The sequence below is a fragment of the Dyella mobilis genome (assembly GCF_016904945.1).
Lineage (GTDB): Bacteria > Pseudomonadota > Gammaproteobacteria > Xanthomonadales > Rhodanobacteraceae > Dyella_B > Dyella_B mobilis.
The window spans coordinates 1-56740 of sequence record NZ_JADIKF010000037.1; the positions used below are offsets into that span (position 1 = coordinate 1).

The following is a 56740-nucleotide window of genomic DNA, read 5'->3' on the forward strand; positions in this document are numbered from 1 at the left end:
GTTTGGACAGATTTGCCCATCCAACGCAAGACGCCCACACAAGTCACCTGCGCACACTGTCAAAGATCAATCACTTGCGATCCGTTCTTCAGATCGCCCCGAAGCATTTCGTCCCGGGTGAGCCGCTTAATATACATCCCTTTCGCTTTCCGTCAACACCCAATTTTTGGGAAGTTGCTTCGAGGGGGAACCTTCAACGGACGGCTTCTCGTCGAAGGGGTCGAAATAATAGCGCCTCCCCATCTCCCTGGGAAGGGGGCAACGAGCATTTGATGACGATTGAATGACTGACGCCCTCTGACCCGCTCTCTTCGCGGACTCGCCACTCAAGTCCTGCAGGCGAACAGCGCCAGCAATCTGCACTTATTGGCTAAAAAGCCTATCCGCTCAATCCGGCCTTTTTGGCGGAAGCGGCGCGGGGCGACCCGGATTCGACTCGCAAGAGATGTCGGGCCGGCCTGATGGCTCGTGGCTGGGCACCAGGCCCACGCGATAGGGAATCAAGGCTTCGGGACGCAGCTTATCCAGCGCGTCCCAGTCATCTTCGAAGGGAATGAATTGCTGCATGGCCGTTCCTCGGGGCAGGATTCGCACGAGGATCATTCCAACAGGGGAAACGGCCGGCGCGCTGGCGAAATCGGGCGATTTGCAGGCAGCGCGCGGCGAATCAGTCGATTTCGATCATCTCGAAGTCATCTTTGGTCGCACCGCAATCCGGGCACGTCCAGGCGTCGGGCACGTCGCTCCAGCGCGTTCCAGGCTCGATGCCTTCCTCGGGCAAACCCAAGGCCTCGTCATAGATGAAACCGCAGACTACGCACATCCACTTGCGCAGAGTGGTGTCGGTGGACGTTTGATTCATGAATGCATCGCCATAGCCAGTGAATGGGGCATTCTCTCAACTCCTTTGCCGCGGCGAAAGCGGGCATCGGAAAGCACCGAAGAGGGCATCGCAGACGCCCGAAGCGGGTAGCGGACGATGGCGTCACGCCGGACAATGACGCGATCACGCACCCGGCCAACACATTCCGACGGCCTGCGGCGCGCCCGCCCAACTTGTGAACTTCCCCGATCGAGCCCTCATGACGAATCACGAACTCTTCCAACGCGCCCTGAAACTGATGCCCGGCGGCGTGAATTCTCCGGTACGGGCATTCAAGTCCGTCGGCGGAGAGCCTTTCTTCACCGCACGCGCCGATGGCGCTTATTTGTGGGACGTGGAAGGAAAGCGCTATATCGACTACGTCGGATCGTGGGGCCCGATGATCGTCGGGCACAACCATCCCCACGTGCGCGAAGCGGTTGAACGCGCCGTGCTAAATGGCTTGTCGTTCGGCACGCCCTGCCCCGCCGAGGTCACCATGGCCGAGACGATCGTACGGCTCATCCCGTCGGTCGACGTGGTGCGCATGGTGAATTCCGGCACGGAAGCAACCATGTCCGCCATCCGCCTGGCGCGCGGCGCCACCGGGCGCAGCAAGATCGTGAAGTTCGAAGGCTGTTATCACGGCCACGGCGACAGCTTTCTGGTGAAAGCCGGCTCGGGAGCCCTGACCTTTGGCGTCCCTACTTCCCCAGGCGTCCCCAAGGCCAGCGCCGATCTCACGCTGACCCTGCCCTATAACGACCTCGCGGCTGCACAGGCCCTGTTCGCCGATCAGGGCGCAGATATCGCCGCGCTGATTATCGAGCCGGTAGCCGGCAATATGAATTGCATTCCCCCGCAGGACGGCTATCTGCAAGGCCTGCGGGATTTGTGCACGCGCCATGGCGCCTTGCTGATTTTCGACGAGGTCATGACGGGCTTCCGGGTGGCCCTGGGCGGCGCCCAAGCGTATTACGGCATCACGCCGGACCTCACCACGTTCGGCAAAATCATCGGCGGCGGCATGCCGGTCGGAGCCTACGGCGGGCGCCGCGACCTGATGGAGCAAATCGCCCCTGCCGGCCCGATTTACCAGGCCGGCACCTTGAGCGGAAATCCGGTCGCGATGGCGGCGGGCCTGGCCATGCTGGAACTGATCCAGGCACCCGGTTTCCACGACGCGCTGGCAGCCCGGACGCGCCTGCTCACTGACGGGCTGCAAGCCGTGGCCGATGGCGAGGGCATTCCTTTCAGCACCAACCGGGTGGGAAGCATGTTCGGGCTGTTCTTTACACGGGAAAAAGTGAGCAGCTACGCGCAGGCCACCGCTGCCGATGCAGCGATGTTCAACCGCTTCTTCCACGGAATGCTCGAACGCGGCGTCTACCTGGCCCCCAGCGCCTTTGAGGCCGGATTCCTTTCCTCGGCACATAGCGACGAAGACATCGCAGCGACGCTGGATGCCGCCCGCGCAGCGATGCGGATAGCACGCGCCGGCTGATTGGCGCGATGAACGGTGCGCCACGCCGGGCCTACCGGTTGGCGCGCTCGCTGCGCGGAACGTAGACGAACGCCGCCCGGCAACGCACCACTTCCCTCAAGTATCAATCACCAGGATCCGGTGCTGGACATCGACACCCAGGGTTCGCGCGGAGGAAGGCGCCCCTCCTGCAACAGTTCGATGGAAATGAGGTCCGGCGAGCGCACGAAGGCCATGTGCCCGTCCCGTGGCGGGCGGCTGATGATGTAGCCCATCGACTGCAAATGCTCACACGTGGCGTAGATGTCCTGCACACGGAAAGCCAGGTGCCCGAAATTACGCGCCGAGCCATAGTCTTCTTCGGAGCCCCAGTTGTGGGTCAGCTCCACCTCCACATCGGGATTCTCGGGAGCGGCCAGATAGACCAGGGTGAATTTGCCTTCGGGTACGTCCGTCCTTCTCACCTGTTGCAGGCCAAGCCCTTCGCAATAGAAGCGCAACGACGCGTCGAGATCGCGTACACGCACCATGCTGTGCAAAAACTTCATCGTGGTCTTCCTGTCGGTGATCTTCAATCGCCGCGATTATCGCGCAGCAAACGCGCTCAACGCGTGTTGCAAACGTGACAGGCCGCTATCCACTTCATCATCCGTAATGTTCAGCGACGGAACGAGACGCAGCACGTCCGGCCCCGCCTGAAGCAGCAGCAATCCGCGTGACGCAGCCTCGTCCAGTATCTCACCGGCCTTGCCGCGATACGGCTCCGACAACACGGCGCCCAACATCAGTCCGCGCCCGCGCACTTCGGAAAACAGACCTGATTCCGCGCCCAGCGAAGACAGTGCATCGCGCAATCTCGCAGACTGACGTTTTACGTTGTTCAACAATTCCGCCGATGCCAGTTTGCGCAGGGCGACACGCGCCACCGCCGCCGCCATCGGGTTGCCGCCAAAAGTGGTGCCATGCGCACCGAACTGCATGACCTCGGCCACTCTCGGGCCGGCGAGCATCGCACCGATCGGAAATCCGCAACCCAGCGCCTTCGCCAAGGTCACGATGTCCGGCGTTACATCATCCTGCACGTGGGCGAACAGCGTGCCGGTGCGCCCCATGCCGCACTGGATTTCGTCCAGCACCAGCAAGGCTTCATGCTGGTCGCACAATTCGCGCACTCGTTTCAGAAAGCCCGGCGCAGCCGGCAAGACACCGCCCTCGCCCTGTACCGGCTCGACCATGACGGCCGCGACGTCGCCAGCGGCAAAAGCCTGCTCGAGCGCCTGCGCGTCGTTGAAATCCAAATAGCGGAACCCCGCTGGCAGCGGCTCGTAGCCTTCCTGGTATTTCGGTTGCGCCGTCGCAGTGACGGTGGCCAGGGTGCGCCCGTGGAAAGAGCCGCGAAACGTGATGATGACGCGTCGCTCCGCGGACCGGCCTTGCGAAGCCGCCCATTTGCGCACGAGCTTGATCGCCGCTTCGTTGGCTTCCGCCCCCGAATTGCACAGAAATACACGCTCGGCGAAGCCCGAAGCCGCCACCAATTCCTGCGCAAGACGCAGCGGCGGCTCGGTATAGAACACGTTACTGCTGTGCCAAAGCTTGCCGGCCTGCTCGGCGAGCGCCGCGAGCAGATCCGGATCCTGATGGCCAAGCGCATTGACGGCAATGCCTGCGCCGAAGTCGACATAGTCGCGACCTTCGGTATCCCACACGCGCGCGCCCTTGCCGTGATCAAGCACCAGTTCGCGCGGCCTGTATACCGGCAGCCAATAGCGTTTGCCCAGATCAACGAGAGACGGCACGGAAGACTCCTGTACGGGATGCATAAAGAGGTTCGGCGCAGCCGCAATGGCCATGCCACGGGGAAAAGTTTGGGGTGTCCTGCATCCTAGCCAGCGTGCCCCGCCGACGCCAGCCTAGGGAACCATACGGTCGCGTTGTGCACCTGGACGCGATCTGTATCACTTGCGTTACAGCCGACCCAAACCGCACCACGGCGCCATCCACGACGACGCCCGGCCGGCGCGGGCTGTAACAGCTTGTTACAGCGGCCCCGCCTTGCCTGCACGCAGCATTTACGGCAAACCGCGGTTTTCCTGGGTTTTGTTCGACTGGCACGGTGTTTGCCATCTCCTGATCAAGGACTCACGGGGGAGGCTTCGCCCATGGACAGCAAGCGCCGGCTCATCGGCCAGGCATGCCGTTGCACGTCATTCGTCGCGGCAATCACGATCAGCCTGATACCCGCCGCATCATTCGCGGACGGCTCGCACGTTGCGCAGAAAGCAGGCCCTGGCGACATCGTGCTGATCCGCAACGTCGCAGCTCGCCCCGCCGACCGCAATCCGACCGCGCCCGGGTTGGCCCTGATGGTCAACACCTCGCCCAATCCTCAACTCAACAGTGCGATCAACGGCGATGGCGGGCTGGGCGAGATGACCGATTCGGAAATCGCCGGCCTGACCAGCAACGCTGGCGCCAGCGCGGGAAGCTCAAACCAGAACAACGTGCAGCACGCATTGACGTCGGCATTGGGTGTCAACAGCGGCGGCAGCACGGGCACGGCAAACAACGGCGTAAGCAATCTGGTGAGCGGCGCTTCCGGTGCCGCGGGCGCAGTCACCGACAACACCCGCAACATCGGCGACCAGATCACCAACGCCATGTCGCAAATGCCGATGCTCGGCGCAAGTCACTGAGGCTCGGTCCATGAAGCGCGCTCATCATCGTCTAGCCACGTGCATCGCAGCCTCGCTGGCAGCCGCGATCTGTGCGAGCGCCTGGGGGCAATCCACCTCCACGCCCGCCGACAGCTACGCCGCCATGCTGAGCTATCTGGACAATGACACGATCGGCAGCAATGCGCTGGAAGGCACGCAAGGCGTCAGCTCCGTCAACGAAGCTGCCGGCAATGGCAACGTGCAAGGCAACCTGCACGCCTTTGCAAGCGCGCCCCAGGCCCAGGCCACGATTCAGGCGCAACAGCGCGCACAGAGCAGCAATCCGGGCGCAGCGCTTTACGCCAGCGCAACGATTTCCAGCCATGCCTACGACAACGGTCGGGGCATTGCTTCCATCAATCAGGTCAGCGGCAACGGCAACACCCAGTTGAACGGGGTAGCGGCCGAACTGACCAAGCAAGGCATACGCGAGGCGACGGATGGCACTTTGTCGGCCGCCGTCTCCGCGTCGGCAGGGGCGCAAACATCGTCGAATCCACGTGCACAGGCCGTCGGTACACGGAACGTGGGAGTCGATCCGACCGCAATGGAAGGATTCAGCGGTGTGATGCAACTCAACCAGGTCGCAGGATCCGGCAACGCATCAGACAACCTTTTGTTGTTATCTGCACCGCTTTCCTCGCGCTAATCACCCGCAACATCCAGTCAAGAGAGAAGACATCATGAATGCAAATCTGAGAAGGACTTTGATTGCTCTGGCTATCTCTAGCGTATTCGCCGGCCCGATGGCTTACGCGAAGCATCATCACGCCCAGCCGGATACCGGCACCGCGGCTGCCAGCAACCAGCAATCGACCGAGCACGACAAGGTGATCAACAAGTCGGGCGTGCAGAACACCAGCACCATCGGCTCGAACGCCGGCCAGTCCGCCAGCGGCAATCTTGGCGTCAACGTTGCTTCGGGCGACAACAACGCGCAGTCCAACGTGGCCGCCATCGCCAGCGAAGACGACACGACCAAGACCGACGACGTCGCCTTCCTCGGCAGCGACCAGCGCAACCGCCACAATTTCACCTTGAACGACAAGACGCAAAACACCGCGAAGGTGAGCAGCGGCGACTTCAATAGCGACAGCGGCAACGTGGGCGTCAACGTGGCATCGGGCGACGGCAACCAGCAGTCGAACACCATGTCCATGGCATCGAGCAACTCTTCCGATACCGATCTGAGCTTTGCCTTTGCAGGCGCCGGCCAGTCGGTCAGCCACGATCGCACGATCAACATCGGCAACACCAACAAGGCCAGCATCGGCGATGCGTTCAACGGCGATAGCGGCAATATCGGCGCGAACGTAGCCGCTGGCGACAACAACCAGCAGCTGAACGCCTTGTCGGCTTCGGTCGCCCCGGGCACGGCGTACGCCATGGCTGCCGCTTCGGTCGATCAGCGCTCGCACGGCAACACCACGGTGAATGATCCAGCTTATTCGTGGTGCGACACGATCGCCACCACCAATACCGCGAGCATCGCTGCAGGTGCGCTCAGCAACGACAACGGCAACATCGGCATCGACGTGGCCTCGGGCACCGGCAACATGCAGGCCAACATCATGTCGCTCGGCGCGGCCAACAGCAACGGCAAACCGTAGGGCGGTCTTGTCGACGAATGAGTTCGCCGTCGCAAGACGGCAACGTGGGCGGTAACCCGGCGACATGCCGCCGGGCACCAAGTGGAAGCCCCCTGCCCGTCCCCTGCGGGCAGGGGGTCTTCCCTTCGCAAGGACGGGGGGAGAAGCAACGTGCGATCTGCCGGATTTAATATCATCGGCTTGCTGGGTCTTGCTGCCTGCGTAGGCACCAATGCCCATGCCGGCGACGTGAGCTTCGCCGGTGTGCTGCCCAACGGCGCGCAGTACGTGACTCACGTCAACAGCATGCAGGAAATGCATTTCGCCAACATCGTGCGCCAGCACACCGACTACAGCTGCGGCGCCGCGGCATTGGCGACGATCCTGCGCTACGCGTATCACCTGGACGTCGACGAGAAAGTCGTCATCGACGGCATGCTCGGCGTCGCCGACCCGGCCATAGTCCGCCAGCGCGGCTTTTCCATGCTCGATATCAAGCACTACGTCGAATTGCTCGGCCTTCGCGGGCACGGCTATCGCGTGGACATTTCGCGCCTTCGCACACTGCGCGTACCCGCCTTGGTATTGATGAGCGTGCACGGTTACAGCCATTTCGTCGTACTCAAGCAGGTCCACGACGAACAGGTGGAGCTTGCCGACCCCATTCTCGGCAATCGCACGGTGCCGCTCGGCGATTTCATGAAGGCCTGGCCTTCGCGCGTTCTTTTCGTAGTGATCGGAAGCGACTTCGATCGCAACACCGTGCTGCTGCAGCCGGTCGACAAACCCAGTGCGAGGAAACTTTTCGCACGCCAGGGAAGCGGGGCCATTACCGATGCCGAGTTGCTGGATTTCGGCTTCACCCACGCTGACCTGAATACGTTTTGAGGAATCGGGCCATGTATAGGCGCTCTTTGATTTTTGCCGCACTCGCGTTGGCTCTAGGATGCCGATGCTCTCTCGCACTTGCCAGCAATGACGAAAACGGCCACCCAGGTTCCGGCATTCACGACGTCACCGATGAAGAACTGTCCACCATGCGCGGCCGCTTCACCGTCGGCGACAATACCGTCGTCTGGTTTGGCGTGGAGATGATCTCCACGTTTCAAACCAGCAATGGTCAGACCGTCCAGGGCGCGATGACTCTCGGCATGGATTTCAGCAAGAATCCCGGCTCGCCGCAGGTTACCTTTGTACCAACCGTGACCATCACGACCAGGAATGCTCCGCTCCCCGACACATCGGGATCTTCACCCCAGGTCAGCCGCAGCGTGCAAAGCGGCGGCATCGCAAATGTCGGCGGACTGGTACAAAGCACACAGGTAGCGGGCGACAACAATGCAGTGGCCAACGTCACCCGGCTGAACATTCAAAGCGGCGGCAGTGCACCGGCCGCCTCCACGACCGGCAACGACACCGCGACGGTCAGCACGACGAGCAGCCAGCCATCGAGCGCCAGCGTCAGCATCAGCGGGCCCATGGCAAGCACCAGCTCATCCACCAATGCCATCGCGCCCGAGAACACTGGCGGCGCGACGGCGTCAAACGGTTTGGCTTCGGTTGCGACGACGAACACGGGAATCGGCATTCCCACCGGCCGCACGGCGACCGTCGGCGACGCTTCGGCATCTTCCACTTATTCGAACGGCGATGCGGAAGTTGTCACCTCGGTCGCCGGTCAGGGTTCGGCGACGCAGTGGATCCACACCGGCAGCCTGGGACAGACGATCGCGCTCACTACCGACAATGCCGTGGTCACCAATCAGATGATCGTAAGTCTCGTTACTCAACAGCTGAGCTCCACTGCGCAGCTCGCGCACACGCTGACGCAGTCGCTCGGCTTGTCTCACCTCAACGGCCACTGAGCGTACGCCCTAGCCCAGCGCACGCTCTCATGCAGGGGATACCATCATGCGCAAGACACTCTTGGCCACCGCGATGGCATGCAGCTGCGTTTGCGGCTTCGCGAGCTTCGATGCGTCCGGACAGGATGCCCAGCCTGCACCGAACCAGGCGGCAAACACAAAAAACCAGGAGGACGTGGAAGAGCTCGTTCGCCAATTGCAGATGCTGAAGGTGAATTACGCGCAGGAAGTAAGGCGCCTGCGTGTGCTTGACGCCGAGGTACAGGCCCTGCAGTCGCGGATCACCGGCAAGGTGAGCGGGACACCCCTCCCCGCGGAACCGGCGCCTGGTTCGGAAACGGCAAGCACGACGACGAGCAACGGAAGCGGCGCTTCGGTGGAAAGCAGTCAGGCCGCATCGACCACGCAAGCGGCGCAAGCGAGCACATCCACCCAGAGCCGTAGCGTGCAGGATGCGCTCGAACAGCAGCAGAATGCTTATTTCAGCCGCAAATTCACCCTCGAGGACGACCTGACCTACAACCACTACGATCGCGCCGAGTTGACACTCAACGGCTTTCTCGCGCTGAACTCCATCTTCCTCGGCAATATTGCGATCGATCGCGTCACTTCCGATTCGTTGACCAACGACCTGATCGGTCGCTACGCCGTCACACCCCGTTTCAGCCTGAACCTGGACGTACCCTACGTGGGTCGCAATACGGACTACCAGCAAGGCGGTGCAGGCGGTTCCGCGGCGACGCTCGATGAAGCAAGCTCGACCGGCAAGGGCCTGGGCGACGTCAATCTCTCCGTCAACTACAAGATTTTGACTGAAACCGCCAACCGTCCCGACACCGTACTTACCCTCGGCATCACCGCACCCACCGGGCAGGCGCCTTACGGCATCAAGTGGGTCAACGTGGCAGCCAGTTCACAGTACGAGGAATTTGCCGTTCCCACGAAACAGCCCACGGGCAACGGTGTGTGGCAGGCGACGTTTGCTTCGTCATTCGTCAAGACCATGGACCCTGCGATCGTTTTCGGCAATTTCGGCTACATCCATTCCTTCACGCGCAGCTTCAACGACATCAATACGGATCCGCAGGAAGTCACGCCCGGCAGCGTCAAACTCGCCGACGTGTTTTACTTCGGCGCAGGCATCGCATTTGCCTTCAATGATCGCTCAAGCCTGAGCCTGTCTTTCAGCGATCGCATCAACGGTAAGGATTCGTTGCGCGACACCGGCGGCCCGTGGACCAAGATCATCGGCAGCCAAGCCAATGCGGCCACCCTGAATCTCGGCTTCACCTATGCATTGAGCCCGCACACGACGTTCGTGACCATCCTGGGCATGGGCATGACGCCCGACGCACCGAATTTCACGCTGACCTTCAAGATCCCTTACATGTTCTGAGTCACGAAGGCCTCAGGCTTGGAAACGGCGAGCGGCGCCCGCGGGCGCCGCCTACGCTTTCAGTGGATATCTTCCAGCACTAACTGGTGCTTTTTGCAGAGCCTGTAGATGGTGACGCGCGAAACCTTCAAGCGTCGGGCACATTCGCTGATGTTGAAGCGCGTTTCGCGCAGGCAGGCCAGTACGGCATCGCGCTCGGCCGAAGTGCGGGTGAGCCCAAGGCTGGAATGGGCAGTGCGGCTGGAAACCACATCTTGCAGATCCAGATCCGCAACGCTGATCTGTGCCCCTTCCGCCACCACGGCGGCGCGCTGAACACGGTTCAACAATTCGCGCACGTTTCCGGGCCAGGTGAAGTCGCGCAGTGCCTTGCGCGCCAGGGCGCTGAAGGTACGTGCATGACAATCGTGCTGCTTGCGAAACGCGTCCAGGAACAACTGCGCCAATTGCAGCACATCATCGGCACGCTCGCGCAATGCGGGCATGCGCAAGCGCAGCACGTTGAGCCGGTAATACAGGTCTTCGCGGAACCGCCCCTGAGCGACGGCCTTTTCCAGGTCAACGTGAGTCGCCGCCAGCACGCGCACGTCCAGCTTGATCGATTGCGTGGAGCCGACGCGCTCCAGCGTGCCTTCCTGCAGCAGGCGCAGCAGGCTGATCTGCGCGTCCGGAGGCAGATCGCCCACTTCGTCCAGAAACACCGTGCCGCCCGCTGCCGCCTCGAAATGACCGATGCGCCGGGCATTGGCACCGGTAAACGAGCCGCGCTCGTGGCCAAACAATTCCGACTGCACCAGATTCGCAGGCAATGCCCCACAGTTGATCGCCGCGAAGGGATGGTCCCGTCGCGGCGATAATTTGTGCAAGGCTCGTGCTGCCACTTCTTTACCGGTGCCGGTTTCGCCGGTAATCAACACCGGCAGATCGACGGGAGCGTATTTGCGCAGGCTGGCCACCACGGCCATCATCGCGGAACTGGAACCGGTAATGCCGGGCACGTCGCTGTAGACAATCGGAGCGGGCGCATCACCAGCCAGGCTGCCGAGTGTCTCGATCAGGCGCTGCATGTCGATCGGCGCAGTGAAGAAGTCGATGCTCGCGCTCAGCACGCGTTCCACTTCCGGAGTCTGCACCACCGTTTCGGCCGACAGCAGTGCCAGCCAGGGAAGCCTCGGGTGATCGGCCATCAAGCGCGCCATTTGCGCCAGCGTATCGTCATCGGCCTTGCGCAAGTCCGCCATCGCGACGACGACGTCGCCGCGCCGGATGCCCACGCCGCTTCCTTGTGCATTCGCATCGGCTACGCGCGTATGCCAGCCAGCTTGCGCCAAGCGCGTTCTTTCAACAGCGGCCGGCTCCCCAAACCAAACCACACATCGGATCGACGTGTCGCTAGTCATCGCAACGCCTCCCTCCAGGATCGCTGGTCTGTCGCCCTGCTCTTCCTGGACAGGTTCTAGCCCCAACCCCTAAACCAGCCCGCGCCCAAACACGTGACGCAGTTCGCGGAATATACAACGAGCATCCGCCGCGTGACCACTTTGTGATCAGGCGTGCAGAGATCCCCCCTGTACCCAGCCTGGGATCGTGGGAGTTGGTATGGAATCCTACGCCGGTAATGACGGCGGCGTGATGACAGGTGCCGTCGAATTAATGAACCAATTAGTTCAAGAATAGATCCGGGAGCAAGGGCGTCCCTGGCTGGTAGGCGTAGCGATCGAAATCGCGGACACCCGCTTCGCACAGCACGTCTTCGTCGATGGCGAATCTTCCGGTGCATTGGCGCGCCGGCTGGATCAGTAGTGCGTGAGCCGCATCGGCAACGATATCCGGGCGGCGGCATTGCTCGGGCTTGACCCCATCGATCATCGCGATCGCCGCCGTAGCGATCACCGTACGCGGCCACAGCGCATTGACCGCAATGCCCATTGGTGCGAATTCGGCGCTCATGCCCAGTACGCACAGGCTCATGCCGTACTTGGCAATGGTGTAGGCGGTATGCGGCGCAAACCATTTCGGATCGAGGTTCGGCGGCGGCGCCAGCATGAGCACGTGCGGGTTGGCGGCCTTCTTCAAATGCGGGAGGCAGGCCTGGGTCACCATGAAGGTGCCGCGCGTATTGACCTGGTGCATCAGGTCGTAACGTTTCATGGGCGTGCTTTCGGTACCCGCCAGCCAGATCGCGCTGGCATTGTTCACCAGGATATCGATGCCGCCGAAGCGCTCCACCGCCTGCGCGACGGCCGCGTGCACCTCGGCTTCTTCGCGAATATCCAGCTTCAGCGCAAGCGCCTTGCCGCCGGCGGCCTCCACCTCGGCTGCCGCCGTATGAATGGTGCCGGGCAGCTTGGGATTGGGCACGCTGCTTTTTGCGGCAATGACTACGTTGGCGCCATCGCGCGCGGCGCGCGTGGCGATAGCCAGGCCGATGCCGCGCGAGGCTCCGGTAATGAAGAGTGTCTTGCCTGCCAGCGTGTTCACGTGACTCTTCCTCGTTCAGGCTTTCTGGAAACGCGGCAGGATATCGCGTAACACGCCCAGCCGCTGGATCGGATCGGTCATTTCCAGCAATTGTTGCTGCTCATCCCGGGCCAGCGGCAGCAATTCGGCAAGGCGAAATCCCACCCAACCGGCATCGTCATAAGCGCTGCGCGGCGCCTTTTGCCAGTGCGGCCCCATGGTCTCGATCAGGCGCTCCAGAATCGTTTGCAGCAGGGCAAATTCGACCGGTACCTGCTGCACCTCCTCTTCCGGCCAAAGCTCCACCTCGCCGCGCAGCAATCCGTCGGCGCGTACACGCGTAGATTGCACGCGGAAGCGCTCGCCGCCCTCGGTGGCAATGCCGAGCAGCCCATCCTCGCGATGACTGAAATCGGTAATCCGTGCCAGGGTTCCCACAGCCGCGGGACGCGCCGGCGTCCCCACCTCGTGCCCGTCGAGAATCAGGCAGACGCCGAAAGCCGAGCCGGAACGGGTGCATTCGCGCACCAGGTCCAGATAGCGCGGCTCAAAGATGCGCAATTGCAATTGCCCGCCCGGATAAAGGACCGTGCCGAGCGGAAACAGGGGTACTTCGATGAAAGGGAGCCGGGCAGCCATGACAGCATGATAAAGGCAAGGCGGATGAAGTTTGCCCGTCACTGGACGGCTGACACCGATACGCGGCAGAGTGGATCGGTTCGCACGAGGATCATGCACGGATGTCTGCTTCCCACCTGGTCACTGAACCGCTCGGCACGATGCCGGCCCTGGATGCCGCGACCCAACCCGTATTGCAGGTGCGCGGGCTGGAAAAGTCCTTCAAGAAGCGCCAGGTGCTGCGGGCGCTGGACTGGTCGGTGCCGGCGGGCCGCGTGATCGGCCTGCTGGGCCGCAACGGCGCCGGAAAGACCACCTTGCTGCGCTGCCTGCTTGGGCTTTCGCCGATCGATGGCGGCAGCATCGATCTCTTCGGCCAGCCCATGATCGAACCGGGCGGCGAACGCATGCACCGTATCGGCTTCGTGCCGCAGACGTTCGACCTGTTCCCATGGATGAAGGTGGGCGCGTATCTCGATTTCACCGCAGCGTTCTACGCACGCTGGAATACCGGGCTGGCCGCTCGCCTGCTTGCCGACTGGGAACTGGATGCCAAGCAAAAAATTGGCGAGCTGTCGCAAGGGCAACGCCAGAAGCTGGCGATCGTGCGCGCCATCGCCCCCGATCCAGACCTGCTGGTGCTGGACGAACCGGTGGCCAGCCTCGATCCGCAGGCGCGCCGCGCCTTCATGGCGGAGTTGCTGGCATTGATGCGCGCGCCCGGCAAAACCGTGATTTTTTCCACGCACATCACCGCCGATCTGGAACGCGCTGATGCGGACATTGCCCTGCTTCGCGATGGCAGCATTCAATTCACGCGTCCACTGGCCGATCTGCGCGAACGCTTCAAACGCGTGGTACTTCACCGGGCCGGCGGCTGGCCGCATCCGCCGGTGCTGGCCGGTGCATTGAAAACCCACGTGCAGGACGAACAAGCGGTGTTGCTGGTGGAGGATCCCGTCATGGACAGCCTGCACGCACTCGCGGCGCGTGAAAATGCCGGCCTGCGTATCGAAACACCCACGCTGGAAGACCTGTTCGTGGAGCTCGCGTGAAAGCCTGGTGGCAACTGTGGCTGCAATCGCTTCGGCGCATGCCGGTGCTCATAGCGATTGCGGTGGCTCTGTGGGCCGCAACGTTGTATTTCGCACTGCCCTGGCTGCGCGGAGAAGCAGGCACCGGCACGTTGGCTGCCGCTTTTTTTTGCATCGCATCCTGGAGCTGGCACGTGGCCCAGGGCTTCACCCTGCGCAGCATCTGCATGCCGGAGAGCTTCATGCTTCCGCAGTTTCGTCGCCGATTGCTGGAATACGCGGCGATCGATGCATCGTTCTGGATACTGCTGCCGATCATCGTGGTGTATCTGCGTGGATTGCCGCACGCGCCCTTGATCGCCTGCGGTCTGCTGCTGGTACCGGTATTGGGTGTGATCATGGGCGGCAATCCACGCGCAAACACATTCATCTGGCCGCTGTTCATCGTGCTCGGCTGGGCGCCCACGTACTTCACCCGGCTGGTGCAAGTCGCTCTGCAGTCCGCACTTACCCCTTTGCTCATCTTGACGCTCATTGCACTGCTGCTCGCATTCGGCATCGCCCCGTTGCTGCGCATCGAGGACCGCCAGGCGGACACCTCGCCGCTGGAAAGCACTGGACTAGGCCGCAACGCGATGCGCAGCGCTCCAGGTGAGCCGCAACGAACTGGCGCCATTGGCAGACGCATCAACGCGCTGTATGACTCCACCTCGCAACGTGCCATGCATCGAGCCTTGATCGGCTATCGGCGCAACGCCAACCTTACGCACCGGATGGTGCTGGTACGCCGATTGCTGCTGCCACACGACAATCCTGAAGCGATTGCGCTGCGCGTCGCGCTGGTGGCGTCATTCGCTTGCTTCTACTTTCTCGCCGTAATGCATCGCCCGCATTTTGAGCCCGCCGTGATCGGTGCCTACGCGATCATGCTCAGCGTTTCGCGATTCCCACAGTTGAATCTCGGCATGACGCGCATGCGCCCGAACATGGCCGACCTGTATCTCACGCTGGCGCCCGAAACTCGTGCGGAGTACCAGAAAACCGTCTCCGATGCCTTGCTGGTGCTGGTGCCGATCAGCATGCTCACTGCGCTGGTCTACACGTCATTGGGCGCCGTGCTGGTGCGCGCAACGGATCCGTGGCAGATGCTGTTCGTGGCCGCCATCGTGTCGGCGGCGGCCAGCCTCGCCGCGCTCGCACTTCACCTGATCGGGCCGGAAGGCAGAACCGGACGCGCAATCGTCAATGTCTCGGTGCTGCTTGGCGTGATGGCGGTGTACTGGGGCGGCTATTGGCTGGTCGGCATCGCGGGTTATCTGATCGGCGGCGCCGTGCTGGCCCTCGTCACGCTCAGCTTTGGCGGCGGCGTGTGGTTCGCGGCGCAACGCGAGTACCAGCAGCTTGCGCCCCGTTTCGATGCACCGATCGGCTAGTCGCTCAACGCCGCTACGAAGCGGCGCGGCGCGTTTTCGAAACCGCCGTTGGACATGAAGATCACGTGGTCGCCTGCGCGCGTCTGTTGCTTGAGCGCCGCGAGCATGGCATCGACGGTCGGCGCCGTGCTTGCGCGTCCTTGCAAGGCATCGGTGACGCGCTTGGCATCCCACGGCAGCTCGGGACGATGCAGGAACACCACGCCGTCGGCATCGGCCAGCGAAGGAGCCAAGCCATCGGCATGCGCGCCAAGGCGCATGGAATTGGAGCGAGGTTCCAAGGCGACCAGGATGCGCGCGCCGCCCACGTTGGCGCGCAGTCCGGCGAGCGTGGTGGCGATGGCGGTGGGATGGTGCGCGAAATCGTCGTAAACGCGTACGCCGCCCACTTCGCCAACCAGTTCCATGCGACGCTTTACGCTTTGGAATGTGGAAAAGGCCGGCAACAGCGCGCGAGGATCGGCGCCGGCCGCCGCGGCTGCCGCCAACGCCGCAAGGGCGTTCATCATGCTGTGGTCGCCCAGTAACGACCAGCGTACTTCGCCAATCCGTTCGCCGCGATGATGCACGGCGAAGACCGAGCCATCCGCCGCGACCGGCGTGGCCTGCCAATCGCCCTTGCCGACGCCGAACGTTTCCACCGGCGTCCAGCATCCCATCGCCAGCACTTCGGCCAGATAGGCATCGTGCGCATTGACGATCAACCGGCCATTGCCCGGGACGGTGCGGACCAGGTGATGGAACTGGCGCTGGATGGCGGCAACGTCGGGAAAGATATCCGCGTGGTCGTATTCCAGGTTGTTGAGAATGGCGATGAGCGGACGGTAGTGCACGAACTTCGACCGTTTGTCGAAAAACGCGCTGTCGTACTCATCGGCCTCGATCACAAAATGCCGACCCTGGCCAAGCCGGGCGGAAATGCCGAAGTTGCCGGGCACGCCACCGATCAGGAAGCCGGGCGCCAACCCGGCACTCTCCAGCAGATGGGCCAGCAGGCTGGTCGTGGTGGTTTTGCCGTGGGTACCTGCCACGGCCAGCACATCGCGCTCGACCAGCAGGCGCTCCCCCAGCCATTGCGGACCCGATACGTAGCGCAGGCGCTGGTCGAGCACGTACTCGACTACAGCGTTGCCGCGCGTCATCGCATTGCCGACCACCACCAGATCCGGTGCCGGCTGAAGGTGCTCGGCGCGGTATCCCTGCATCAATCCGATGCCGAGTGCTTCCAATTGGGTGCTCATCGGCGGATAGACGTTGGCGTCGGAGCCTTCGACCGTTTCACCAAGTTCGCGCGCCAAGGCAGCGACGCCGCCCATGAAGGTGCCGCAAATGCCGAGAATGTGCAGACGCATGAATAACCCGTGCGAAATAACGTGGCGCGATGACCCGCGCAAAGCAAACGGGCCGCCCGCTGGCGGCCCGGGGTATTCAGCCGCTGGCGGCGGCCGTTTCGTTGGAGAGTGCGCGCTTGACGCGTGCCGTCACGTCGTCCAGCTCGCCCACGCCGTCAACCACCTGCAGCTTGCCGCGACGTGCAAAGAAGTCGGCGACCGGGGCGGTCTGTTCCGCGTACACCTTGAGGCGATCGCGCACCACCACCGGGTCGTCGTCCTTGCGGTGCTCGGCGGCGAAGCGGATTTCACAGCGCTTGATAATGACTTCGCTGGGCACTTCCAGCTTCACTACGGCATCCAGCGGCTGGCCGATCTTGGTCAACAGATGATCCAGCGCATCGGCCTGTGCCAGGTTGCGCGGGTAACCATCCAGGATGAAGCCGCCTTTGGCATCGGCTTCGGCGAAGCGTTCTTCCAACATGCCCAGCAGGAGGTCGTCGGATACCAGCTGGCCAGCGTCCATCACTGCCTTTGCTTTCAAGCCAAGCGGAGTACCGGCCTTGACCGCGGCGCGCAGCATGTCGCCGGTCGAGATGTGCGGCACACCGAGTTCGGCCTTCAGCCGGGCGGCCTGAGTACCCTTGCCCGAACCGGGCGCACCAAGGAGGACAAGTCGCATAAAACTCCACAAGATCCGCGTTCTGCCGCACACTGCGACAGCTCCACGGATTTCTAGATGAATATGGATCAAGGTAGCGTCTGCGGGGGGTGCCGTCAAACCGCCGCGCGTCCTAATTTCGGCCAAGTACCTGATACCTATGCAATCCGCGACTGAAGCCGTGCCGTCACATAGCGCCTGAATCTCGCCCCGGAGAATGCCCGATGAAGTCCCAAGCCCGCCCTGCCACCGGCCGCCTTCTGTATGCCCAGTCCGGCGGTGTGACCGCTGTGATCAACGCCACGGCAGCAGGTGTGATCCAGACGGCCCGCGCCCATGGCATCAAAGTGTATGCGGCACGCAACGGCATCCTGGGCGCCCTGCGCGAGGATCTCATCGATACTGGCAAGGAAAGCGCCGCTGCGATCGAAACCCTGCGCCACACGCCAGGCGGCGCCTTTGGCTCGTGTCGCTACAAGCTGAAATCGCTGGAAGCCAACCGCGCCGAATATGAACGCCTGATCGAGGTGCTGCGTGCCCACGACATCCGCTGGTTTCTGTACAACGGCGGCAACGATTCGGCCGATACGGCACTGAAAATCTCCCAGCTCGGCAAGGCCATGGGTTACGACATCCGCTGCATCGGCGTCCCCAAGACGGTGGACAACGATCTTGCCGTCACCGACTGCTGTCCCGGGTTCGGGTCGGTCGCGAAATACACCGCGATCTCCACATTGGAGGCGAGCCTCGATGTCGCGTCCATGGCTGACACGTCCACCAAGGTATTCATTCTGGAAGTGATGGGGCGCCATGCCGGCTGGATCGCTGCCGCGGCAGGGCTTGCCGGGGAAAGCGCCGACGCCCCGCCACACATCATCCTGTTTCCCGAGCGAGTGTTCGACGAGGCCGCCTTCCTCGCCAAGGTGAAAGCGACCGTGGAGCGCGTAGGCTGGTGCACCGTGGTGGCCTCCGAAGGCATACGCAACGCGGAAGGGCAGTTCTTGGCGGAAGCAGGTACTCGCGATGCATTCGGCCATACCCAACTGGGCGGCGTTGCACCGGTGCTCGCCGCATTGGTCAAGGAAAAGCTCGGCTACAAATACCACTGGGCTTTGCCCGATTACCTGCAGCGATCCGCACGCCATGCCGCTTCCAAGACGGATGCGGACCAGGCCTATGCAGTGGGCAAAGCCGCGGTGGAGTATGCACTTGCCGGGATGAATGCGGTGATGCCGGTGATTACGCGCACCTCCGACTCCCCTTACCGCTGGAAGATCGAACCCGCCTCCTTGGACAAGATCGCCAATCGTGAAAAGAAAATGCCTGCAGGCTTTCTGACCCGCGACGGATTTGGCATTACCGCTGCGGCGCGCCGCTATCTTTCACCATTGATCCAGGGCGAAGCACCCCTGCCCTACGGGCGCGACGGCCTGCCGAAATACGGGTCTTTGAAAAATGTGGCGGTGAAGCGCAAGCTCGCCGCCTTTGCCCCTTAACGGCGGCGGCGCACATCCGCCTGGCGCAAATGACGCAGATTCTGCCCACAAGCCTCATCGTTGCCGGCTTGCTCAGCCCAGTCGCGCGATGCGGCTTGCCACAAATCCAGCATGGCTTCCGGCAACACCTTGTCGCGACGCTGCCAGGCCAGCGCCAAGTCCATGGCAGCCTGTCGAACGTCGCCGTCGCGATAGGCGCTACGGGCGAGCAGGCCTAGCGATTCGACATCTCCGGGACCGATCACACGCAAGCAACGGTCATAGACGCGGCGTTCTTTGTCTTCATTCAATGCCAGCAACGCCTTCATGGCGCACCCCAGCGCCGGCAGCGCCACCGACGGCACTGCGGTAAGCGGCCGCGCGAGATCGAGCGCGCGCAGATAAGCCGCCTCGCGCGCCTGGTCATCCATGGCCAAGACAGCCTGCTCCAGCGCAAGCCTGCTGGCTTGCAGGCGCAAGGGCTTGTCGGTGTCGTTCAAGTGCGGCGACAGTATTGCCTCAGCCTGTTCCAGCAAAGCCCGCTTGCCGGCGTCGTTTTCGATCGACAAACGACCATGCATCATCTGCATCCACGTATTGGCGTAGTAGCGGCCACTTGGATCAAGTCTGGACAGACGCTCCAACGCATCATCGATTTCGCGATAGCGCTCAAGCGCGGCATTGCCGACCATAGGCGCCGCCACTGCGCAAAGCACATCGATCCATGCAGCGAGCACTTCGCAAGCAGAGTCTTGTTGCATGGCTTGCACGTACTCGTTATACAAATCCCGCATCCGCAGGCGTCGCGAGGCAAGGTTGAGCTGAGTACGGCGAATCTGCTCAAGCTGAGCACGCAACAAGGCCGCTTGCCAGCGCGGGCGCATGTCCGGACGGGCGCAAGCTTCCAAGCCATGACGCAGAAGCACCATGGATTCCTGCATGCGTGCTTCGGCAACCTCCGCTGCGGTGCCCGGCAACACGACGACCAACAACGTCTGCAACCACCAGGCCGCATCGGAGTCGCCAGCAGCACCGCGCGCCAGCGCCTCGCGCAAGGTCTGCTCGGCATCCTTCAACAACGCTGCGTCCACGGGCAAATCCAGCAACGCGCGGCGGCAGCGCGCCTCGCCCAGCATGCCGATACGAATCAGGTCCGGTACCGGATCGGGAATAGTGACCGCTTGCAGCGTGTCGATGCACGATTGCAACAAGCTCATCTGCTCCACCTCGTCCGATTCGCGGTCGGCCAGGTTGATCAGGCAGTGCCCCAGGCATAGACGGGCCGGCAAGTCGTCCGGTGCGATCGAAAGAACGATGCGTAACGCCTCCGTACAGCGAGCAAAGTCGCTCTGCTGCTGGCCGCGGGCGACCATTTCCCAACAAATATCCGCATAGAGCTTGGTCAGCGCGCTCGCTGCCGCACCCTGCGGCGGCTCGATGGACTGTTCAGGTGAATCGCTTTTACAGGTTCCCGGCGTGCGCAGCCAAGGTTTGACGTACGGCTCGATCAGGGACAGCGCTTCAGCTGGGTCGCCTTGCTCAAACAAGGCAGTCGCCCGGTCCACGTCCTGTTCACAAGTCGCCACCAAGACTCGCTCAGGCGGAGCGGGGACAGGCAAGGCTGGCGCCATAGCAGAGGCCCTCGCCAGAACAGGCTTGGTACGTTGCGCATCGAGCGTTACTACCGGCACCGGTGTGAACGAATGCGGCAAGGACGTTGTCCAGCCCATCGCCGACGTACGTCCCGGAGCGGATAGTGATGCGGATGGCTTGCCTCTATTTGGCACCGGGCGACGCATGGAGGCAGGCGGTTGCGACGCCACTGGGCTCTTCGTTGCAATAGGCGCCGACGTAGCGCCAACGAGCGGAGCGACGACAGAGGGCATCGATACGCGGCCCCGCGACGATTTGCGCTGGACACGCACTCGCGGCGGCGCATTGGCATTGGGACTCGCCAGCCGCTCGTCCTCCAACAAGCTGGATACGTCGAGTTTCGGCGCAACGGTTTGCGCTGCTTTGGTGTTCTTGCGACGCAAAAACACCACGATGCAAAACAGCAATCCCGACGACACCACGCCGACAATGAATGCAATGAGCATAGACACGTATGAGCTCCTTGAGTCAAGGGACCTTGCCCGATCCTTGACAACGATCAGTGCGCCATCATTCGCTGCACCGTTATCGTCCGTGACGGGAAGAGCTTCCGTGCTGTTTATAGTCGAAATCGAATCCGGAGATATAAAAAGGGGAACGCCATTGCCAGGTTTGGATGCCATTGAGACGCCTGGATAGGGCAAAGACTTCAACACCTCACCGCGAGCCGGCACCGTTTCCGCATTGAACCTGAGCGTCAAGTCACCTAACTGTGCGGCCTTGATGACTCCATCCACACTTGGAGCCACCCTGCTTCTCACCTGCTCCAAGTACCACGCCTTGGAATCCCGCCGAGCCTCCACCAGCAGATCGTTGAGCGAACGCTGCGATGCCAACTCGACGCAAGCAACCGTGCTACTGCCTAGAATTACGGAGACAAAGAGTCGGCGTATGTAACGCCATGGATGTTGAATGGCAGCGAGATGCTGCCGGAATTTGGATCTATCACTACCGCAGCACGCCACACCAAAACCACTCAAATCTCAAGCAAATACTCAAACTCGGCCGGCGCATCCCGATGGATGGCTATGACATTCTGATATGCCCAACCGGGGAAAATATTCAGCTTGTTGCCCAACAAGTTCGAAGGGTTATAAAGATAGGGATGGTGCGACCAGCACCGATAACCGTGTGTTTTCAGCGCAGCCACCTCCGTGACCGCTTGCTCCATTGTCGAAAGCCGAAAATAGATCGCGGGCTTGTGTTTCCGCAATGTTTCAGAGGCGCCAGCCAACACCGACATGAGCGCACCCGGCGGATTGATCTTGAGCAGATTCAGGGCGGTAAGCTCCATCGCATCCAGGGGCATGCAGTGAACGCGCTCAGCCGGCAATTCGCCAACGGGCTTCAGTTCGATCCGCTCCGCGCGCTCCCCCAATGCGGCATGGTGGGGATATACGTTGTGGAGATCGTTGAGCGCCACCGCGGTACACAGCCCGATGTGCTCCAGGCGCCTCGGTTCAACTACGTGCACCTCGCCGGTCTCGGCCACCAGATCGGATAGATACAGGGCGTGTGCGCCGTATTCAGCGCCGTACTGTACCGCCACGTGGCCTTCGTCAAGCAGGGTGCCTATGGTGTCCAGTTCCTGCTCGATCCACTCTCCATACCTGGTCAGCGATCGGGCCACGAGATCCGTTGCCTGGTTGGCCTTGAGGATGCCGTAACGGGTGCGCCACAACGCCACGCCAGCATTGGCGGATGCACGGGTCGACGGAGCCTTGGCGATCGCGCTGGGAACCTCGGGCACGGATATCTCGTTCTTGCTGACCTCGATTTGATCCATGACATTCCCCGGCGCGATAAAAGTGTGAAAAGTGGCGGATGCAGGAAAGGCAGGGACCTTCGCTCGGTGAAAAGCTTCAGGCCAAAGTGCCGCCTACTGCCCCTCCCCCACTCGAGTACGAAAAGGTTATTGAGCACCGCGCGCGGGTTCTATCAGACAAGCCTTAAAGACAAGACAAGCGGCGCGGCCCGGTTACCGCTGCGTTGCACAACGTGGAATTCGCATTCGTCTGCCTATACTCGACGTGAACCGTCCGTCCCGGGCGGTCGACACAACGATGAGGGGAGGCACCGATGCTGCAGCAGTTTGGCTTGTGGATCGCGTTGGCTTGCGCGGTCGTGGCGATTTTGTACGGGGCATTTTCGGTACGTTGGGTGCTGGCCAAATCGGCCGGCAACGAACGAATGCAAGAAATCGCCTCGGCCATTCAGGAAGGCGCGCGCGCCTACCTCAACCGTCAATACCGCACAATTGCGCTGGTGGGCGTGATACTGCTGATCATCATCGGATTTGCCCTGGACTGGGGCACGGCGATCGGCTTTGCGATCGGCGCGGTCCTCTCGGGCGCCACCGGTTACATCGGCATGAACGTTTCGGTACGCGCGAACGTGCGCACCGCCGAAGCGGCACGAGGCGGCCTGGCGTCCGCACTGAACGTGGCTTTCCGCGGCGGCGCCATCACCGGCATGCTGGTGGTGGGCTTGGCGCTCTTAGGCGTGGCGGGCTATTACGCGACGCTTACGCATTTCGGCTACGACACCGAGCACGCCTTGCACGCCATGGTCGGCCTGGCGTTCGGCTCCTCGCTGATCTCGATTTTTGCCCGCCTTGGCGGCGGTATCTTCACCAAGGGAGCAGACGTCGGCGCGGATCTGGTCGGCAAGGTCGAAGCAGGGATTCCGGAAGACGATCCGCGTAACCCGGCTGTCATCGCCGACAACGTGGGCGACAACGTCGGCGACTGCGCCGGCATGGCCGCCGACCTGTTCGAGACCTATGCGGTCACCCTGATTGCCAGCATGCTGCTGGGCGGCATACTGGGTGACCAGGCCGGACCGAACTCGGTGCTGTATCCGCTGCTGCTGGGCGGCGCATCGATCATTGCCTCGGTCATCGGCACCTTCTTCGTGCGTGCGGGCGGCGGCGGCAAGATCATGAGCGCCCTGTACAAGGGCGTGATGGTTTCGGGTGTGCTCGCGGCCATCGCGTTCTGGCCGATCACCTCGACCTTGATGGCCGATGCCACGCTGGGCGTCACCCATCTTTATGGCAGCGCGCTGATCGGGCTGGTACTCACCGCCGTGATCGTGGTGATCACCGAGTACTACACCGCCACCGAATACGGCCCGGTGCGGCACGTCGCGCAGTCGTCCACCACCGGCCACGCCACCAACATCATCGCGGGTATCGGCGTTTCCATGAAATCGACGGCGCTGCCGGTGCTGGCGGTATGTGCGGCCATCTGGGGCGCCTACGTGCTGGCCGGGCTTTACGGCATTGCCATTGCGGCGACCGCGATGTTGTCCATGACCGGCATGATCGTGGCGCTCGATGCCTACGGCCCGATCACCGACAACGCTGGCGGCATCGCGGAAATGGCCGAACTGCCCGCCGAAGTGCGCGGCGTCACCGATCCGCTCGATGCCGTCGGCAACACCACCAAGGCGGTGACCAAGGGCTATGCCATCGGCTCGGCCGGGCTTGCCGCACTGGTGCTGTTCGCCGACTACACGCATCAGCTGGCGCTGGATCATCCGGGCAAGGTGTATACCTTCGATCTTTCCGATCATCGCGTGATCGTGGGCTTGCTGATCGGCGGCCTGATTCCTTACCTGTTCGGCGCAATGGCGATGGAAGCGGTCGGCCGTTCCGCAGGCGCGGTGGTGGAAGAAGTGCGACGCCAGTTCCGCGAGATCGCCGGCATCATGCAAGGCACCACCAAGCCCGACTATTCGCGCGCGGTGGACATGCTGACCAAGTCGGCCATCAAGGAAATGATGATTCCCTCGTTGCTGCCGGTGTTGATTCCCGTGCTCGTCGGGTTCCTGCTCGGGCCGGTGGCATTGGGCGGCCTGCTGATCGGCACCATCGTCACCGGCTTGTTCGTGGCCATCTCAATGACCACCGGCGGCGGCGCCTGGGACAATGCCAAGAAGTACATCGAGGACGGCAACTTCGGCGGTAAGGGATCGGATGCCCACAAGGCTGCGGTCACCGGCGATACGGTCGGCGATCCCTACAAGGACACTGCGGGTCCGGCCGTGAATCCGCTGATCAAGATCATCAACATCGTGGCCTTGCTGCTGATTCCGCTGCTCTGAGCCGACAGGTGACCATCCGGAACGCGCACCTGCCGTTCCGGATGGTCCATTGACAGACCGGATCGATCCTTTGATCGCCGCTCGCAGACGCCAGCTTGGCGCTGCTCGATTGCGTCCAGCGCCTTCGCGTGCTGCCTGACTTCCCTCACTGGCGTTTTTCCGTTCATTGGGCATGCTGGGGGTTCCGCGCAGTCCGATCGACTCGCGCCAACCACGGAGCGGAAACATGCGTTTGAAGACATCCATCGGGCTGGCCCTGGCGCTCAGCATTACCATGGGCGGCATGACTCATGCCAACGACAACGCACGACCCGGCGCGACGGCAGCCAGCGACGATCCTTATCTCTGGCTCGAAGACATCCACAGCGAACGTGCCATGAACTGGGTGAAGGCACAGAACGCCCACACCCAGAAGCAGTTCGCCGACAATCCCGAATTCGCTCGCACGCGCGACCGCGTCCTGGAAGTGCTCGACTCCGACGCCCGCATTCCCTACGTGGAACGCCGCGGCGACTACCTCTACAACTTCTGGCAGGACAAGGCGCACCCGCGCGGGCTGTGGCGTCGTACCACCTTGAGCGAGTACCGCAAACCCGAACCCCAGTGGGAAGTGCTACTGGATGTCGATGCGCTCAATAAAACGGAAGACAAGCGCTGGGTATTCAAAGGCAGCGATTGCCTCAAGCCCGACTACAACCATTGCCTGGTGTATTTGTCGCCCGACGGCGGCGATGCCATCGAGGTGCGCGAGTTCGACATCCCGAGCAAATCCTTCGCCAAAGACGGCTTCCGCATTCCCGTCGCCAAGACGGAAGTGGGCTGGATCGACGAAAATCATCTCTACGTGGGCACGGATTTCGGCCCGGGGTCGATGACCAGCTCCAGCTATCCGCGCCTCGCCAAGATGTGGACGCGCGGCACGCCGCTGAGCGCCGCAACCACGGTCTATGAAGCCAAGACCAGCGATCTTTCCGTCGGCGCCACGCACGACCGCACGCCTGGCTTCGAACGCGACTTCGTCAACGTCGCGCATGATTTCTTCCACAGCGATACCTATCAGCTCAAAGATGGCAAGCTCATCCACCTGGATGTTCCGACCGACGCCAGTGTCGACGCTCATCGCGAATGGATGCTGGTGCAATTGCGCAGCGCCTGGACGGTCGGCGGCAGCACGTATCCTTCCGGCGCGCTGATCGCCACGAAATTCGATGATTTCATGGCCGGCAAGCGTCAATTCACCACGCTGTTCGCACCGGATGAACACACGGCGCTATCGGGTTATTCCTGGACGCAGCACCACATCATTCTCAACCTGATGGATGACGTGAAGAGCCGCCTCGACGTGCTTACTCCGCAGCCGGACGGCCACTGGGCACGCGCCAACATGCCGGGAGCGCCGACCTTCAGCACCATGACCGTGCTCGACACCGATCCCGATCACAGCGACGAGTATTGGCTGAGCGTGACCGGCTTCCTCACCCCCTCGTCGTTGGAGCGCGGCGTATTGGGCGAAGGCGCGGCGCAGACGCTCAAGCAAAGCCCTGCGTTCTTCGATGCATCGAAGTTCGAGGTAAGCCAGCACTTCGTCACTTCGAAAGACGGCACCAAGGTTCCCTATTTCGAGATCGCGCCGAAGAACCTCAAGCTGGACGGCAGCAACCGCACCCTGCTCTACGGCTACGGCGGTTTCGAAGTATCTCTGCAGCCGTACTACAGCGGCAGCGTCGGGCGTGCGTGGCTCGAGCGCGGAGGCGTCTACGTGGTGGCCAACATCCGTGGCGGCGGCGAATACGGTCCGCGCTGGCACCAGGCAGCCATGCAAGCAAACCGCTTGCGCGCATATGAGGACTTCGCCGCCGTGGCACAGGACCTGGTCAAGCGCGGCGTAACCTCGCCGGTTCATCTGGGCGCCGAGGGCGGCAGCAACGGCGGCCTGCTGATGGGCAACATGCTTACGTTGTACCCGCAACTGTTCGGCGCCATCGCCTGCGAGGTGCCGCTGCTCGACATGAAGCGCTACATCCATCTGTCGGCAGGCGCATCCTGGATCGCCGAATACGGCAACCCCGACGATCCCAAGCAATGGGATTTCATCCGGCATTTCTCGCCGTATCAGAACGTCAAGGCCGATGTGAAGTATCCGGACGTGCTGTTCTTCACCACCACCAGCGACGATCGCGTCGGCCCCGTGCAAGCACGCAAGATGGCCGCCAAAATGGAAGGTATGGGCTACCAGAACGTGTGGTTCTTCGAGAACACCGAAGGCGGGCACGGCGCTGGCGCCGACAACAAGCAGGCCGCGTTTATGCATGCGCTCGCCTACGATTTCCTGTGGGATCGCCTGCAATGAAAACTCTTTCATCAGCTGCGCAGAGATCGTAGTTCGGCCGTGAGCGCGAATAGGAGCAGCGGGGGCGCTAGAATGCCTCCGCTGCCCAACCCTCGTCGCCCGCTCCCATGAAATCTCGCCCCGCGATCCGCCCTGAACTTCGCGACTGGATCCTTGCCACCACGCACGCCGGCCACAGCGTGGAGGCGGTGCTCAAGCTGATGCAGGAAACCGGCTACGATCCGCGGCAAAGCCGCAGCATCGTTGCCACGGTGCTCAATATCCCGCTCACCGCGCTCGACACCCACGCGCCGGCACCCAAGGGGCAGCCGGGGCGTCGCACCCGTCATCCCGAAGCGCCGCAGCTGGCCGTCGACGGGCGCGCCGTCGACGTCACGTTGAGTGTCGAATCGCCCGCTCTGCGCGTGCTCAACAATCTGCTGTCCGCGGAGGAGTGCGAAGCCTTGATCAGGGAAGCACAGCCGCGATTGCAACGGGCGAAGACCGTCGATGGCACCGGTAAGCAACAGATCGATGCGCGGCGTACCAGCGAGGGCATGTTCTTCACCATCGGCGAGTCGCCCCTGGTCAAGCGCATCGAACAGCGCATCGCCACCCTGCTCAGCCTTCCCATCGATCACGGTGAAGGCCTGCAGGTACTGCATTACCTGCCCGGCCAGCAATACGAGCCGCACTATGACTGGTTCGATCCGGAACAGCCCGGCTTCGCCGCCATCACAGCCAAAGGCGGCCAGCGCATCGCCAGCCTGGTGATGTACCTGAATACGCCCGAGGCCGGCGGCGGCACGGCCTTCCCGGAGATCGGGCTGACGGTTACGGCCCTGCGCGGGTCGGCGGTTTATTTCGCCTACGACACCGGCGACGCCGCATCGCTGCACGCCGGCCTGCCGGTGCTGAAGGGTGAAAAGTGGATCGCAACCAAATGGCTGCGCGAGCGACCATTCCAAGCGCCGTCGCGCCGCTGAAGCCCCTGCCGCTGCCCGACAAAACCCGCGAGATGGCCGTGAGAGAGTGGCCACCCCGCGGGCGCGGGAAGTGAGGGAGCACGCCGCCGAGCCCGTTCGCCGTTGGGGGCGACGAACGAAAGGGCTCCCTCCTGGAGCCCGCGACCGTTTCAGACTAGGTATTTCGCCCCATTCCCTCCATAGCCAATTACACGTATTTTTCTGGGGCCAATTGACGGCATGTCGTTCCAACGGGAGGGTATGGCGTGTATCTGGAACTCGACGGCCACGGACCGCTGTACGATCAGCTCACACGTGCCCTGAAATCATCTATCGTCCAAGGACGCATTGCGCCGGGCACCCAGTTGCCGCCGACGCGCGAATTGGCCGACGAACTGGACCTGTCCCGCACCACCGTCCTGGCCGCCTATGAGCAACTGCGCGCGGAAGGCTTTATTGCCGGTCGCGTCGGTTCCGGCAGCTTCGTCAGCGAACTGCAGGCGCGGCCGGTCAACCATCACGCCGTAACGGCGATTCCGCCGCCCTCCCGATACGCGCAGCGCGCCCGCGAAGTACGCGACTGGGACATACCGCGCATCCACCGCGGCCTGCGTTACAACCTGCAGTACGGCAACCCGCTGGTCAATCCGGCACTCAACAATGCCTGGGGCCGCGAACTGGCGCGCGCGGCGACCTATACCCGGCTGCTCGTCAACGAAGTCTCCGGACTGGAAGCGCTGCGCCAGCAAACCTGCGAATACCTCGCGCGCCGCCGCGGCGTGCAGGCTGAGCCGGACGACGTGCTCATTGTCAGCGGCACCCAGCAGGCCATCAACCTCGTCTCGCGCGTGCTGTTGAACGAGGGCGACAGCGTAGTGCTGGAAGAGCCCCACTACTTTGGCGCACATCAGGCATTCGTTGCCCATGGCGCTACGCTCACCGCCGTGCGCACCGATGATGACGGCATCGTCTGCGAAGAGCTGCCCGAGGCATCGCCGCGTCTGATCTACGTGACGCCGTCGCACCAATTTCCGACCGGCGCGATCCTTTCGCTGGAGCGCAGAAAGGCTTTGCTGCGTTACGCGCAAAAGCACCAGTGCTGGATCATGGAAGACGACTACGACGGCGAATTCAACTATGAGGCGCATCCGATGCCAGCGCTGCGATCGCTCGACCAGGATGGCCGCGTGATCTATGTCGGAACGTTTTCCAAAATCATGTTCGGCGGCCTTCGCCTGGCTTACGCGGTCATGCCCAGCGCTTTGCTGCCGGACTTTCGCAATGCCAAATACCTCTGCGACGTGGCCTGTCCGGTGATCGAGCAGGCGGCCCTGGCGCACTTCATGGAGGACGGCGGGTTCGAACGCCACCTGCGCCTGGCGCGCAAAGAACTCAAGACCCGGCGCGAGGCGCTGATCGCCGGGCTGAAGCAATACGCGCATAGTCGCGTGGAAATCGCCGATACGCCGGCTGGCATGCACATCGTGGTTTGGTTGCGCGATTACGACCAGGCCAAATGCGAGGCTCTGATCGCCTTTGCGCACGAAAAGGGACTTGGCCTGTACCCCACCGCCCCGTTGTATCTGCACGCATCAGACCGGCCGGGCCTGATGCTCGGCTACTGCGGCGTTTCGGTGACGGAGTTGCACGAAGCCATGCAGCTGTTTGGTCAGTGCCTGGACTATTTCGAGACACGCTGACTTCAGCCCAGGGGTCGCCTCATCCCACTCATCAGCCCATTGGCCGGGCCGGGTCAGCCTGCCTGGGGACGGTATTGGTGCGTCGCGGCAAGGTTTGCCGTATGCTGAGCGGCTATCCCTGTTTTGGTTATCTGTTGAGGAGTGCCCCATGGGCCTGGATCTGGTTAGCGCCGGCCGCGACGTGCCGAACGAAATCAACGTCGTCATCGAAATCCCGAAGGATGCCGAGCCGGTCAAATATGAAGTAGACAAGGCCAGCGGCGCGATTTTCGTGGACCGCATCCTTTCCACCCCCATGCGCTACCCCTGCAACTACGGCTACGTGCCGGGCACGCTGGGCGGCGACGGCGATCCGCTCGACGCGCTGGTTATCCTGCCGCTGCCGCTGGTGCCGGGCTCGGTGATCCGCTGCCATCCGGTCGGCATGCTGAAGATGACCGACGAAGCGGGCAGCGACGAAAAGCTGATCGTGATCCCGTCGAAGAAAATCTTCCCCGGCTACGCCCACATCGAAGACATCAAAGGGGTGTCGGGCCACTGGCTGGAGCGCATCGGCCACTTCTTCGAGCACTACAAGGATCTCGAGAAGGGCAAGTGGGTAAAGGTGGAAGGCTGGGTCGGCGCCGACGAGGCCAAGGCCGAGATTCTTGCCGGCATTCAGCGCCACAAGCAGAACAAGGACTAAGCTTCTCTTGTCGGTTCCCGAGAACGGCGCGCGGCCCATCGGTCGCGCGCCGTTTCTTTTTCAGCGGATCGCCAGACCGCGCTCCCAAGGCGGCACATCGCCAATCGGCTGGTTCCCGGTTGCGAAACGGATGGCCAGACTCAACGCCGCCAGCACCGTCACGCCGCCTTATCCGTACTACCCGTATTGGAATGGGCCGTGTGCCGAACGCAATCTTCTGCCCGTTCCTGCGCTACCGTCTACACGCACCCAGAAGGAGACCTCTCCATGAAAGCCGTGGGCCTTACCCGATACCTGCCCGTTGACGACCCGCAATCCTTTTTGGACGTCGAACTGCCCACGCCTCAGATCGGTCCGCAGGATCTGCTGGTGCGGGTTGAAGCCATCTCGGTAAACCCCGTCGACACGAAGCTGCGTGCCCCCAAACCGCAGGTGGAAGCGCAACCGCGCATTCTCGGCTTTGACGCCGCCGGCGTCGTTGAAGCAGTCGGTACGGAAGTGGCCGGTTTCAAACCCGGCGACGAGGTGTATTACGCAGGCGACGTCACGCGTCCCGGCAGCAATGCGCAATATCAGGCTGTCGACGCGCGGCTCGTTGCGCTTCGCCCGCGCCGATTGGACGCCGCCGGTGCTGCCGCCCTGCCGCTGGTCGCCATCACGGCCTGGGAGTTGCTGTTCGAACGCATGCCTTACCGCCCCGAAAATGGCGGCGACGGAAAATCGCTGCTGATCATCGCGGGCGCTGGCGGCGTGGGCTCCATGGCTATCCAGCTTGCGCGGCGCGCCGGGTTTACCGTCATTGCCACGGCATCGCGCTCCGAAACCCAGGCGTGGTGCCGTGCCATGGGTGCGCAGCACGTCGTCGATCATCGTCAACCGCTTACGCCGCAGCTGCAGGCACTTGGTTTTGCGCACATCGATGCGGCACTCAATCTGGCCGACACCTCGCACTATTGGGAAGAGCTGGGCGAGCTGTTGGCGCCGCAAGGCCACGTCGGCCTGATCGTCGAGCCGAAGACGCCCCTCAACATCGGCGATCCCTATAAAGCCAAATGCATCGGCATCCACTGGGAAATGATGTTTGCACGCCCGCGTTTCCACACCCCCGACGTCGCCGAACAAGGCCGCATCCTGGCGCGCGTCGCAGCGCTGATCGACGAGGGCGAACTGCGCGGTATCCATCGCGAAGCCTTGAGCCCGATCAGTGCGGAAAACCTGCGTGAAGCGCATCGCCGGCTGGAATCGGGCAAGAGCATCGGGAAATTGGTGCTGTCGGGCTGGTAGGACCATCGCTCGCAAGCGACACCTTCCCCCACGTGATGCGGGGGAAGGTTCGACCATTTGCAGCATTACCCTCGCAATCAGGGCAAGCTGTAGTCGAAGGTATAAGCGTGCTTTCCCTGCTCGATCTGGATCAGCATGGAACCCTTCAAGCCCGTGAGTTCTTCCGTACCGGAGTCCGGCACGACGTGAATCGACAGGCTTGGGACGCCACGATCCATCGTGCCCACGTGCTGCAGCACGAAGCTGCCCCGCTTGCCATGCAGCGTGCCGGTGACGCGCTCGATCGCCACATAGCCCGCCGAGCCTTGTACGTTGCCGCCCGCCGACAGCATTTCGCCCAGGCTGCTCGCTTCCAGATCACCGCTGAAGCGCTTGTCGAGGGTTTGCCGCCCCAGCTTTGCCGCTTCGATGCCCGGCGCCGGCGGCTGGAGACTGAGCTTGACTTCAAAAGGACCGCTTGCGTGCATGATGACTTCTCCGCATTGAAGGAAACCGAGGGTCCGGCCAACCTTTCTGCCGCCAGGCCCGGCACAATGATCGACACGACCGCGTCGACTCATACCTTAGCCCGATCCATGCCCTCGCCGATTGGAAAAACGCGACAAACAACTTGCGGCCAGGCGCATTCCGCGTGAGCACCGACCTTGGCCAGCCGCGCGGCGTTCTTCATCCCGAGCTTGCCGTGGGCGAGTTCAAGCACGAGCGACGCCCGCCATCGCCTGCGCTCGCCGGTCTCGTCGAGCATTACTGGTACGTATCCTGGGACCTGCGCAACTTGCCTGCGCAACAGCAGGAAACCCTGCCGCACCCGAATGTGCATTACGTCGTCGAACCCGGATTGACCGCCATCTATGGCGTGCACACCGGGCGCTATGTACGCATGCTGGAAGGGCGCAGTCACGCCTTCGGTATCAAGTTCAAGGCGGGCGCATTCCATCCCTTCTACGGCAAGCCGGTATCCGGCTTGATGGATCGCTCGCTGCAGGCTCAAGACATTTTCGGCACGGATGCCGATACGTTCGAACGGCAAGTGCTATTGCATGACGACGTGGGGGCCATGGTCCATGCCGCAGAACATCTGCTGCTGTCCAACCTCCCCAAGGACGATCCGGAAGTTGCCCGCATCAGCGAACTGGTGGCAAACATCGCCGCGGACCGCAGCATTACGTCGGTGGAAACGCTGGCCGCGCAATGCGGATTGACCAAGCGAAGTCTCCAGCGCTTTTTCAACCAATACGTGGGCGTCAGTCCGAAATGGGTGATTAATCGTTATCGGCTGCATGAAGCCATCGCACAGGTGCAAGCCGGCAGCTCCGTCGCCTGGACCGAGCTTGCATTGCAGCTGGGTTATTTCGACCACGCGCATTTCATCCGCGATTTCCGCAAGCTTATCGGGCGCAGCCCGGCTGATTACGCTAAAACGCTGCGCAAGCCCTAGTCGTTAGCCGACTACGAACAGCCATTTTTATGGGATCTATACGGAACCCAGGGATAGATTTGTCGCAAATTTATGCGTGTTGGCAGAACAATGCCCACGTGAAAACGCCATCGATGCCACACGCTGCACTGCCTTCCAGGAGGACACGCGGTTTCGGCCTGATTGCGATGGCGGTGCTGTTTTTGCTTTCAGTCTTTCAATTGACGCATCTGCCGGCCGCACCGGCGTCGCACGACGCGATCGATCTGTGGCGAGGGCTGGCGGAAGGCTCGTTGTTTGTCTTTTTCTGCCTTCCTGCAGGACGCAACCGGCAACCTAAAGATTAGGCAGCTCCTGCAGCTGCCTAATCCGGTTTCCTCAAGCCTTGTGATAGACCTCCGCGCCTTGCGCGCGGAACTCTGCGGCCTTTTCGGCCATGCCCTCGCCCAGGGCCGCCGTCTCGTCTACGCCATGTTCGGCTGCGTAGTCGCGCACGTCCTGGGTGATCTTCATCGAGCAGAACTTCGGCCCGCACATGGAGCAGAAGTGCGCGGACTTGTGCGCGTCCTTGGGCAGGGTTTCGTCGTGGAATTCGCGCGCTTTTTCCGGATCCAGGCCCAGGTTGAACTGATCGTCCCAGCGAAACTCGAAGCGTGCCTTGCTCAATGCGTTGTCGCGCACCTGCGCACCCGGATGACCCTTGGCCAGATCGGCGGCGTGCGCGGCGATCTTGTAGGCGATGATGCCGTCGCGTACGTCCTGCTTGTTCGGTAGGCCCAGGTGTTCCTTCGGCGTGACGTAGCAAAGCATGGCGGTGCCGAACCAGCCGATCATCGCCGCGCCGATGGCGCTGGTGATGTGGTCGTAGCCGGGTGCGATATCGGTGGTCAACGGCCCCAGCGTGTAGAACGGTGCCTCGTGGCACTTCTCGAGCTGCCGCTCCATATTTTCCTTGATCAGCTGCATCGGCACGTGGCCGGGGCCTTCGATCATCACCTGCACGTCGTGCTTCCACGCGATCTGGGTGAGTTCGCCGAGCGTGTCCAGTTCGCCGAACTGTGCGGCGTCGTTGGCATCGGCCACACAGCCCGGACGCAGGCCGTCGCCGAGGCTGAAGGACACGTCGTAGGCCTTCATGATTTCGCAGATTTCCTCGAAGTGCGTGTAGAGGAAATTCTCTTTGTGATGCGCCAGGCACCACTTGGCCATGATCGAACCGCCGCGCGAGACGATACCGGTCACGCGCTTGGCGGTCAGCGGCACGAAGCGCAGCAGCACGCCCGCGTGGATGGTGAAGTAGTCCACGCCCTGCTCGGCCTGCTCGATCAGCGTGTCGCGGAACAGCTCCCAGGTCAGATCCTCGGCAACGCCGCCGACTTTTTCCAGCGCCTGGTAGATCGGTACGGTGCCGATCGGCACCGGCGAGTTGCGGATGATCCATTCGCGCGTTTCGTGGATGTTCTTGCCGGTGGAGAGGTCCATCACCGTGTCGCCGCCCCAGCGGATCGACCACACCAGCTTCTCCACCTCTTCGGCAATGCCGGAGGACACGGCGCTGTTGCCGATGTTGGCATTGATCTTGGTGAGGAAGTTGCGGCCGATGATCATCGGCTCGCTTTCCGGATGGTTGATATTGGCCGGGATGATGGCGCGGCCGCGGGCAACCTCGTCGCGCACGAATTCCGGCGTGATCAGTTTCGGCAACGCGGCACCGAAGGATTCGCCTGCGTGCTGTTTGCACAACGCACTATTGCGCAGCGCTTCGACGCGCTGGTTTTCGCGGATGGCGATGTATTCCATCTCCGGGGTGACGATGCCGCGGCGCGCGTAGTGCATCTGCGTGACGTTGGCACCGGCCCTGGCGCGCAGCGGGGCCCGCAGGTGGCCGAAACGAACGTCGTCCAGCTTGGCATCGGCAGCGCGCTGGCGGCCAAAGGCGGAGCTCAGGCCGGGCAGTTGTTCCACGTCGCCACGCTCGGCGATCCACGCGGCACGCAGTGCCGGCAGGCCGGCAGCGAGATCGGCGGTGTAATTGGGATCGGTGTACGGGCCGGACGTGTCGTAGACGGTGATCGGCGGATTGGTCTCGCCACCGAACAAGGTCGGCGTCTGCGCCTGTTCGATTTCGCGCATCGGCACTTTCAGGTCAGCACGACTGCCCTGCACGTGGATCTTGCGCGAACCGGGAATCGGGCGCGTGACGGCTTCGGAAAGTTCTTGTGCGGCGCGCACGAGATCGGAGGGCAAGGCATTCATCGGCATTCGTCCAGTGCTCAAGCGCCATCCCGAAGGACGCGCTTTATTGATGAGTCCGCACAGGGATGTGCGGGGTGTTGCGAACGGATTCGCATACCAGCAACTGAAGCGATGGCGCCAACGCACGGTGCTCCGTGCGACGAAGCTCCCTACACCGGTGCTAACCGGATCAGGTTCGAAGGGACTCTCTCAGCCGACTGCCGCCGGCACCCCCGCTTCCAGGGGGCTATTTGACCACGAAGCGGGGTTGGAAACGAGTGCGGGACTCAATGAATGGCATAGGCCCGCAGGAACATCGTCACGCCGGCGCGGGCGTTTTCCTCGATTTCCCGGGCATAGGTCTGCACGCATTCGGCACAGCCGAACATGCGGCGCATCATCATGTCGCCCTTGATCAGCGAGATGAACTGGACCGCTGCACGCGGCACGTCCTCGATCTGCAGCTTGTGGGCATCGACGGCCTGTTGCAGCAGGCGCTCCAGCAGGCCGCGGCTGCGCATCGGGCCTTCTTCCCACATCAGCTTGCCGTAGCGGGGATTGCCCTGGCGGCAATCGCTGAGGATGGCGCGGAAAGTGCCGACGGTTTCCGGGTCGCAATCGAGCCGGGCGTGCACCTGGGCGATACGGTGCAGCGTGTCGCCGATGTCGGCCTGCGGATCGAAACCATAGGTTTCTTCGGGGAGCAGATCCTGGACGCGTGCACGGATGACTTCGCGGAACAGGTTGTCCTTATCACCAAAGTGACTATAGACGGTCAGCTTGGACACGCCCGCTTCGGCGGCAATGGCATCCATGCTGGTACCGGCGAAGGCGTTGCGTATGAACAGAGCCTTGGCGGCCTCGAGAATGGCCGCACGCTTTTCCATGTCCTTCGGGCGGCCTGGCCCGTGCGGCTTGGTCAGCGGGATCGAGTTCATGGATGCACCTTCACAAATCAAAAAACCCAATTTATTATACGGGGCGGTTTAATTATTTCCTGAATGATACCGAATATTCGTCTGATGTGCGCGACTTTCCCAGAAATGGCGCTCAGCGCCCCCTATCGCAAGGCCCAGCAACGGCTGGCCGCGTGGCTGGAGCGCGACCGGACAGCCACCAGACAGGTGTTCGACCTGCGGTCGGCCCTGGCCTCCCTCGACGCCCGCGACCGGCACAGCCTGTCCCGCTGGCTGGCGTGGCTGGCCGTAGCGGCGCGGAGCCGCGGCGAGTCGATCCTCGGGCGCATCCAGCGCCTGGATCCCACGCTGGCTTCAAGCACCAGGGAAGCGCTCAAACGCTTGCCCATCGAAGTGGTCGGAGAGATGCTGCGCAAACACCGAAAAAGTGCGTAAGTGTCCGCGGACAATGGGCTTTGCATGACTTACGTCAGGTCATTGCGATGACTTCCGGCACTTCGTACACCCCGCCCCAACCCGCACGCTAACCATTGTCGAAACAGGGTCTAAACGCTTATCCTTTTTGACCTTTTTTCGATCCAGACAGGCTTTGTTTTCCATGGCGATGAACTTCGATCAGGCGCGTCAAAACATGGTTGAGAACCAGGTGCGCCCCTGGGAGGTGCTGGATGGTCGCGTGCTCGACGTGCTCGGCCGGGTGCGCCGCGAGGATTTCGTCGCGCCCGAACATCGCCAGCTCGCGTTCGCGGATCTGTGCCTGCCGATCGGGCACGGCGAAGTGATGATGAAGCCGGTCATGGAAGGCCGCGTGCTGCAGACGCTGGCGCTGAAGCCTGAAGAGCAGGTGCTGGAAATCGGCACTGGCTCGGGCTTCCTCACCGCGTGCCTGGCCAGCCTCAGTGCGCACGTCACCAGCGTGGACATCCATGCCGATTTCACCGCTGCCGCCGGCGCGCGCCTGCAGGCAGCGGGCATCAACAACGTGCAGCTCGCCACCGGCGAAGCCGTCGACACCTGGCAGCCTCAGGGCAGCTTCGATGCCGTCGTTGTCACCGGCGCCGTTTACCGTATTCCCGACCGTTTCCTCAGCTGGCTCAAGCCCGGCGGCCGCTTGCTGGCCATCCGCGGCGAGTCGCCGGTACAGCAGGTGATGCTGCTGACCAGCGAAGGCAACGGCCGCTATCGCGAAGAAAGCGTGCTCGAGACGGACCTGCCCTACCTGGCTCACGCCGAACCGCCCCGCCGTTTCGTTTTCTAACCCCGCTCCGACCCCGAACTCTACGAGGCGAACCATGCGCTTGAAGCTTCTGACCCTTGCCCTGACCCTGGCTGCAGTATCCCTGCCCAGCCACGGCGAGGATTTGCTGGATGCATACCGTCAGGCGCGTGCGAACGACCCTGTACTGGCACAGGCCGACGCGACGCGGCTGGCAGTTCACGAAGGCGTTCCGCAGGCACGCGCTTTGTTGCTGCCGCAGATCAACGGCACCCTGGGCCTGACCCAGTCCTCCGGCAGCAGCAGCCAGAACGTCGGCGAAGGCAGCGGCGATGGCGGCGGCGGTCACATCCGTCAGCGCAACATGTCGGTCGAGCTGGACCAGACCATCCTCAACCTGGCCGATATCGCCAATCTGCAGGCGGCCCATTCCACCGCCGACGCACAACAGCAGACCTACGACGCCGCCGCGCAACAGCTGTTCGTGCGCGTCGCCACCGCGTACTTCACCATCCTCAACGACGAGGAACAGCTGAAGTACGCCAAGGCCAACGAGGAAGCCTACCGGGTTACCTACGACCAGGCCGAGCAGCAGTTCAAGGTGGGCATTGCCGCGGTCACCGACGTCTACCAGGCCAAGTCGTATTACGAGGCGGCCAAGGCGCAGACGATTAGCCAGCAGAACACGCTGGACAACGATCGCCAGGCGCTGACCGTGATCACCGGCCAACCGGTGGGCGAGCTGAAGACGCTGCGCGCCGAACTGCCGATGGATGCACCGGTGCCCTCCGATCCGCAGCAGTGGGTCGATAGCGCCATGAAGAACAATCCCACCCTGCTGTCGGCGCAATTGTCGGTGGATGCCGCCGAGCACAGCGTCAATGCTGCACGCGCCGGCCACCTGCCGACCATCAGCGCCAGCCTCAGCCGCGGCAAAACCTCCACCTGGGCGGAAAACGGCAGCTTCGGCAACGGCAACGGTTCTACGCTTGGCAACGGCCGCTGGGGCAACACCATCGGCGTCACGCTATCGGTGCCGATCTTTGCCGGCGGTGCTACCCAGTCGAAGGTTCGCCAGTCGATCTACCAGCGCGACGAAGCACAGGACTCGCTGGAACTGACCCGTCGCCAGACCGTGCAGGACACCATCAACGACTACAACTCGGTGGTGGCCGGCATCAGTGAAGTGAAATCGGGCAAGGCCGCAGTGGAATCCGCCCAGGAAGCCGTGGATGCGACCAAGGCAGGCTTCCAGGTCGGCACACAGATCATGCTGAACGTACTGACCGCGATTCAAACCTTGACCCAGAACCAGAGCACCTACGCAACGGCGCGCCACCAGTTGGTGCTCAATCGCCTGCTGCTGCGCCAGTCGGCCGGCACGATCGATTACAAGGACATGGAATACGTCAACTCGCTGCTGCAGTAAATCGCAGCACGAAGCGCATGAAAAAAGCCGGGAAATCCCGGCTTTTTTTATTCCTGCAACATGCGGTCGATCAGCTTCATCACCCGGCTGACCGCGCCGCGCTCGCTGTCGAAGACGACCCGTGCCTGCTTGCCCATGCGTTTGCAGCGTGGCTCGTCCTGCAACAGGCTCAACACTTCCTCGCCCAGCGCCTCGCTCTGCAGCACGCGCTTGGCGCCGCCGCCGCGTATCAGGGTCAAGGTAATCTCCTCGAAGTTGAACGTATGCGGCCCCACCAGCACCGGCCTGGCCAGCGCCGCCGGCTCCAGCACATTGTGGCCGCCGATCGGCACCAGGCTGCCGCCTACAAAGGCCATATCGGACGCCGCGAAGAAGGGCATCAATTCCCCCATGGTGTCGATCAGGAACACCTGGTGCGAGGCGCCGGGCACGCGATCGGCGCTGCGCGTCGCCATGCTGAATCCGAGGCTGCGCACCGATTGCTCCACCACGCGGAAACGCTCCGGGTGGCGGGGCGCGATCAGCAGCAAGGCATCGGGCAAGCGCTTGAGCACCTCCAGGTGCGCTTCCAGCACGGCAAGCTCTTCGCCTTCATGCGTGCTGGCGGCAATCCACACCGGGCGCAGGCGACCCCACTGTTCGCGAAAGGTCGAACCGCCTTCCAATGCGCCCACCGGCACGGGCATGTCGAATTTCAGGTTGCCGCTCACCGAGACGAGCGCAGGGTCGGCCCCAAGCAGGCGATAGCGCGCCGCATCCGTCCGCGATTGCGCGGCAATCTGACGTACGCAGCGCAACGCGGAGCGCAACAAGGCACGCATGGGGGCGTAGCCGCGCAAGGAACGCCCGGACAATCGCGCACTGACGATCATCAAGGGAATGCCGCGGCGGTAACAGCCGAAATACAGGTTCGGCCAGATCTCCGTCTCCACGATCAGGGCCAGACGCGGCCTGATCTGGCTGAGAAAGCGGTGCACCGAAAACGGCAGGTCATACGGCAGATAGACGTGGAACACGCTGTCGCCAAACAGTTGCTGCACGCGCGCCGATCCGGTCGGCGTCACCGTGGTCACCACCAGCGGCGCGTTGGGGTAATCCACCCGCAGCGCCTTGATCAACGGCTCGGCTGCATTCACTTCGCCCACCGACACCGCATGCACCCAGATGCTGCCGCGCAGATCCGGCGCCTTGAAAAAGCCGAAGCGTTCCGGCCAGCGCTGATGGTAATTGCCGTAACGCATGCCACGCGTAAGCAGCCGCATCACGATGATCGGCGTGGCGAGATACATCAGGATCGTATAGAGATAGCGCAACGGACATTCCTGGCAGCGACGCGGAAGTATACGGTCCTGAAGACAACGGGACGCGCCACGGGGTTGCCTGCACGCAGGAATCTCCTCGACTGCCGGCGTCGCTCAGCCTGGGCGCCCAGCCGCTACAATGCATCGGATGCCCGGAACACCCCGACCTGCCTTCACCCGCTCCCTGCTTTCTCCACGCCTGTGGCCGGCGTGGATCGGCGTGGGTGTGATGAAACTGCTGGCCATGCTGCCGTTCAAGGCGCTGATGACCATCGGCCGTGCCCTGGGCGCAGTGATCGAACGCTACCCTTCGCCGCGCCGCAAAGTGGCGGCCGCCAACATCGCGCTGTGCTTTCCCGAACTCGACGCCAAGGCTCAAGCCGAACTGGTCGACGCGCATCTGCGCGACATCGGCCTGATGCTGATCGAGTTCGCACTGGGCTGGATGGGCTCGGATCGCGCCATCGCGAAGATCCCGGTGCGATTTGAAGGGCTCGAACATCTGGAAGCTGCGCGCACCGCGGGGCACGGCGTGCTGCTGGTCGGCGGGCACTTCTCGCACCTGGAGTTGTGCGCGCGCCTGGTTTCCCAACGCATCCGCATTGCCGGCATGTACCGGCGCATGGACAACCCCGTGTTCGAATGGACGGTATTGCGCGCGCGCTTGGGTTATGCGCGCGCGATGTTCGACAAGGACGACATCCGCGGCACCGTGAAATACCTGCGCAGCGGCGGCACGCTCTGGTACGCGCCCGACCAGGACATGCGCAGCAAGGACAGCGTGTTCGTGCCGTTCTTCGGCGTGCCCGCCGCGACCATCACCGCCACCCATCACCTGGCGCGCATGTCCCAATCGGCGGTGATCCCGTTCTTTCATCGCCGCCTGCCCGATGGCAAGGGCTACGTGCTGCGGCTCGGCGCACCGCTGGAACAACTGCCCAGCACCGACGCCACCGCCGATACCGCCAGGGTCAACAGCAGCATCGAGCAGATGGTGCGCGAAGCGCCCGAGCAGTATTTGTGGGTACACAAGCGCTTCAAGACGCGCCCGGAAGGCGTTCCGCAGATCTACTGAGACCGTTCGCCCCAAATCGACAGGCCAACGACAGGCTGGCCCGGTAGATAAGCGGGTTGGCCTGCTCCACACCTGTCTCCATGCTCAACCAACGCTCTGCCAACCAGCCAACCCTGCGGCCCGGCCGCGCCGGCTGCCGTAAAATCTTGCATTCGGCCCCAAGGGAATGCGCATGAGCGAGACCGTGGAACGGCAGCCCCTGACCTGCCCCATCTTCATGTACCACAACATCGGCAAGGCGCCCCGCGAGCTGCGCCGCTGGCGCAGCTTGTACGTCAGCCCCGCTGCGTTCGCACGGCAGATGTGGCTGCTCAAGCGCATGGGCTACCAGGGCCTGTCGATGGCCGACGCCATGCCCTACCTGCGCGGCGAAAAAAGGGGCCGCATCGCCGTGGTCACCCTGGATGACGGCTACGTGGACAACCTCGAATCGGCCTTGCCCATACTGCAACGCTACGGCTTCACCGCCACCTGCTACGTGGTGAGCGGCAGCCTCGGCCACTACAACAGCTGGGATGCCGAAAAGCTCGGTATCCAGAAACCCCTGATGACGCCCGCCCAGATCCGCGCCTGGCGCGACGGCGGCATGGAAGTCGGCGCCCATACCCGCAGCCATCCGCGCCTCACCCAGTGCAGCGACACTCAACTGCACGAGGAGATCGCCGGCAGCAAGGCGGATCTGGAACACCATCTCGGTACGCCGGTCACCCAGTTCTGCTATCCCTATGGCGACGTGGACGATCGCGTCGCCAAAGCCGCGTGGAACGCAGGCTACGATGCGGCCACCACGACCGAACGCGGACGCGCAACTGCCGGCTCCAATCTGTGGCGCCTGCCGCGCGTCCAGGTCGCCCGGCATCACATCCTGCCTCAGTTCGCCATGCGCGCATTTACCCAATACGAGAACCGTCGCAAGTGAAATTCCTTTTTGTCGGCACCAATCCGGAAAACACGGGCGCCGCGACGCATTTCATCGCCCTGGCGCAAGCCATGGTCGAGGCCGGCCACGAAGTCAGCGCCGTGGTTTATCCGGGGGGCTTGATCGCCAATCATCTGGCCGCGTCGGGCGTGCGCCTGTACCCGGCGAAGTTCCGCAACGTCTTCGACCTCCGCGGCTACCGCGCCACGTTCAAGGCCGCGCGCGACCTCAAGCCGGACTGGCTGGTCGGCAATTTCGGCAAGGAATACTGGCCGCTGATCCTGGTCAGCCGGCTGCTCAGAGTACCGGTGGCCTTGTTCCGTCATCGCACGCCGCCGATGGGGCGCGTATCGGGCTATCTGATCCCCCGCCTTGCCCAGCGCTTCTTCGCCGTTTCCAGCCATGCACGCCAGGCCTATCTCGACCGCGGCGTTCCGCCGCCGCTGGTGCGCGTGCTGTACAACCCGGTGAACATGGCCTGGTGCCAGCCCGATCCGCAACGGCGCAGCCAGATCCTGCACGAACTGGGCATGCCGCAAGATGCGATCGTGCTCGGCTATTTCGGTCGCATCCATCACAGTAAGGGCATTTTCACCCTGCTCGAAGCGGCCGAAGGCGCCATGGCGCAGGAGCCGCGACTGCACTGCATCTGGCTGGGGCACGGCCCGGATTCGCAACAGTTGGGCGAACGCATCGAAGCCGGCTCGTTCGCCCACCGGCACCACGTGCTGGGCTGGATCGACGACGTGCACCCGTACTACAGCGCCATCTCGATGCTGGCATTCCCATCGATCGCCACCGAAACCTTCGGCCGCGTTTCAGTGGAAGCGCAAGCCGCCGGAGCACCGGTGCTGGGCAGCAATGTCGGCGGCGTTCCCGAAACGCTCTCGCCCAATGTCACTGGTCTGCTGCTACCGCCGGGCAATGCGGCGGCGTGGCGCAACGCCATCTTGCGGATGTGCGACGAGCAAGTGCGCGAACCGATGAGCGTGGCCGCGCGCGACTTCGTCGATCGGCACTTCAGCACGCGCGTGATTGCCGACGAATTCGTGCGCATCTTGAGCGACAGTTGATGCCGCCATGCGACTCTGCAGGTTGGGTTAGCGCAGCGTAACCCAACGATCTTAGGCGCATCGGCGAAGACTCGTTGGGTTACGCTGCGCTAACTCAACCTACTCATCTATGGATTACGCGATTTCGCCCGGCGCGCCTCGTGCAACTTGGCGTATTTCAAAAACACGTAGAACGACCCCAGCACGCTGGCGATGAAACCCGCCCAGCCGCTGAGAAAATAGCGCTTGAGCAAATATTGCCGCAGGAAAAACAGCGGCGGATAGATCACCATGCGCAAGCCGGTAAAACCCTGGCCGCGGCGCAGTTTGTGCGCCACCATGCCGCTGCTGTAGCGGTTGATCTTTTCCACCCGGGTGGCAATGTCGCCATCGCCGTCATTGACGAAGTCGGCGCCCCACAGCGTTTTCACCGGGCCGCGCACTTCCACGGCGGCGTGCACTTCCACGTCGTTCATGCCGCCATGCTTGCGGTTGAACAGGCGCAAATGGCCGTTGCGATGGCTCCAGCGATGCTGCACGGTCCAGAACATGCGTTCGCGACGCGGCAGGCGGAAACCGGCATGCCGGGGATCTTCCAGTGCGCGCTCGATGATGGCTCGCGTGCCCGGCGAAAGTATTTCGTCCGCATCGAGGTTGAGCAACCAGTCGTTGCGCGCCAGATCGTAGGCCCGCTGTTTTTGCGGACCGTAGTCGTCGAACGGATGCACTTCAACACGCGCCCCGTGCATGCGGGCAATGGCCACCGTGCTGTCGGTGGAGCCGGAATCGAGCACCACGATTTCGTCGACCCAATCCACTTCGCGCAGGCAGGCATCGAGCGTGTCGGCGTTGTTGTAGGTGATCAGGACAACCGAGAGCGGCTCACGGGCCATGGCGCGTTTCCTTGCCGGCAGCACAAAGCGTCGCGCACCACAGCCCCAGCAGCCAGGCAAACAACAGTCCCCACCACGCCGAATAGAAGGCCAAATGGGTATTCAGCGGAAAGAGCATCGCAACCAGAGCTAGGCTCACTGGAAAAGCCGTTTCCCGTCCCACCTTGCCCACGCGCCGCCAGGCACGCCAGGCAAAGACCACGCCGGTCAACCACAGCAAGAGGCCGACGACGCCGGTCTCGGTGAGAATCTCCAGCACGAGCTGGTGCGGATGACAGGCGCCTACGCCGTCGCCGCAGTTCTCCGCCACCATGAAATGATCGTTGGCCGGCGCGAACTGCGGATACGCATAACGAAAATCCCGCACGCCGACACCGGTGACCGGATGCGCCGCGATCATCGCCAGGCTGTTGCGCCAGATATCCAGCCGGCCAGTGGTCGCCTGGTTGATCGCCTGCTCGCTGCCACCGAGCGCCGTCAGCGTGCGCTGCATGCGCGCATCGAAACGCGTCGAGGTTTTCCAGGCCAGCCCGCCAGCTGCCAGCAGTACCGCTGCGGCAATCGCGCAGGCGACGGCAAAACGCGGCAGCGAACCCGCCTCTCGCCACAGGAATACCAGCGCAACCAGCCCGAAGCCGATCCAGGCCGCGCGCGACCCGCTCAACATCACTGGTCCAAGCAGCAGGCCCAGACCCACGATCAAACCGGGCCTCTGCCATTGCTCCCGTGCAGCCCACAGCGCAAACGGCGACAGCACCGCCAGCGTAGGCCCGAGCTTGGGATCATCGGCGCCGAAAAGGCCGGAGATGCGCTCGGGTTCCGCATGGCCGCGCAGGCTCCAGCCGGTAAGCATCTGCATCCAGGCATCCAGGACCCAGAACGCAATCACTGCCGCCACGGCGAAATAGAAGCCGCGCACCTGCAGCTGCCCACGCATCGCGTAGCAGGCATAGGCACCCAGCGGTACATAGCGCAGCAAGCCCAGCACGGTCGACCAGCTCTTGCCCGGCATCACTGCAGTGAACGCCGAGATCAATGCCGCCCCGATATAGCAAGCCAGCAACACCAGCAGCAGCCGGATGCCGGGATCCGCACGCAATACTCCAGGTTCGCGGCGCAACGCCAGCAGGCAACCGATCACACACAGGCCCGTGGCCAGCTCGGCACTGCGCCCGAACGGCAACAACGCAATCAGCAGCCACGACGGCAGCAGCGGCGAGCGCAGCAGATCTTTCAGTGCCGGTAGGGAATAACGCATGCCAGGGTCCGCAGACGGGTCCGGGCATTGTAAGGCGCTTAGGCGGCTACTTCCTCGTAAAGCGCCAGCGCGGCGTGCTGCATGTCGATCAAACGGTAGCGTTGCAGCGGTGCGATGGGCGGTGCGACACGCAGCAATTCGGCGGCACGCTCCACCAGGCGTTCGCGATCGCCGGGCGGCACGCGGCCCGCAGGGTAGAGTTCGGCCAGCAGTTCGCCGACACCGCCATGGGCATAGCCCAGCACCGGACGGCACAACGATAGCGCCTCCACCACGGTACGGCCGAACGCCTCGGGCTTGTTCGACAACTGCAGTACCAGTGCCGACATGGCGTAGATGTCACGGACATCTTCCCGCGGCGCCGTCATCACGACCTGGCTGGCGATGCCGCGCGCGTTGACCCGTTGCTGCAACTCGGCCACATAGGCCTCGCGGCCCGGCTCGATCACACCCAGCAACAGCAATCGCGTTTCGATGCCGCGCTGCTTGAGGTCAGCCACCAGTTCGATGGCATCGTGATGCCCTTTCAGACGCGTGCCACGCGCCGGCAAGGTCAGCAGCGGCGCACCGGCGAGCTGGGGAAATTCGGTGAAGAAGGCCTTTTGCCAAGCCTCGTCCGGGCGATGGCCGTAAGGAAAGGCTTCCGGGTCGATGCCGCGCGGAATGATGCGGATACGCGAGGTATCGAGCTTGTGATAATGGCTGAGCAGATAGTCGCGAACCGTCTGCGAAACGACGACGATGCGTTCGCCGCGCAGCATGATGGCGCTGTAGCGGCCCGGCGAATTGAGGCCATGCACGGTGGTGATGAAATGCGGCCGCGGCGACATGCCCTTGAGCGCCCACCAACCCATCCAGGCGGGCAAGCGCGAACGTACGTGCACGATGTCCGGCTTCAGCTCGCGCAGCAAACGGCGCAACTGCCACAGCTTGCCCAGCGTGCGCAGCGACTTGCGCCCGATATCCAGCGTGATGTGCTCGCTGCCTTCGGCCTCCAGCTGGTCGGTCATGCGACCGCCGGCGGAGATCACCACCGAGCGATGCCCAGCCTGCACCAAAGCCTGTCCTGACTCCAGCACGGAGCGCTCCGCCCCGCCCGCGCGCAACGCAGGGATCAGCTGCACAACAGTCAGCACCCTGGCCGGCGTAGCGGCTACGGACATGATTCCCTCATTTGCGACTTTCATCCGATAAAACAAGCACTAATCGTGCCGTGTGGCGCCTCGCGGCGCCGGGATGTCGGTCGATGATCAGTCGCGCAGCACGTAATGTGCGCCACAGTAAGGACATACGGACTCGCCGCCATCCTGAACGACCGGCAGGTAGACCTTCGGATGGGAGTTCCACAGGGCCATGCCGGGCATCGGACAGGACAACGGAAGGTCCGAACGCGTCACTTCGTAACGATTTTCGGCATTCGCCAGGATGGGCTTGGCCGCGGCGGGGGAACCCGACATGGGATGTTGCTCCGGGTAAGACATTGGGTGCGCAATGGTAGCAGGCCCACGCATCCCCCGGCATGGCGCTCCCCTCCCCGGTCAAGGGGGAGAGGAGGCAAAACGCGCCTTACTTGGCCTTCGGCACCGAAGCTTCGGTGGTGATGGTGAGCTGGATGTCGTCGCTCACTTTCGGCACAAAGGAGCCGAGACCGAAATCGGAACGCTTCAGCGTGCCGGTGGCATTGAAGCCGATCGCCGGCTGGCCGGTAAACGGATTCGGGCCCATGCTGTTGAGCGTGGCATTGAGGGTCACCGGCTTGGTCACGCCGTGCACGGTGAGATTGCCCACGATCGTGTAGTGCGTGCTATCCACCTTCTGCACGCCGGTGCTCTTGAAGCTGATGGTGGGGTACTTGTCGGCATTGAAGAAGTCGGGCTGCTTCAGGTGTTCGTCCAGCGCCGCCACGTGGGTGTCAAGCTTGCTCAGCGGCATGGTGACGTCCACCGAGGACTTGGACGGGTCCTGCTGGTCGAACACTAGTTTGCTGCCCTCATCAATGCCGATGTCGGCCACCGGATTGGAAAAACCAAAATGGCTCCAGCTAAACAGCACCATGGTGTGGCTGGGGTCGAGCTGATAGGTCACCGGGGCGGCCTGGGCCGACATTGCGGCGCCGAGCAGGCCAGCCAGCATCACATAACGAAGGGTACGCATGAAAAATCTCCTGCCTCAATCATTAGGGGGGGAAGAAGGCGTCGGCGACGCCGATTCGAATGACACCGATTGCAAACCTTCCAGCTCACGCAGGTCTTCAGCCAGGCTCATCAACTGGTCGTTGCGCATGGCCGGTCCGAACACCAGATCCACTTGATCGTCACCGTCTTCCCGGCGACGCAAAATCATTTTCTGCAAAGGCAAATGCCGGCGCGAAACGATCGCCTCGATCGAACCCAGCGCCGCCGCATCGGCGAGGCGTACACGCAGACGCGGGATACCGCGCCGCCGCCACGCCATCAGGCGCCGCTCCAGCGGCTTGAGCAAGGCCAGGATCAGCCAGCACACCGCCGTGGCAATCACCGCTGCCGCATACAAACCGCTGCCTGCCGCCAGGCCGATGGACGCGGTGGCCCACAAGCCCGCCGCCGTCGTCAGTCCGCGCACGATCTGCTCGCGCTGCATGAACATGATGGTGCCGGCGCCCAGAAAGCCGATGCCGCTGACCACCTGGGCCGCGATACGCGATGGATCGAGCACCACGTTCGGCTGTCCGAGCACGTCGTGGAAGCCGAACGCCGACACGATGATGGCCAGGGCCGCCCCCACGCTCACCAGCATGTGCGTGCGCATGCCGGCGGTCCATTCGTTGCGGCTGCGGTTCAAGCCGATCACCGCACCCAGCACGGCAGCCAGGACCAGACGCAGAAAGATCTCGAGGGGTTCGATCATCGTCGGAGTTCAGCTTCGCGTGACGCTCTGCGGAGCCCCCATCTTAGGGCGCTCCGCAAAGGTGCGCGTTACTCCACGCGGCAGGCTTCATCGAACGACAGGCGCGGGCTGCGCGGGAACAGGTCGCGACTGGCATCGCCATAGCCGATATTGATCAGAAAATTCGACTTGATCGACGTACCGGCAAAGAACGCCCCGTCCACGCCCGCGTTGTCGAAGCCGGACATCGGGCCGCAATCCAGACCCACCGCCCGCGCCGCCATGATCACGTAGGCACCCTGCAGGGTTGCATTGCGGAAGGCCGTGCGCTCGATCAGCTCGGGGTTGCCGACGAACCAGCTGCGTGCATCGGCATGCGGGAACAGTTGCGGCAGCTTTTCGTAAAACTCGTGGTCGTTGGCGATGATTGCCGTGATCGGCGCCGCCAAGGTCTTGGCCCGATTGCCCTCGGAGAGGAACGGCTTGAGCTTTTCCTTGGCCTCCGCGGATTTCACGAACACGACGCGCATCGGCGAGGAGTTGGCGCTGGTCGGACCGAACTTGGCCAGTTCATACAGCGCGTGCAATTGCTCGTCCGTCACCGGCTTGGGCAGGAAGGCGTTATAGGTACGGGCATGGCGGAACAACTGGTCCAGCGCCGCCTCGGCAAGCTTCTCGCTCATCGGTATCCTCTGCATGAATGACGCGCCATCGTGGCGCAACAGCTACAAAGTGTAAGCGGAAGCGGTATCGATCCAAGACCAATGGGCGAAACGAACTGTGCACAATCCGACGACAATCGCCCTTGACCGCGTGGCCCGCGCATGAGCCACCAAGCCTTGCAGGGCGAGTGCTGGGCCATCACCGACCATGCCGCCGGCAACCAGCGCCAGGCCCTGGCCCTGGCCGAACGGATGCAGATGCCCGTCCGTCACCTGATGCTGTCGCCGCGCGCACCGTGGTCCTGGGCTTCGCCCCGGTTGACCCTGGGCGGTCGCCTGGCCCTGCCCCGTTCACAGCGAGACAGCTTCGGGCCGCCCTGGCCGGAACTGGCCATCGGCTGCGGCCGCAACGCGGCGCTGCTCACCCGCATGCTGCGCACGCTGGCTGGCCCGCGCTGCCACACAGTGCAGATCCTCGATCCGCGCATCGATCCGGCACACTGGGATACGGTCATCGCCCCCCGCCACGACCGGCTGAGCGGCCCCAACGTGCTGCAACCCCTGGGCTCGCTCAACCCGATCGACGACGCCTGGCTGCAGGATGGCCGCGATGCCTGGCCCGCCTTGGGCGATTTCCCTACGCCACGCGTGGGCGTCCTGGTCGGCGGACCGCGCAAGGGCATCCGCATCGATGACGAATACATACAGTCGTTGCTCGAAAAACTGCTCGCCCGCCAGCGTGCAGAAGGCGGCAGCCTGCTGGTGCTGACTTCACGCCGCACACCGCTTGAAGTGATCGAACGCATGCGCGCGGCCTTGCGCGACGTCCCCGGCCTGCTGTGGTCAGGTCCCATGGACGGCAACAACCCCTACCCCGGCGTGATGGGCTGGGCCGATCAGCTGGTGGTAACACCCGATTCGGTCAACATGCTCAGCGAAGCATGCGCCGTGGGTTGTGCCGTGCAAACGATGACACTGGCGCCGCTACCGGACAAACTCAAACGGTTTCATCTAAGTTTGCGCGAAGCGGAATCGCTGCACGACCTGGATGCCATACCACCGGCGCGACAGACGCCGTTGCGCGAAACGGCGGCGATCGCCCAGATGTTGCGCCGACGCCTGCTGGCGGATTGATTCGATCAATCCGCCGGCTCCATCGGTATCAGCATGCCGCGCTTGAGCGTGCTCAACGCCACCCGGGTCTGGAAGCGCCGCACATTCGCGTTATCCGATACCAGTCTTTGCATCAAGGCTTCGAAGTCCTCGACATCGCGCGCCACCACGACCAATACATAGTCGCCCGCCCCGGTGACGTACCAGGCTTCCTGGATACGCGCTTCCATGGCAATCCATTGCTTGAGGCTGGCCAGCAACTCCGGCCGCTCCCGCTCCACTTCCACGTCGACGATCATCGTCAACGGGTGGCCGGCGCGCTTGGGATCGATCACCGCCACTTCCGCCGTGATGACGCCTTCGTCGCGCATGCGCGCCATGCGCCGCTGTACTGCCGAGGCGGACAGGCCGATATCCGCTCCGATCAATTCGGCCGCGCGGCGGGCATCTTTTTGAATGACGGAAAGAATGCGCCGATCGAGCTTGTCCAGTTCCATGGCCACCTGTGCACGCGTGCCGTGTGAGTCGAGGGAAAAACCTGCAATGCCACCCAAAGTCGCGGGCGGGCCGCGCAGGCGGACCCTAGCATAGCTCGCTCTCCCCAACGCGTTGGCAGCATCCATTCCATGAAGCTCCTTTACCAGACGCACTCACCCTATGCGCGCAAAGTGCTGGTGTTCGCTCACGAGGCGGGATTGGCCGACCGGCTGGAAATCATCCATCACGAAACCAGCCCGACCCTGCGCAACGAAGTCGTATTCGCGCTCAATCCGCTGGGCAAGGTACCCGTGCTGATTTACGACGATGGCATGGTGTTGTTCGATTCCAGCGTCATTTGCGAATACCTGGACGGCCTGCATGACGGACGCAAGCTCATTCCCGCATCGCCCCCGGAGCGCTTCGCCGCACTCCGCCATCAAGCCATTGCGACGGGCCTGGCCGACGCCGGCATCGCCGTCCGCTGGGAAACCGAGCGCCGCCCCGAGCCCTTGCGCTGGGCACCTTTGCGCGAAGGTCATCTGCAAAAGATTGTCGCCGCCTGCGATTTTCTGGAAGCACACATTCGCGAAGACAAAGAACCGGATATCGGCGACATCGCCCTGGCTACCGCATTGAGCTGGATCGAGTTCCGCGACATCTACGCCTTCCAGCCGTCACGCCCTCGACTGTCCTCGTGGTACACGCGTTTCTGCCAGCGAGCTTCGATGCTTGCTACGCCGCTTTGCGGCAACACAGTCGACACACCCTCCTCCTCGGCAACGGGAGTGCGTCATGCCATCGCCGTGGACTGAGCTGCTGTTCCTGCACGGCCACATCGGCAATGTGCGGCTGGCGCGCGAACTCGCCGACCCGCGACCGCAGCCGCCGCACACGCCCTGCCGCGAAAAGAGCGAGGCCAGTCCGTTTGCGCATCGCGTGGCCGTTTACGTGCGATGGTGCCTGGGTATTGGCGATGGCAGCGTGCGCAGTCAGTAGACCATGGCGGATGCAGATGCAAATGGGCGGCCTTCCAATAAAAACAGCCTGCCAGGCATCAGGCTAGTGAATGCCTGGTATTTCCGAACAAATAGAAATGGCGCGAATCGCCGCTTTCGCGCTGTCTTTGGAGTATCCGCCGCCGCCCAGCATCACCGTCGGAATGGAACGGCGGCTCAACGCGTGCAAGGTCAATCGTTCTCGCTCCGCAACGTCATCGATGCTCAAACACAGTCCGCCCAGCCTGTCGCTTGCCAAGGTATCCGTGCCGGCCACGACAAAGGCAAGGCGATAGCCATCCGCTAATTTTTCCAGCGCCTCGGCGTAGTGCTTCAAATAAGTCTCGCCATCGGTGCCCATGGCCATGGGCGCCGGGATATCCACGCGCCTGCGGGTGTACTCGGAGGTGGGATATATCCCCACGTTGTAGACATCGAGAAGGGTCACGTTTCTGTTGTTCTTGAACGTAGCGGCGTTTCCGTTTCCATGATGCGCATCGGTATCGATGATCAGCACTTTATCGTCGGGTGCAAGCAAGCCGCGCCTGACGAGGTCCCCGTGACAGATGCCTATGTCGTTGTAGATGCAAAAGCCTTCCATGGCTTGCGGCATGGCATGGTGGTATCCGCCCGACAGGTTCCAATGGACACCGCCGCGTTCCAATGCATTCACTGCACCGAGCATCGTCCCTGCCACGCCCCAACGCATGGGGGCGAGGACCTTGCGGTCGATAAAGGAAAAGCGCATGAACGGAATGCGCGGCACTTCCAGCGCGCGCAGCACCAGCACCGCGCTGCGAACCTGCTTGGACATCAGACTGGTCAAAAAGCCATCAATGAGTTCCATGCTCGCCGGCTCCGCGGGTTCGACGAAGTTGATGCGCGAGTTGGCTTTCAATCCGTCGTGGATAGCACGGAACTTGGTGCCATCGAATGGATGAAGCCGGTTAAGCAACCCCAAGTCGATGTTGTAGTGCCGGCTGTAGATGACGTCCATTGCGCTTTTTCTGTAGTCCTTGACCAGGCCTTGAGCATAGCGAAGGGTCTCCACGGACGCACAGGTACGACTCCAATCCCACCACCATTTCAATTCCCCGGCGAACGCGGCCGCACAGCGCGCCTTTAAGTGCGGCACACCATTCCTCAAGCGGTGTGCCGCGGTGGCGATCATGCGGCAGTTACGGGTTATCCACCCGGCTCAGGCGGGAGCGTGCCGGCGTACTGGCGCAGGTAGTAGAGCGCGGCGTGCAGACCGCTGGCTTCGGAAGGAATCAGAGGCCAGGGGCTGATCGGGTCGCGGGTGCGACCGATGCGTGCGCGTTTGTAGGCTTCGCTGTATTCCAGCAAGGCTTCGATGGTGCCGGTGGCATGGGCGACGCCAGCGATGCGCGCGCTGTTGGTCAGCCGCTTTTGCTGCGTGCGACTCAGCGGATAGAGCTGGTAGCCGGCGAACGGGAAGGATTCTGAAACGGGTTCGTTGCGAACCGATGGGCGTGCGTCTGCCGTATGATCTTGGGTAGCCATGATCAACATCCTTGGTGTTGGTTTTGGTTAGCGGATCGTGGGAGTTGCTGCTCTCACGGTCCGCGCCTTCCACACATTGCTGCATGGGTCATCGACGTTGCCTGTTTCGAGTGGGCGTTGATGACGGTGCCAATTTATCAAATGAGCGCGCGGGACCCGTGTAGGGGATCGATGGCTGTTTTTGTGCGTGCCAGCAGTGCGGCGAACGTAGTCGCACCGGCAGGCGCCGACGCAACGGCGCTTTTTGCAAGGTTGGCGCGCTAGAAATGGAAGCCCAGCGCGCGGGTGACCACGGTGACATCGCCGCACAGCGTTTCCAGCTCTTCGTCGCGCGGCGCAATGCGCGAGCGCAGATCCAGCGTGCAGAGCAAGGCCCGCCGCAGCAGTTCGGCATGGGCCACGCTGAAGCAATTGGCCTGGGCGGTGTCGAGCAGGCCGGCGTCGCGGCAGGATTCGATCAGACCGGCGTTGGCCGTCACGCTGAGCAGGTTCGGATTTTTCGCCGCATGCGCCAGCACCAACCCTTGCAGCGCGAACTCGATATCGAGCAAGGCGCCATGACCCTGTTTCAGATCGATCTGCGTAGCGTCGGAGCGATCGCGCTCTGCGCGCCAGCGTTGCCGCATGTTGCTGACCTCGGCAAGCACGGCGGCGGCATCGCGCGGTACTGCCAAGGTGCGGCGGCGCACCTCGATCAGTTCGGCATTTAATGCCGCATCGCCGGCTACCGGCCGCGCACGCAACAGGGCTTGATGCTCCCAGGTCCAGGCGCGGCTTTCCTGATAAGCCACGAAAGCATCGAGGCTGCCCACCAGCAAGCCTTTGGAGCCGTCCGGGCGCAGGCGCGTGTCCACTTCGTACAAACGCCCTGCTCGCGTGAGCACGGTGAGCCAGTTCATCACGCGCTGGGTAAGACGCTGATACCAGCGCGAACCGTCCAGCGGGCGCGGGCCATCGCTCATCTCCTGCGCACGCTGGCCATCGAACACGAACACCAGGTCGAGATCGGACGCGAAACCGAGCTCCTCGCCGCCCAGGCTGCCATAGCCGAGCACCGAGAAGCCGGAACCGACCCCAGGCAAACGCCCGTGCTGCGCAATCACTTCGCGCTCGGCCAACGCGGCGACGGCGATGACTATCGATTCGGCCAGCGCACCAAGCCTGCGTGCCGTAGCCACCGCATCGGCACGGCCGTCGTTGAACGCCAGCCCAAGGCGAAACGCGATGCTGGATTTGAATTCGTTGATGCGCTCCAGCTCGGCTTCGGCTTCGCGTTCGTCCAGGGTGGTGAGGACGTGTGCGATCTCGGCGCTGATATCGGCGCGCTTGAGCGGCAATTGATCGATGCGCGGGTCGAGCACGTCATCGAGCAACAATGGCTGGGCAATCACCCGCTCGGCGAGAAAGGCGCTGTCGGCGAACAGCTGTGCCAGGCGCTTGCGCGCGGCCGGCTGCTCTTCCAGCAAGGCCAGATACGAAGGTCGACGCGCCACGGTCTGCACCAGGCGACACAGGCGCAGCAAACACGGCACCGGCGCGGAAGTCTGGCGCGCGACTGCCAACAGCTGCGGCATCAGGTGATCGAGCCGCTCGCGTGCGCGTGCCGACATGGCGCGCAACTGCGCCGCCTGCGGCAACTTCAGCAATGCTTCGGCGGCGTCCGCGCCGGGTGCGAAGCCCGAGGCTTCCATCAGCTCCGCTTTCAGCGATTCGTCGCAGGCGCGCTGCCACAACACCGCATCGGCGGCGGGTACGTGGGTCTTGGCGCCGCCTTCGGGCATCAGCACGGCGGCAAATTCGGCAGCGACGATTTCGCGATGTTTCGCCAGTTCTTCGGCGAGTGGCTCCCAGGCCGGATAGTCGAGGCTCAAGGCAAGGCGCTCGCGGCTCAGGACGTCATCGGGAAGATCGTGGGTTTGCGCGTCGCGCAGCATCTGCACGCGATTTTCCAACCGCCGCAGGAATACATACGCCTCGCGCAAGGCACGCGCACGCGCAGCCGGAATGTGGCCGCGCCCTTCGCAAGCAGTGAGCGCGGGCAGCAGGCCGCGCACGCGCAGGCTGGGTTCGCGGCCGCCGCGGATCAACTGCACCAACTGCACGATGAATTCGATTTCACGGATGCCGCCCGGCCCCAGCTTGAGATTGTCGGCCAGATCCTTGCGCGCCACTTCCGCATCGATCAGCGCCTTCATTTCGCGCAAGCCGGCGAAAGCGGTGTAGTCGAGGTATTTGCGATAGACGAACGGGCGCAGCATTTCCTGCAACTGCTTGCCGGCGCTGCGATCGCCCGCCACGGCGCGCGCCTTGATCCACGCGTAGCGCTCCCAATCACGGCCTTCGCGCTGGTAATACTGTTCCATCGCACTGAACGGCAGGGCGAGCCGGCCCGCATTGCCGAACGGACGCAGGCGCAAATCCACGCGCGCACAAATGCCGTCGGTGGTGGGCTCGTTGAGCAAGCGCACCAGCTGGCGCCCGAGGCGTACGAAATATTCGCTGTTGTCGAGCGAGCGTGCACCATCGCTCTCGCCGCCTTGCGGGTAGGCCAGCACCAGGTCAATATCGGAAGAGAAATTCAGCTCGCTGCCGCCCAGCTTGCCAAAGCCGATCACGATCAGGCGCTGCACAGTACCGTCTTCACCGCGTGCATGCCCGTAGCGCTCAGCCAGCATGCGCTCGGACCACGCCAGCGCGCTGCCCAGCAAGGCCTCGTAGAGCACACTGGTGGCGGAAAGAATTTCCGGCAGGTCGTCCAGTCCGTTGACGTCGCGGAACACCAGGCGCAGCGCCTCGGCATGCCGGAAGCGGCGCAGCGCGGACATGCTTGCCGTTTCGTCGGTATCCAGCTTCAAGGCATCGATGCGCGCGGCCGCGTCGTGACCGGAACGCAGGCGTTCCAGGCCCACCGGCGCCAGCAACTGCGGCTGGTTGCGCCAGGTTTCGAAAGCGAAATCGCTGGCCAGCAAGGTACGCCGGATGCGCTCGGCCACGCCGGCATCGTCGTGCAGGGGCACGCCTGCGGCACGGCAGCGGGCAACCAGCTGTGCGTAGCGATCGTCGATCAGCGCGCGCAGCGACGAGGATTCTGCGGAAGGGGTCATCACGGGCATGCACCCATTATGCCCGCATCGACCGCGCCTTTACCCCGGCACGGGGGTCGTCGGAATCTTTCAGCAAGCCTCAGCGTCGCCTGACAGAAGCAAATCGCTGGGACGACCAAAGTAATGGGCAGACGCCAAGGAGGTCGCTCGCTCATGCAAGGAACGGAAGCGCTGCATCCCGCACCGGAGGTTTTGCTGAAACAGGGCGACTCCGGCGAACCAGTAAAACGGCTTCACCGCCAACTGCGCCGCATCGGCTACCGCGACCTCGATGGCGAGTTGCCAGGCGATGTCGATTTTAACGATCGCACGCGTCGCGCCGTCGAGGCCTTTCAATACGATTACGGACTTGCCGTCGACGGCATCGTGGATATCAAGACCGCAGCGGCGCTGCGGCATGCCGAGCATCGCGTGAAGTGGCTCACCGGGTGAGGCTCACGCTTCCAGCCGCCGCCAGGGTCCGCTGACAACCGGCGAAGCCAGGTGCGGAGTGTGGCAATCCGCCCGCGCACAAACGCGTCCTTCGCGATCGAGCCCGAACACCGTCAACGCCTGGAATTGAACCGTAACGCGCTCACCAGAGGCATGGCGTCCGCCATCGTGCCCGTTCCAGGCGGCCTCGAGCGGTTCGTGCATGC

55 protein-coding genes and 1 riboswitch (1 of these 56 cut by a window edge) are annotated in these 56740 nt (G+C 62.9%); of the genes, 28 read left to right on the top strand and 27 right to left on the bottom strand.

The genetic code is table 11. The features are described 5' to 3' along the window. Window positions 1-387: 387 nt before the first annotated feature. Entirely contained in the window at window positions 388-567 is a 180-nt protein-coding gene (locus tag ISS99_RS05940; protein WP_204630686.1) for a hypothetical protein, read from the bottom strand. A 100-nt stretch (window positions 568-667) separates the two neighbouring features. Beyond that, window positions 668-862, bottom strand: coding sequence for a rubredoxin (locus ISS99_RS05945; protein WP_204630687.1), 195 nt, complete (start codon window positions 860-862; stop codon window positions 668-670). A 220-nt stretch (window positions 863-1082) separates the two neighbouring features. On the opposite strand from ISS99_RS05945, the gene hemL reads away from it, so the two are divergent. Then, on the top strand, window positions 1083-2366 hold the full coding sequence (hemL, locus tag ISS99_RS05950) for a glutamate-1-semialdehyde 2,1-aminomutase (protein WP_204630688.1): 1284 nt from the start codon (window positions 1083-1085) through the stop codon (window positions 2364-2366). A gap of 107 nt (window positions 2367-2473) precedes the next feature. On the opposite strand, the gene ISS99_RS05955 is transcribed toward hemL, so the two are convergent. Together ISS99_RS05955 and ISS99_RS05960 are read right to left on the bottom strand one after the other, a co-directional pair. Beyond that, a complete protein-coding gene (locus ISS99_RS05955; RefSeq protein WP_204630690.1) occupies window positions 2474-2893 on the bottom strand; it encodes a lactoylglutathione lyase in 420 nt (139 codons plus the stop codon). Window positions 2894-2929: 36 nt separating this feature from the next. After that, window positions 2930-4168 carry an acetylornithine transaminase gene (locus ISS99_RS05960; RefSeq protein WP_204630691.1) on the bottom strand — a complete coding sequence of 413 codons (1239 nt, stop codon included), beginning with the start codon at window positions 4166-4168 and terminating at the stop codon, window positions 2930-2932. A 339-nt stretch (window positions 4169-4507) separates the two neighbouring features. Between ISS99_RS05960 and ISS99_RS05965 the strand changes: the two genes are divergently transcribed. The 6 genes from ISS99_RS05965 (at window position 4508) to ISS99_RS05990 (ending at window position 9912) form a co-directional block, all read left to right on the top strand. Beyond that, window positions 4508-5041 (top strand): hypothetical protein, encoded by a 534-nt coding sequence (locus tag ISS99_RS05965; RefSeq protein WP_204630693.1) that lies wholly within the window; start codon window positions 4508-4510, stop codon window positions 5039-5041. A gap of 10 nt (window positions 5042-5051) precedes the next feature. After that, entirely contained in the window at window positions 5052-5711 is a 660-nt protein-coding gene (locus ISS99_RS05970) for a hypothetical protein (protein WP_239537742.1), read from the top strand. 34 nt (window positions 5712-5745) lie between these two features. Beyond that, window positions 5746-6672 (top strand): serine-rich family protein, encoded by a 927-nt coding sequence (locus tag ISS99_RS05975; protein ID WP_204630694.1) that lies wholly within the window; start codon window positions 5746-5748, stop codon window positions 6670-6672. A 150-nt stretch (window positions 6673-6822) separates the two neighbouring features. After that, window positions 6823-7539 (top strand): C39 family peptidase, encoded by a 717-nt coding sequence (locus tag ISS99_RS05980; protein WP_425490434.1) that lies wholly within the window; start codon window positions 6823-6825, stop codon window positions 7537-7539. A gap of 11 nt (window positions 7540-7550) precedes the next feature. Beyond that, the gene (locus tag ISS99_RS05985) at window positions 7551-8516 is read left to right on the top strand and encodes a hypothetical protein (protein WP_204630696.1); all 966 of its coding nucleotides are present in this window, start codon (window positions 7551-7553) and stop codon (window positions 8514-8516) included. Between the two features lie 46 nt (window positions 8517-8562). Then, entirely contained in the window at window positions 8563-9912 is a 1350-nt protein-coding gene (locus tag ISS99_RS05990) for a transporter family protein (protein WP_204630698.1), read from the top strand. A 59-nt stretch (window positions 9913-9971) separates the two neighbouring features. On the opposite strand, the gene ISS99_RS05995 is transcribed toward ISS99_RS05990, so the two are convergent. The 3 genes from ISS99_RS05995 to ISS99_RS06005 form a co-directional block, all read right to left on the bottom strand. Further along, a complete protein-coding gene (locus ISS99_RS05995; protein ID WP_204630699.1) occupies window positions 9972-11312 on the bottom strand; it encodes a sigma-54 dependent transcriptional regulator in 1341 nt (446 codons plus the stop codon). Window positions 11313-11574: 262 nt separating this feature from the next. After that, the gene (locus tag ISS99_RS06000; RefSeq protein ID WP_204630700.1) at window positions 11575-12393 is read right to left on the bottom strand and encodes an SDR family oxidoreductase; all 819 of its coding nucleotides are present in this window, start codon (window positions 12391-12393) and stop codon (window positions 11575-11577) included. 15 nt (window positions 12394-12408) lie between these two features. Beyond that, entirely contained in the window at window positions 12409-13011 is a 603-nt protein-coding gene (locus ISS99_RS06005; RefSeq protein WP_204630701.1) for an LON peptidase substrate-binding domain-containing protein, read from the bottom strand. A gap of 101 nt (window positions 13012-13112) precedes the next feature. On the opposite strand from ISS99_RS06005, the gene ISS99_RS06010 reads away from it, so the two are divergent. Both ISS99_RS06010 and ISS99_RS06015 read left to right on the top strand, forming a co-directional pair. Then, window positions 13113-14045 carry an ABC transporter ATP-binding protein gene (locus tag ISS99_RS06010; protein ID WP_204630702.1) on the top strand — a complete coding sequence of 311 codons (933 nt, stop codon included), beginning with the start codon at window positions 13113-13115 and terminating at the stop codon, window positions 14043-14045. After that, window positions 14042-15457 (top strand): hypothetical protein, encoded by a 1416-nt coding sequence (locus ISS99_RS06015; RefSeq protein WP_204630704.1) that lies wholly within the window; start codon window positions 14042-14044, stop codon window positions 15455-15457. The genes ISS99_RS06010 and ISS99_RS06015 overlap by 4 nt, the downstream gene beginning before the upstream one ends. Here ISS99_RS06015 and mpl read toward each other — a convergent pair. Together mpl and ISS99_RS06025 are read right to left on the bottom strand one after the other, a co-directional pair. Continuing rightward, a complete protein-coding gene (gene mpl / locus ISS99_RS06020) occupies window positions 15454-16809 on the bottom strand; it encodes a UDP-N-acetylmuramate:L-alanyl-gamma-D-glutamyl-meso-diaminopimelate ligase (RefSeq protein WP_204630705.1) in 1356 nt (451 codons plus the stop codon). The genes ISS99_RS06015 and mpl overlap by 4 nt on opposite strands. 76 nt (window positions 16810-16885) lie before the next feature. Beyond that, window positions 16886-17470, bottom strand: a complete 585-nt coding sequence (locus tag ISS99_RS06025; RefSeq protein ID WP_204630706.1) for an adenylate kinase — start codon at window positions 17468-17470, stop codon at window positions 16886-16888. A 203-nt stretch (window positions 17471-17673) separates the two neighbouring features. On the opposite strand from ISS99_RS06025, the gene ISS99_RS06030 reads away from it, so the two are divergent. Further along, on the top strand, window positions 17674-18945 hold the full coding sequence (locus ISS99_RS06030) for a 6-phosphofructokinase (protein WP_204630707.1): 1272 nt from the start codon (window positions 17674-17676) through the stop codon (window positions 18943-18945). Here the strand turns inward: ISS99_RS06030 and ISS99_RS06035 are convergent. Continuing rightward, the gene (locus tag ISS99_RS06035; RefSeq protein ID WP_204630708.1) at window positions 18942-21029 is read right to left on the bottom strand and encodes a hypothetical protein; all 2088 of its coding nucleotides are present in this window, start codon (window positions 21027-21029) and stop codon (window positions 18942-18944) included. The two genes, ISS99_RS06030 and ISS99_RS06035, sit on opposite strands and share 4 nt — an antisense overlap. Window positions 21030-21553: 524 nt before the next feature. Continuing rightward, window positions 21554-22363 (bottom strand): class I SAM-dependent methyltransferase, encoded by an 810-nt coding sequence (locus ISS99_RS06040; protein WP_204630709.1) that lies wholly within the window; start codon window positions 22361-22363, stop codon window positions 21554-21556. Between the two features lie 293 nt (window positions 22364-22656). Between ISS99_RS06040 and ISS99_RS06045 the strand changes: the two genes are divergently transcribed. From ISS99_RS06045 to ISS99_RS06070, 6 genes are all read left to right on the top strand, one after another. Next, window positions 22657-24684: a sodium-translocating pyrophosphatase gene (locus ISS99_RS06045; protein ID WP_204630710.1), complete on the top strand. Its 2028-nt coding sequence runs from the start codon at window positions 22657-22659 to the stop codon at window positions 24682-24684. A gap of 226 nt (window positions 24685-24910) precedes the next feature. Then, on the top strand, window positions 24911-27034 hold the full coding sequence (locus tag ISS99_RS06050) for a prolyl oligopeptidase family serine peptidase (RefSeq protein WP_204630711.1): 2124 nt from the start codon (window positions 24911-24913) through the stop codon (window positions 27032-27034). 107 nt (window positions 27035-27141) lie between these two features. Continuing rightward, a complete protein-coding gene (locus tag ISS99_RS06055; RefSeq protein ID WP_204630712.1) occupies window positions 27142-27999 on the top strand; it encodes a 2OG-Fe(II) oxygenase in 858 nt (285 codons plus the stop codon). 245 nt (window positions 28000-28244) lie between these two features. Then, window positions 28245-29678, top strand: coding sequence for a MocR-like pyridoxine biosynthesis transcription factor PdxR (gene pdxR / locus ISS99_RS06060; RefSeq protein WP_204630713.1), 1434 nt, complete (start codon window positions 28245-28247; stop codon window positions 29676-29678). Window positions 29679-29826: 148 nt separating this feature from the next. Next, complete coding sequence (gene ppa, locus ISS99_RS06065) at window positions 29827-30363, top strand: inorganic diphosphatase (RefSeq protein ID WP_204630714.1); 537 nt, start codon at window positions 29827-29829, stop codon at window positions 30361-30363. 267 nt (window positions 30364-30630) lie between these two features. Then, window positions 30631-31647, top strand: a complete 1017-nt coding sequence (locus tag ISS99_RS06070) for a zinc-binding alcohol dehydrogenase family protein (protein ID WP_204630715.1) — start codon at window positions 30631-30633, stop codon at window positions 31645-31647. 77 nt (window positions 31648-31724) lie between these two features. On the opposite strand, the gene ISS99_RS06075 is transcribed toward ISS99_RS06070, so the two are convergent. Continuing rightward, a complete protein-coding gene (locus ISS99_RS06075) occupies window positions 31725-32114 on the bottom strand; it encodes a DUF3224 domain-containing protein (RefSeq protein WP_204630716.1) in 390 nt (129 codons plus the stop codon). Window positions 32115-32278: 164 nt separating this feature from the next. Between ISS99_RS06075 and ISS99_RS23640 the strand changes: the two genes are divergently transcribed. Further along, a complete protein-coding gene (locus ISS99_RS23640; RefSeq protein ID WP_204630717.1) occupies window positions 32279-33085 on the top strand; it encodes a helix-turn-helix domain-containing protein in 807 nt (268 codons plus the stop codon). A 98-nt stretch (window positions 33086-33183) separates the two neighbouring features. Then, window positions 33184-33411, top strand: a complete 228-nt coding sequence (locus ISS99_RS06085; protein ID WP_204630718.1) for a hypothetical protein — start codon at window positions 33184-33186, stop codon at window positions 33409-33411. 31 nt (window positions 33412-33442) lie between these two features. Here the strand turns inward: ISS99_RS06085 and thiC are convergent, their stop codons facing one another. Continuing rightward, entirely contained in the window at window positions 33443-35320 is a 1878-nt protein-coding gene (gene thiC, locus ISS99_RS06090) for a phosphomethylpyrimidine synthase ThiC (RefSeq protein ID WP_239537774.1), read from the bottom strand. Window positions 35321-35449: 129 nt separating this feature from the next. Beyond that, window positions 35450-35544, bottom strand: a riboswitch (TPP riboswitch). 42 nt (window positions 35545-35586) lie between these two features. Further along, the gene (locus tag ISS99_RS06095) at window positions 35587-36237 is read right to left on the bottom strand and encodes a TetR/AcrR family transcriptional regulator (RefSeq protein WP_204630719.1); all 651 of its coding nucleotides are present in this window, start codon (window positions 36235-36237) and stop codon (window positions 35587-35589) included. Between the two features lie 105 nt (window positions 36238-36342). On the opposite strand from ISS99_RS06095, the gene ISS99_RS06100 reads away from it, so the two are divergent. From ISS99_RS06100 to ISS99_RS06110, 3 genes are all read left to right on the top strand, one after another. Beyond that, entirely contained in the window at window positions 36343-36651 is a 309-nt protein-coding gene (locus ISS99_RS06100; RefSeq protein ID WP_204630720.1) for a hypothetical protein, read from the top strand. 163 nt (window positions 36652-36814) lie between these two features. Continuing rightward, entirely contained in the window at window positions 36815-37474 is a 660-nt protein-coding gene (locus tag ISS99_RS06105; protein WP_204630721.1) for a protein-L-isoaspartate O-methyltransferase family protein, read from the top strand. Window positions 37475-37508: 34 nt separating this feature from the next. Further along, entirely contained in the window at window positions 37509-38861 is a 1353-nt protein-coding gene (locus tag ISS99_RS06110; RefSeq protein ID WP_204630722.1) for a TolC family outer membrane protein, read from the top strand. A 47-nt stretch (window positions 38862-38908) separates the two neighbouring features. On the opposite strand, the gene waaA is transcribed toward ISS99_RS06110, so the two are convergent. Beyond that, window positions 38909-40174: a lipid IV(A) 3-deoxy-D-manno-octulosonic acid transferase gene (waaA, locus tag ISS99_RS06115; RefSeq protein WP_204630723.1), complete on the bottom strand. Its 1266-nt coding sequence runs from the start codon at window positions 40172-40174 to the stop codon at window positions 38909-38911. A 127-nt stretch (window positions 40175-40301) separates the two neighbouring features. On the opposite strand from waaA, the gene lpxL reads away from it, so the two are divergent. From lpxL to ISS99_RS06130, 3 genes are all read left to right on the top strand, one after another. After that, window positions 40302-41237, top strand: a complete 936-nt coding sequence (lpxL, locus tag ISS99_RS06120; protein WP_204630724.1) for an LpxL/LpxP family Kdo(2)-lipid IV(A) lauroyl/palmitoleoyl acyltransferase — start codon at window positions 40302-40304, stop codon at window positions 41235-41237. Window positions 41238-41409: 172 nt separating this feature from the next. Beyond that, entirely contained in the window at window positions 41410-42156 is a 747-nt protein-coding gene (locus tag ISS99_RS06125; protein ID WP_239537743.1) for a polysaccharide deacetylase family protein, read from the top strand. Then, entirely contained in the window at window positions 42153-43229 is a 1077-nt protein-coding gene (locus tag ISS99_RS06130) for a glycosyltransferase family 4 protein (RefSeq protein WP_204630725.1), read from the top strand. Before ISS99_RS06125 ends, ISS99_RS06130 begins: the two co-directional genes overlap by 4 nt. A 107-nt stretch (window positions 43230-43336) precedes the next feature. Here the strand turns inward: ISS99_RS06130 and ISS99_RS06135 are convergent, their stop codons facing one another. The 7 genes from ISS99_RS06135 to ISS99_RS06165 all read right to left on the bottom strand — a co-directional run bounded on the left by ISS99_RS06135 (window position 43337) and on the right by ISS99_RS06165 (window position 48907). Then, the gene (locus tag ISS99_RS06135) at window positions 43337-44101 is read right to left on the bottom strand and encodes a glycosyltransferase family 2 protein (protein ID WP_204630726.1); all 765 of its coding nucleotides are present in this window, start codon (window positions 44099-44101) and stop codon (window positions 43337-43339) included. Next, window positions 44091-45359 carry an O-antigen ligase family protein gene (locus tag ISS99_RS06140; RefSeq protein ID WP_204630727.1) on the bottom strand — a complete coding sequence of 423 codons (1269 nt, stop codon included), beginning with the start codon at window positions 45357-45359 and terminating at the stop codon, window positions 44091-44093. Before ISS99_RS06140 ends, ISS99_RS06135 begins: the two co-directional genes overlap by 11 nt. Window positions 45360-45397: 38 nt before the next feature. Next, entirely contained in the window at window positions 45398-46522 is a 1125-nt protein-coding gene (locus ISS99_RS06145) for a glycosyltransferase (protein WP_204630728.1), read from the bottom strand. A gap of 87 nt (window positions 46523-46609) precedes the next feature. Next, window positions 46610-46816, bottom strand: a complete 207-nt coding sequence (locus ISS99_RS06150) for a zinc-finger domain-containing protein (RefSeq protein ID WP_204630729.1) — start codon at window positions 46814-46816, stop codon at window positions 46610-46612. 109 nt (window positions 46817-46925) lie between these two features. Next, window positions 46926-47513 carry a YceI family protein gene (locus ISS99_RS06155; protein ID WP_204630730.1) on the bottom strand — a complete coding sequence of 196 codons (588 nt, stop codon included), beginning with the start codon at window positions 47511-47513 and terminating at the stop codon, window positions 46926-46928. Window positions 47514-47528: 15 nt separating this feature from the next. Continuing rightward, entirely contained in the window at window positions 47529-48245 is a 717-nt protein-coding gene (locus tag ISS99_RS06160; protein WP_204630731.1) for an MgtC/SapB family protein, read from the bottom strand. Between the two features lie 68 nt (window positions 48246-48313). Beyond that, window positions 48314-48907: a malonic semialdehyde reductase gene (locus tag ISS99_RS06165; protein ID WP_204630732.1), complete on the bottom strand. Its 594-nt coding sequence runs from the start codon at window positions 48905-48907 to the stop codon at window positions 48314-48316. A 141-nt stretch (window positions 48908-49048) separates the two neighbouring features. Between ISS99_RS06165 and ISS99_RS06170 the strand changes: the two genes are divergently transcribed. Continuing rightward, complete coding sequence (locus ISS99_RS06170; protein ID WP_204630733.1) at window positions 49049-50020, top strand: mitochondrial fission ELM1 family protein; 972 nt, start codon at window positions 49049-49051, stop codon at window positions 50018-50020. 5 nt (window positions 50021-50025) lie between these two features. Here ISS99_RS06170 and ISS99_RS06175 read toward each other — a convergent pair whose 3' ends face one another. Next, a complete protein-coding gene (locus ISS99_RS06175) occupies window positions 50026-50622 on the bottom strand; it encodes an Lrp/AsnC family transcriptional regulator (protein ID WP_239537745.1) in 597 nt (198 codons plus the stop codon). A gap of 3 nt (window positions 50623-50625) precedes the next feature. On the opposite strand from ISS99_RS06175, the gene ISS99_RS06180 reads away from it, so the two are divergent. Together ISS99_RS06180 and ISS99_RS06185 are read left to right on the top strand one after the other, a co-directional pair. Then, window positions 50626-51291: a glutathione S-transferase family protein gene (locus ISS99_RS06180; protein WP_204630734.1), complete on the top strand. Its 666-nt coding sequence runs from the start codon at window positions 50626-50628 to the stop codon at window positions 51289-51291. Next, on the top strand, window positions 51272-51475 hold the full coding sequence (locus ISS99_RS06185) for a hypothetical protein (protein WP_204630735.1): 204 nt from the start codon (window positions 51272-51274) through the stop codon (window positions 51473-51475). The genes ISS99_RS06180 and ISS99_RS06185 overlap by 20 nt, the downstream gene beginning before the upstream one ends. A gap of 63 nt (window positions 51476-51538) precedes the next feature. Here ISS99_RS06185 and ISS99_RS06190 read toward each other — a convergent pair whose 3' ends face one another. The 3 genes from ISS99_RS06190 to glnE form a co-directional block, all read right to left on the bottom strand. Then, window positions 51539-52645, bottom strand: coding sequence for a histone deacetylase family protein (locus ISS99_RS06190; protein WP_204630736.1), 1107 nt, complete (start codon window positions 52643-52645; stop codon window positions 51539-51541). A 14-nt stretch (window positions 52646-52659) separates the two neighbouring features. Beyond that, window positions 52660-52998: a hypothetical protein gene (locus ISS99_RS06195; RefSeq protein ID WP_204630737.1), complete on the bottom strand. Its 339-nt coding sequence runs from the start codon at window positions 52996-52998 to the stop codon at window positions 52660-52662. 260 nt (window positions 52999-53258) lie between these two features. After that, the gene (gene glnE / locus ISS99_RS06200) at window positions 53259-56111 is read right to left on the bottom strand and encodes a bifunctional [glutamate--ammonia ligase]-adenylyl-L-tyrosine phosphorylase/[glutamate--ammonia-ligase] adenylyltransferase (protein WP_425490435.1); all 2853 of its coding nucleotides are present in this window, start codon (window positions 56109-56111) and stop codon (window positions 53259-53261) included. Window positions 56112-56255: 144 nt separating this feature from the next. Here glnE and ISS99_RS06205 point away from each other — a divergent pair, with 144 nt between their 5' ends. Next, window positions 56256-56534, top strand: coding sequence for a peptidoglycan-binding domain-containing protein (locus ISS99_RS06205; protein WP_204630739.1), 279 nt, complete (start codon window positions 56256-56258; stop codon window positions 56532-56534). Between the two features lie 3 nt (window positions 56535-56537). Here the strand turns inward: ISS99_RS06205 and ISS99_RS23770 are convergent, their stop codons facing one another. Continuing rightward, window positions 56538-56740 carry the end of a sulfate/molybdate ABC transporter ATP-binding protein gene (locus tag ISS99_RS23770; protein ID WP_204630740.1) on the bottom strand. Its footprint extends 937 nt past the window's final position, so 203 of the gene's 1140 nt are visible here — the last part of the coding sequence; its start codon lies beyond the right edge, outside the window; the stop codon is at window positions 56538-56540.

Coding starts and splice junctions, on each gene's coding strand:
- ISS99_RS06055 (WP_204630712.1), top strand. CDS start 27,142: ATGAAATCTCGCCCCGCGATCCGCCCTGAACTTCGCGACTGGATCCTT.
- ISS99_RS06025 (WP_204630706.1), bottom strand. CDS start 17,470: ATGCGACTTGTCCTCCTTGGTGCGCCCGGTTCGGGCAAGGGTACTCAG.
- ISS99_RS06050 (WP_204630711.1), top strand. CDS start 24,911: ATGCGTTTGAAGACATCCATCGGGCTGGCCCTGGCGCTCAGCATTACC.
- ISS99_RS06205 (WP_204630739.1), top strand. CDS start 56,256: ATGCAAGGAACGGAAGCGCTGCATCCCGCACCGGAGGTTTTGCTGAAA.
- ISS99_RS05965 (WP_204630693.1), top strand. CDS start 4,508: ATGGACAGCAAGCGCCGGCTCATCGGCCAGGCATGCCGTTGCACGTCA.
- ISS99_RS06165 (WP_204630732.1), bottom strand. CDS start 48,907: ATGAGCGAGAAGCTTGCCGAGGCGGCGCTGGACCAGTTGTTCCGCCAT.
- ISS99_RS06135 (WP_204630726.1), bottom strand. CDS start 44,101: ATGGCCCGTGAGCCGCTCTCGGTTGTCCTGATCACCTACAACAACGCC.
- ISS99_RS06110 (WP_204630722.1), top strand. CDS start 37,509: ATGCGCTTGAAGCTTCTGACCCTTGCCCTGACCCTGGCTGCAGTATCC.
- ISS99_RS06170 (WP_204630733.1), top strand. CDS start 49,049: ATGAGCCACCAAGCCTTGCAGGGCGAGTGCTGGGCCATCACCGACCAT.
- ISS99_RS06185 (WP_204630735.1), top strand. CDS start 51,272: ATGCCATCGCCGTGGACTGAGCTGCTGTTCCTGCACGGCCACATCGGC.
- ISS99_RS05940 (WP_204630686.1), bottom strand. CDS start 567: ATGCAGCAATTCATTCCCTTCGAAGATGACTGGGACGCGCTGGATAAG.
- ISS99_RS06070 (WP_204630715.1), top strand. CDS start 30,631: ATGAAAGCCGTGGGCCTTACCCGATACCTGCCCGTTGACGACCCGCAA.
- ISS99_RS06010 (WP_204630702.1), top strand. CDS start 13,113: ATGTCTGCTTCCCACCTGGTCACTGAACCGCTCGGCACGATGCCGGCC.
- ISS99_RS05975 (WP_204630694.1), top strand. CDS start 5,746: ATGAATGCAAATCTGAGAAGGACTTTGATTGCTCTGGCTATCTCTAGC.
- ISS99_RS06180 (WP_204630734.1), top strand. CDS start 50,626: ATGAAGCTCCTTTACCAGACGCACTCACCCTATGCGCGCAAAGTGCTG.
- ISS99_RS05945 (WP_204630687.1), bottom strand. CDS start 862: ATGAATCAAACGTCCACCGACACCACTCTGCGCAAGTGGATGTGCGTA.
- mpl (WP_204630705.1), bottom strand. CDS start 16,809: ATGCGTCTGCACATTCTCGGCATTTGCGGCACCTTCATGGGCGGCGTC.
- ISS99_RS06075 (WP_204630716.1), bottom strand. CDS start 32,114: ATGCACGCAAGCGGTCCTTTTGAAGTCAAGCTCAGTCTCCAGCCGCCG.
- ISS99_RS05970 (WP_239537742.1), top strand. CDS start 5,052: ATGAAGCGCGCTCATCATCGTCTAGCCACGTGCATCGCAGCCTCGCTG.
- hemL (WP_204630688.1), top strand. CDS start 1,083: ATGACGAATCACGAACTCTTCCAACGCGCCCTGAAACTGATGCCCGGC.
- ISS99_RS06045 (WP_204630710.1), top strand. CDS start 22,657: ATGCTGCAGCAGTTTGGCTTGTGGATCGCGTTGGCTTGCGCGGTCGTG.
- ISS99_RS05955 (WP_204630690.1), bottom strand. CDS start 2,893: ATGAAGTTTTTGCACAGCATGGTGCGTGTACGCGATCTCGACGCGTCG.
- ISS99_RS06040 (WP_204630709.1), bottom strand. CDS start 22,363: ATGGATCAAATCGAGGTCAGCAAGAACGAGATATCCGTGCCCGAGGTT.
- ISS99_RS05985 (WP_204630696.1), top strand. CDS start 7,551: ATGTATAGGCGCTCTTTGATTTTTGCCGCACTCGCGTTGGCTCTAGGA.
- ISS99_RS05995 (WP_204630699.1), bottom strand. CDS start 11,312: ATGACTAGCGACACGTCGATCCGATGTGTGGTTTGGTTTGGGGAGCCG.
- ISS99_RS06160 (WP_204630731.1), bottom strand. CDS start 48,245: ATGATCGAACCCCTCGAGATCTTTCTGCGTCTGGTCCTGGCTGCCGTG.
- ISS99_RS06145 (WP_204630728.1), bottom strand. CDS start 46,522: ATGTCCGTAGCCGCTACGCCGGCCAGGGTGCTGACTGTTGTGCAGCTG.
- thiC (WP_239537774.1), bottom strand. CDS start 35,320: ATGAATGCCTTGCCCTCCGATCTCGTGCGCGCCGCACAAGAACTTTCC.
- ISS99_RS06005 (WP_204630701.1), bottom strand. CDS start 13,011: ATGGCTGCCCGGCTCCCTTTCATCGAAGTACCCCTGTTTCCGCTCGGC.
- ISS99_RS06150 (WP_204630729.1), bottom strand. CDS start 46,816: ATGTCGGGTTCCCCCGCCGCGGCCAAGCCCATCCTGGCGAATGCCGAA.
- ISS99_RS06125 (WP_239537743.1), top strand. CDS start 41,410: ATGAGCGAGACCGTGGAACGGCAGCCCCTGACCTGCCCCATCTTCATG.
- ISS99_RS06105 (WP_204630721.1), top strand. CDS start 36,815: ATGGCGATGAACTTCGATCAGGCGCGTCAAAACATGGTTGAGAACCAG.
- ppa (WP_204630714.1), top strand. CDS start 29,827: ATGGGCCTGGATCTGGTTAGCGCCGGCCGCGACGTGCCGAACGAAATC.
- ISS99_RS06175 (WP_239537745.1), bottom strand. CDS start 50,622: ATGGATGCTGCCAACGCGTTGGGGAGAGCGAGCTATGCTAGGGTCCGC.
- ISS99_RS05990 (WP_204630698.1), top strand. CDS start 8,563: ATGCGCAAGACACTCTTGGCCACCGCGATGGCATGCAGCTGCGTTTGC.
- ISS99_RS06095 (WP_204630719.1), bottom strand. CDS start 36,237: ATGAACTCGATCCCGCTGACCAAGCCGCACGGGCCAGGCCGCCCGAAG.
- ISS99_RS06100 (WP_204630720.1), top strand. CDS start 36,343: ATGGCGCTCAGCGCCCCCTATCGCAAGGCCCAGCAACGGCTGGCCGCG.
- ISS99_RS06195 (WP_204630737.1), bottom strand. CDS start 52,998: ATGGCTACCCAAGATCATACGGCAGACGCACGCCCATCGGTTCGCAAC.
- ISS99_RS06030 (WP_204630707.1), top strand. CDS start 17,674: ATGAAGTCCCAAGCCCGCCCTGCCACCGGCCGCCTTCTGTATGCCCAG.
- ISS99_RS06140 (WP_204630727.1), bottom strand. CDS start 45,359: ATGCGTTATTCCCTACCGGCACTGAAAGATCTGCTGCGCTCGCCGCTG.
- ISS99_RS06155 (WP_204630730.1), bottom strand. CDS start 47,513: ATGCGTACCCTTCGTTATGTGATGCTGGCTGGCCTGCTCGGCGCCGCA.
- lpxL (WP_204630724.1), top strand. CDS start 40,302: ATGCATCGGATGCCCGGAACACCCCGACCTGCCTTCACCCGCTCCCTG.
- ISS99_RS05960 (WP_204630691.1), bottom strand. CDS start 4,168: ATGCATCCCGTACAGGAGTCTTCCGTGCCGTCTCTCGTTGATCTGGGC.
- ISS99_RS06190 (WP_204630736.1), bottom strand. CDS start 52,645: ATGATCGCCACCGCGGCACACCGCTTGAGGAATGGTGTGCCGCACTTA.
- glnE (WP_425490435.1), bottom strand. CDS start 56,111: ATGCCCGTGATGACCCCTTCCGCAGAATCCTCGTCGCTGCGCGCGCTG.